General features: G+C 73.9%; 42 protein-coding genes (1 of these 42 running past the window's edge). 25 read left to right on the top strand and 17 right to left on the bottom strand.

The window, feature by feature from the left end; all coding sequences use genetic code 11:
• From pth to NHG27_RS13195, 4 genes are all read left to right on the top strand, one after another.
• On the top strand, positions 1-21 hold the 3' end of the coding sequence (gene pth, locus NHG27_RS13210; protein ID WP_193718986.1) for an aminoacyl-tRNA hydrolase. Its footprint begins 579 nt before the window's first position; 21 of the gene's 600 nt are visible here — the last part of the coding sequence; the start codon falls outside the window, past its left edge; it ends in the stop codon at positions 19-21.
• A 173-nt stretch (positions 22-194) separates the two neighbouring features.
• A complete protein-coding gene (locus tag NHG27_RS13205) occupies positions 195-1,409 on the top strand; it encodes a glycosyltransferase (protein WP_497016593.1) in 1,215 nt (404 codons plus the stop codon).
• Positions 1,406-3,280, top strand: a complete 1,875-nt coding sequence (locus NHG27_RS13200; RefSeq protein ID WP_497016592.1) for a tyrosine-protein kinase family protein — start codon at positions 1,406-1,408, stop codon at positions 3,278-3,280. Before NHG27_RS13205 ends, NHG27_RS13200 begins: the two co-directional genes overlap by 4 nt.
• Positions 3,277-4,542: a glycosyltransferase gene (locus NHG27_RS13195; RefSeq protein ID WP_497016591.1), complete on the top strand. Its 1,266-nt coding sequence runs from the start codon at positions 3,277-3,279 to the stop codon at positions 4,540-4,542. The genes NHG27_RS13200 and NHG27_RS13195 overlap by 4 nt, the downstream gene beginning before the upstream one ends.
• On the opposite strand, the gene NHG27_RS13190 is transcribed toward NHG27_RS13195, so the two are convergent.
• From NHG27_RS13190 to NHG27_RS13180, 3 genes are read right to left on the bottom strand one after another with little or no spacing between them, the layout of a single operon-like run.
• Positions 4,502-5,674, bottom strand: a complete 1,173-nt coding sequence (locus NHG27_RS13190) for a glycosyltransferase (RefSeq protein WP_497016590.1) — start codon at positions 5,672-5,674, stop codon at positions 4,502-4,504. The two genes, NHG27_RS13195 and NHG27_RS13190, sit on opposite strands and share 41 nt — an antisense overlap.
• Positions 5,671-8,175, bottom strand: a complete 2,505-nt coding sequence (locus NHG27_RS13185) for a glycosyltransferase (protein WP_497016589.1) — start codon at positions 8,173-8,175, stop codon at positions 5,671-5,673. Before NHG27_RS13185 ends, NHG27_RS13190 begins: the two co-directional genes overlap by 4 nt.
• Positions 8,172-10,337: a glycosyltransferase gene (locus NHG27_RS13180; RefSeq protein WP_497016588.1), complete on the bottom strand. Its 2,166-nt coding sequence runs from the start codon at positions 10,335-10,337 to the stop codon at positions 8,172-8,174. The genes NHG27_RS13185 and NHG27_RS13180 overlap by 4 nt, the downstream gene beginning before the upstream one ends.
• Positions 10,338-10,417: 80 nt before the next feature.
• On the opposite strand from NHG27_RS13180, the gene NHG27_RS13175 reads away from it, so the two are divergent.
• Complete coding sequence (locus NHG27_RS13175; RefSeq protein ID WP_497016587.1) at positions 10,418-11,422, top strand: glycosyltransferase family 2 protein; 1,005 nt, start codon at positions 10,418-10,420, stop codon at positions 11,420-11,422.
• On the opposite strand, the gene NHG27_RS13170 is transcribed toward NHG27_RS13175, so the two are convergent.
• From NHG27_RS13170 to NHG27_RS13160, 3 genes are all read right to left on the bottom strand, one after another.
• Positions 11,419-12,504: a glycosyltransferase family 2 protein gene (locus NHG27_RS13170; RefSeq protein ID WP_497016586.1), complete on the bottom strand. Its 1,086-nt coding sequence runs from the start codon at positions 12,502-12,504 to the stop codon at positions 11,419-11,421. The two genes, NHG27_RS13175 and NHG27_RS13170, sit on opposite strands and share 4 nt — an antisense overlap.
• A complete protein-coding gene (locus NHG27_RS13165) occupies positions 12,501-13,343 on the bottom strand; it encodes a polysaccharide deacetylase family protein (protein ID WP_193718977.1) in 843 nt (280 codons plus the stop codon). The genes NHG27_RS13170 and NHG27_RS13165 overlap by 4 nt, the downstream gene beginning before the upstream one ends.
• A gap of 107 nt (positions 13,344-13,450) precedes the next feature.
• Complete coding sequence (locus NHG27_RS13160; RefSeq protein WP_497016585.1) at positions 13,451-14,761, bottom strand: hypothetical protein; 1,311 nt, start codon at positions 14,759-14,761, stop codon at positions 13,451-13,453.
• A 207-nt stretch (positions 14,762-14,968) separates the two neighbouring features.
• Between NHG27_RS13160 and NHG27_RS13155 the strand changes: the two genes are divergently transcribed.
• Positions 14,969-18,469, top strand: coding sequence for a LamG-like jellyroll fold domain-containing protein (locus NHG27_RS13155; protein WP_497016584.1), 3,501 nt, complete (start codon positions 14,969-14,971; stop codon positions 18,467-18,469).
• On the opposite strand, the gene NHG27_RS13150 is transcribed toward NHG27_RS13155, so the two are convergent.
• The 7 genes from NHG27_RS13150 to NHG27_RS13120 form a co-directional block, all read right to left on the bottom strand.
• On the bottom strand, positions 18,441-19,685 hold the full coding sequence (locus NHG27_RS13150; RefSeq protein ID WP_497016583.1) for a GNAT family N-acetyltransferase: 1,245 nt from the start codon (positions 19,683-19,685) through the stop codon (positions 18,441-18,443). The genes NHG27_RS13155 and NHG27_RS13150 overlap by 29 nt on opposite strands.
• A gap of 125 nt (positions 19,686-19,810) precedes the next feature.
• The gene (locus NHG27_RS13145) at positions 19,811-19,999 is read right to left on the bottom strand and encodes a hypothetical protein (RefSeq protein ID WP_193718972.1); all 189 of its coding nucleotides are present in this window, start codon (positions 19,997-19,999) and stop codon (positions 19,811-19,813) included.
• A gap of 29 nt (positions 20,000-20,028) precedes the next feature.
• On the bottom strand, positions 20,029-21,225 hold the full coding sequence (locus tag NHG27_RS13140; RefSeq protein WP_193718971.1) for a GNAT family N-acetyltransferase: 1,197 nt from the start codon (positions 21,223-21,225) through the stop codon (positions 20,029-20,031).
• Complete coding sequence (locus NHG27_RS13135; RefSeq protein ID WP_497016582.1) at positions 21,222-22,421, bottom strand: glycosyltransferase family 4 protein; 1,200 nt, start codon at positions 22,419-22,421, stop codon at positions 21,222-21,224. The genes NHG27_RS13140 and NHG27_RS13135 overlap by 4 nt, the downstream gene beginning before the upstream one ends.
• Positions 22,422-22,440: 19 nt before the next feature.
• Entirely contained in the window at positions 22,441-23,259 is an 819-nt protein-coding gene (locus tag NHG27_RS13130) for an ABC transporter permease (RefSeq protein ID WP_193718969.1), read from the bottom strand.
• A gap of 2 nt (positions 23,260-23,261) precedes the next feature.
• Positions 23,262-24,470 (bottom strand): ABC transporter ATP-binding protein, encoded by a 1,209-nt coding sequence (locus NHG27_RS13125; RefSeq protein WP_193718968.1) that lies wholly within the window; start codon positions 24,468-24,470, stop codon positions 23,262-23,264.
• Positions 24,471-24,589: 119 nt separating this feature from the next.
• Positions 24,590-25,714 carry a glycosyltransferase family 4 protein gene (locus NHG27_RS13120; RefSeq protein WP_193718967.1) on the bottom strand — a complete coding sequence of 375 codons (1,125 nt, stop codon included), beginning with the start codon at positions 25,712-25,714 and terminating at the stop codon, positions 24,590-24,592.
• 106 nt (positions 25,715-25,820) lie between these two features.
• Between NHG27_RS13120 and NHG27_RS13115 the strand changes: the two genes are divergently transcribed.
• The gene (locus tag NHG27_RS13115) at positions 25,821-29,204 is read left to right on the top strand and encodes a hypothetical protein (protein WP_497016581.1); all 3,384 of its coding nucleotides are present in this window, start codon (positions 25,821-25,823) and stop codon (positions 29,202-29,204) included.
• Positions 29,205-29,210: 6 nt separating this feature from the next.
• On the opposite strand, the gene NHG27_RS13110 is transcribed toward NHG27_RS13115, so the two are convergent.
• A complete protein-coding gene (locus NHG27_RS13110) occupies positions 29,211-30,338 on the bottom strand; it encodes a glycosyltransferase family 4 protein (RefSeq protein WP_193718965.1) in 1,128 nt (375 codons plus the stop codon).
• 84 nt (positions 30,339-30,422) lie between these two features.
• Between NHG27_RS13110 and NHG27_RS13105 the strand changes: the two genes are divergently transcribed.
• Positions 30,423-31,655 carry a glycosyltransferase family 4 protein gene (locus tag NHG27_RS13105; protein WP_497016580.1) on the top strand — a complete coding sequence of 411 codons (1,233 nt, stop codon included), beginning with the start codon at positions 30,423-30,425 and terminating at the stop codon, positions 31,653-31,655.
• Positions 31,656-31,687: 32 nt separating this feature from the next.
• Here NHG27_RS13105 and NHG27_RS13100 read toward each other — a convergent pair whose 3' ends face one another.
• The gene (locus NHG27_RS13100; RefSeq protein ID WP_193718963.1) at positions 31,688-32,344 is read right to left on the bottom strand and encodes a phosphatase PAP2 family protein; all 657 of its coding nucleotides are present in this window, start codon (positions 32,342-32,344) and stop codon (positions 31,688-31,690) included.
• Positions 32,345-32,579: 235 nt separating this feature from the next.
• Between NHG27_RS13100 and NHG27_RS13095 the strand changes: the two genes are divergently transcribed.
• The 3 genes from NHG27_RS13095 (at position 32,580) to mfd (ending at position 38,835) form a co-directional block, all read left to right on the top strand.
• Positions 32,580-33,704: a GNAT family N-acetyltransferase gene (locus tag NHG27_RS13095; RefSeq protein ID WP_497016579.1), complete on the top strand. Its 1,125-nt coding sequence runs from the start codon at positions 32,580-32,582 to the stop codon at positions 33,702-33,704.
• The gene (locus tag NHG27_RS13090) at positions 33,701-34,900 is read left to right on the top strand and encodes a GNAT family N-acetyltransferase (protein ID WP_497016578.1); all 1,200 of its coding nucleotides are present in this window, start codon (positions 33,701-33,703) and stop codon (positions 34,898-34,900) included. The genes NHG27_RS13095 and NHG27_RS13090 overlap by 4 nt, the downstream gene beginning before the upstream one ends.
• A 224-nt stretch (positions 34,901-35,124) precedes the next feature.
• The gene (mfd, locus tag NHG27_RS13085; protein WP_497016577.1) at positions 35,125-38,835 is read left to right on the top strand and encodes a transcription-repair coupling factor; all 3,711 of its coding nucleotides are present in this window, start codon (positions 35,125-35,127) and stop codon (positions 38,833-38,835) included.
• Here mfd and NHG27_RS13080 read toward each other — a convergent pair.
• Together NHG27_RS13080 and NHG27_RS13075 are read right to left on the bottom strand one after the other, a co-directional pair.
• Complete coding sequence (locus NHG27_RS13080) at positions 38,798-39,964, bottom strand: acyltransferase family protein (protein WP_497016576.1); 1,167 nt, start codon at positions 39,962-39,964, stop codon at positions 38,798-38,800. The genes mfd and NHG27_RS13080 overlap by 38 nt on opposite strands.
• Before the next feature lie 74 nt (positions 39,965-40,038).
• Positions 40,039-40,770: a DUF8692 domain-containing protein gene (locus NHG27_RS13075; RefSeq protein ID WP_193718958.1), complete on the bottom strand. Its 732-nt coding sequence runs from the start codon at positions 40,768-40,770 to the stop codon at positions 40,039-40,041.
• Positions 40,771-41,255: 485 nt separating this feature from the next.
• On the opposite strand from NHG27_RS13075, the gene NHG27_RS13070 reads away from it, so the two are divergent.
• From NHG27_RS13070 to NHG27_RS13005, 14 genes are all read left to right on the top strand, one after another.
• Positions 41,256-42,758 carry an ABC transporter substrate-binding protein gene (locus NHG27_RS13070; protein WP_497016575.1) on the top strand — a complete coding sequence of 501 codons (1,503 nt, stop codon included), beginning with the start codon at positions 41,256-41,258 and terminating at the stop codon, positions 42,756-42,758.
• Positions 42,759-42,768: 10 nt separating this feature from the next.
• On the top strand, positions 42,769-43,737 hold the full coding sequence (locus NHG27_RS13065) for an ABC transporter permease (protein ID WP_497016574.1): 969 nt from the start codon (positions 42,769-42,771) through the stop codon (positions 43,735-43,737).
• Positions 43,734-44,681: an ABC transporter permease gene (locus NHG27_RS13060; RefSeq protein ID WP_497016573.1), complete on the top strand. Its 948-nt coding sequence runs from the start codon at positions 43,734-43,736 to the stop codon at positions 44,679-44,681. Before NHG27_RS13065 ends, NHG27_RS13060 begins: the two co-directional genes overlap by 4 nt.
• Positions 44,678-45,526: an ATP-binding cassette domain-containing protein gene (locus tag NHG27_RS13055; protein WP_497016572.1), complete on the top strand. Its 849-nt coding sequence runs from the start codon at positions 44,678-44,680 to the stop codon at positions 45,524-45,526. Before NHG27_RS13060 ends, NHG27_RS13055 begins: the two co-directional genes overlap by 4 nt.
• Positions 45,523-46,350, top strand: a complete 828-nt coding sequence (locus NHG27_RS13050) for an ABC transporter ATP-binding protein (protein WP_497016571.1) — start codon at positions 45,523-45,525, stop codon at positions 46,348-46,350. The genes NHG27_RS13055 and NHG27_RS13050 overlap by 4 nt, the downstream gene beginning before the upstream one ends.
• 267 nt (positions 46,351-46,617) lie before the next feature.
• The gene (locus NHG27_RS13045; protein ID WP_497016570.1) at positions 46,618-48,726 is read left to right on the top strand and encodes a carbohydrate-binding module family 20 domain-containing protein; all 2,109 of its coding nucleotides are present in this window, start codon (positions 46,618-46,620) and stop codon (positions 48,724-48,726) included.
• Positions 48,727-48,805: 79 nt separating this feature from the next.
• Positions 48,806-49,594: a nucleoside triphosphate pyrophosphohydrolase gene (locus NHG27_RS13040; protein ID WP_497016569.1), complete on the top strand. Its 789-nt coding sequence runs from the start codon at positions 48,806-48,808 to the stop codon at positions 49,592-49,594.
• A gap of 180 nt (positions 49,595-49,774) precedes the next feature.
• Positions 49,775-51,055, top strand: coding sequence for a phosphopyruvate hydratase (gene eno / locus NHG27_RS13035; RefSeq protein ID WP_497016568.1), 1,281 nt, complete (start codon positions 49,775-49,777; stop codon positions 51,053-51,055).
• Between the two features lie 222 nt (positions 51,056-51,277).
• Positions 51,278-52,237, top strand: a complete 960-nt coding sequence (locus NHG27_RS13030; RefSeq protein WP_497016567.1) for a septum formation initiator family protein — start codon at positions 51,278-51,280, stop codon at positions 52,235-52,237.
• A gap of 231 nt (positions 52,238-52,468) precedes the next feature.
• Positions 52,469-52,924: a DUF501 domain-containing protein gene (locus tag NHG27_RS13025; RefSeq protein ID WP_227748220.1), complete on the top strand. Its 456-nt coding sequence runs from the start codon at positions 52,469-52,471 to the stop codon at positions 52,922-52,924.
• Positions 52,925-53,034: 110 nt separating this feature from the next.
• Entirely contained in the window at positions 53,035-53,988 is a 954-nt protein-coding gene (locus NHG27_RS13020; RefSeq protein WP_497016566.1) for a Ppx/GppA phosphatase family protein, read from the top strand.
• 166 nt (positions 53,989-54,154) lie between these two features.
• Positions 54,155-54,484 carry a PadR family transcriptional regulator gene (locus NHG27_RS13015; RefSeq protein ID WP_193718948.1) on the top strand — a complete coding sequence of 110 codons (330 nt, stop codon included), beginning with the start codon at positions 54,155-54,157 and terminating at the stop codon, positions 54,482-54,484.
• Positions 54,484-55,878 (top strand): hypothetical protein, encoded by a 1,395-nt coding sequence (locus tag NHG27_RS13010; protein WP_497016565.1) that lies wholly within the window; start codon positions 54,484-54,486, stop codon positions 55,876-55,878. Before NHG27_RS13015 ends, NHG27_RS13010 begins: the two co-directional genes overlap by 1 nt.
• A gap of 188 nt (positions 55,879-56,066) precedes the next feature.
• Positions 56,067-57,626 (top strand): NAD(P)/FAD-dependent oxidoreductase, encoded by a 1,560-nt coding sequence (locus NHG27_RS13005; RefSeq protein ID WP_497016564.1) that lies wholly within the window; start codon positions 56,067-56,069, stop codon positions 57,624-57,626.
• Positions 57,627-57,671: the final 45 nt, after the last annotated feature.

Here is a 57,671-nt window from a genome sequence, read left to right as displayed (position 1 = left end):
AAGTTCCACACCAAGGCCTGACCTCGGTCTGCGGAACGCCCGGGCGCCGGCCCCGGCCGCGGATCGTCGTCCGCCCCTCGGTTTCACCCGGGCGACTTGTCCGTCTCGCCCGTTTTGGCACATAACAGCGCCCTAGGCTGGATCGATATCCAATCCGGGCGGGTGGCCGCCTCCTGCCCCACGACGGAGGCACGATGACCGAGGGTGTGGCACTCGCGCACGACTACGCGACCCAGCGCGGGGGCGCCGAACGGGTCGCGCTGTGGCTGGCCGAGGCCTTCCCCGGCTCGCCCATGTACACGACGCTCTACGACCACGAGGGCACCTTCCCCGAGTTCTCCCGGCTCGACCTGCGGACCTCGGCGCTCGACCGGGTCGGCGCCCTGCGCCGGCACCACCGCCTAGCCCTGCCCCTGCTCGCCCCCGCGGTCTCGGCCCAGCGCGTCGAGGCAGACGTCCTGCTCGCGAGCTCCACGGGCTGGGCCCACGGGTACAAGGGCGCCGGACGGACCGTCGTCTACTGCCACGCCCCGGCCCGGTGGCTCTACCAGCGCGACCGCTACCTGGGGGGACGCGACGGGCGGGGCGCCGCCGACCGGGTCCGCGGCGGTATCGCCTCGGCCGCCCTGGCCACGTTGTCCCCCGCCCTGCGCGGGTGGGACCGGCGCGCGGCCGAGCGCGCCGACGTCTACCTCGCCAACTCCACCGTCACCCAGCGCGCGATCCGCGAGGCGTACGGGATCGAGGCGGAGATCCTGCCCCCGCCCCCCGCGATGCTGCCCGCCGGTCCCGAGCAGGAGGTCCCCGGGATCGAGCCCGGGTTCCTCCTGTGCGTCGCGCGGCTCCTGCCCTACAAGAACGTCGACGTCCTCGTCGAGGCGGCCCGCCTCGCGGGCCGGCGCCTCGTGATCGTCGGGGACGGCCCGGACCGGGCGCGCCTCGAAGGCCTGGCCGCGACGGGTGCCCCCGTCTCCGGGCGGTGGGGCTCGCCGTCGGGCACGGTGGCGGCGCGTGGCCGCACCACGCTCCTGGGGCGCGTCGACGACCCCGAGCTGCGCTGGCTCTACCGGAACTGCTCGATGCTCGTCGCGGCGTCCTACGAGGACTACGGGCTGTCCCCTCTCGAGGCCGGGGCCTTCGGCCGCCCCTCCGTGGTGCTCCGCGACGGCGGCTACCTCGACACCGTGGTCGACGGCGTGACGGGGACCTTCTTCGACGCCCCCGAGCCGCGGCTCGTCGCGCGGGCAGTCCAGGACGCCTCGGACGTCCCGTGGGAGGATGACGTCCTGACCGCGCACGTCGAGACGTTCGCGATCCCACGCTTCGTCGCGCGGCTCCGTGAGGTCGTCGACGCCCAACGGAGCATCGTGCACGGGGGCACCAGCACCTCAGGGAAGAGGAACCCATGACAGTCCGGGAGTTCGTCCGCACGGTGTGGGACGGCAAGTACTACGTCCTCGCGGCCGTCCTCGTGGTGGTGGTCGGGGCGTTCGTCTACCTCAACCAGCAGGAGACCGTCTACAAGGCGACGGCGACCGTGAGGCTGGTCGGCGTGCAGACGGCGCAGGGTGGTGAGCAGGTCGTCGAGGTCACGGTCGCGACCGACCTCGGGGACATCACGTCGGAGCCCGTGGTGGCCGCCGCAGCGACGACCCTGGGCTACACGGGCGCCCCCGCGGCCCTCGCGGCACAGGTCTCGGCCGAGTACCCCGGCGAGAGCCAGAGCGTCATCGCGATCAGCGCCAAGACCCTCGACCCGCAGGAGTCGCAGGACGTCGCCAACGCGTTCGCCGACGCCTACGTCGCCCAGCTCACGGTCCTCCGCGACGCCCAGGTCGCGGCGCTCGACGCCAGGAGACAGGCCCTCGCCGAGCAGCTCGCCGGGGTCACCGCCCGCCTCTCCGTCAACTCGGACGACCCCCTCGCGCTCGCCGAGAAGGAGACCATCGTCACCGAGTACACGAGCCTGACCGTCCAGACGAACACCCTGCGGGCGATCGGCGTCCCGGGCGAGGTGGAGACCCCGGCCGCAGGGGCCGAGGCGCTCGGCCCGGGCCGGGCCACGGTGCTCGTCCTCGCGGCGTTGGCGGGCCTCGTCGCCGGGATCGGGCTGGCGTTCGCCCGTCGCGGGCTCGACGTGCGCGTGCGGGGCGCCGCCGACGCCGCCCGTCTCGCGCAGACCCCCGTCCTCGCCGAGCTCTACGGCGTCCGGTCCTCCGACCGCGACTACAGCCACACGCACACCCTCCCGGTCTCCCGGAAGGTCGCGACCCCGTTCACGGAGTCGATCCGCGAGCTGAGGACCGCCGTCCAGGTCTCCCTCGCGGAGGCCGACAAGGTCGTCGTCGTCGTGACCGCGGCCGACCCGCACGCGCCCCGTACCTTCATCGCGGCGAACCTCGCCGCGTCGTTCGCGCTGAGCGGTCGGCGCACGATCGCGGTCTCGGGCGACCTTCGTCGCCCCGAGCTCGACCGCGTGCTGCCACCTCCCGAGGGGTGGTCGGGCGACCCGCACACGCTGCGCCCCACCACGATCCCCAACCTGGGCGTCTTCCCCGTCCCGGAGGAGGAGATGGACCCGGCGGACTTCCTCGCGACGACCCGTGCCGGCAACCTGATCGCCGACCTCAGCGACGACGCCGAGGTGCTCGTCATCGACGCACCACCCGTGCTCGCGGCCGCCGACGCCACGATCCTCGGGCGCTACGCGACGGGGGTGGTCCTGATCGCCTCCGCCGGGAAGACCGACCGCGCGGTCCTCGCCGAGGCCTCCGAGCGCCTGCGCATCAACAACGTCCCCCTGGTGGGGATCGCGCTGGCCGGGGTCAAGAGCGACCGGCGGATGCTCTATGCCTCGACCTACGGCGACCCGGACCGCAAGGACGCGGGGCACCCCGACCGCCCGTCCGGAGACACGGAGCCGTCGGCCCCGGCGCTCCCCGCGGAGCGGCCCGACGCCCCGACGCGTGACGACAACGACGAGCACGTGGACGAACCGCGCCGTGCCGCCCGGGAACGGGCCGCGGCCGTGGGCACCGGCGTCCCGGCCGCGACCAGGGCGACGCCCGCGCAGGGAACGGGACCGCAGGCCTCTGGCCCCCGGCCGCAGTCCTCCGGCGGCGGGCGGCAGGGACCGCTGCTGTCCCCCGAGTGGGGCAAGGTCTCGACGTCTCCCGGCACGCCGGGCGAGACGCGTTCCCGCTCGAACCCCGCCCGCAAGGGCGAGGAGCCGGAACCCGGGGAGAGCAGCGCGGGGCGTAGGCTGCCGTTCCGCTGGTGACGGCAGGACGCGCGGTCGGGGTCGGCCCCGACCGACCGGTGCGCGTGCTCGTCCTGGACCACACGGGCCTGCTCGGCGGTGCCGAGCTCGCGCTGGTGCGCCTGCTCGAGGCGCTCGGCCCGGACGTCGACGTGCGGGTGCTGCTGTTCTCGGACGGTCCGCTCGTCCCGCGCCTGCGGGCCGCCGGTGCGGTCGTCGAGGTGCTGCCGCTCGACGCTCGCACCGTCTCGACCTCGCGTGAGGCCGTCGGCCGTGCGGGGGCCGCCCAGCTCGTCTCCCTGCTGCGGCTGGTCCCTTTCACCTGGGCGCTCTCCCGCCGGGTCCGCGCGCTGAGACCCGACGTGGTCCACACGACGTCGCTCAAGGCCGACCTCCTGGGCGTGGTGCCCGCGCGGGTCGCGCGCGCGGCGCTCGTCTGGCACGTCCACGACAGGATCGCGGACGACTACCTCCCGGCGCGGGTCGTCCGTGCCTTCCGCTGGGCCGCGTCGCGCCTGCCCGCCGCGGTGATCGTGAACTCGCGCGCGACGGCCGAGACCCTCCCGGGTCCCTCGACCGTGGCGTACCCGGGGTTCGGCGCGGACCAGGTCCTGGTCGGTGGGCGCGCGACCGGCCACCCGACCGGGCAGGCAGCCGCCCGGCAGGGGGCCGCCGGGCAGGGGGCCGCCGGGCAGGTGGCCCCCGGCCCGGTCGTGGGCATGGTCGGGCGGATCAGCCCGACCAAGGGGCAGCTCGAGCTCGTGCGGGCGGCGTCTCGCGTGCTCGTGGACCACCCGGGGGCCTCGTTCCGGCTCGTCGGTGAACCCAGCTTCGGTGCCGAGGGGTACGCGGACGAGGTCCGTGCGGAGGCCGTCCGGCTCGGCGTCGCGGACCGCGTCGTCTGGGTGGGGTTCGTGGCGGACCCGGCGGCCGAGCTCGACGGGTTCGACGTGTGCGTCCACGCGTCGCCCGTCCCGGAACCGTTCGGCCAGGTCGTGGTCGAGGCGATGATCCGGGAGGTGCCGGTCGTCGCGACCCGGGCGGGGGGAGTCGTCGAGGTCCTCGCCGGCACGCCGGAGGACCCGGCGCCGCTCGGTGAGCTCGTCGAGCCGGGGGACGCGGACTCCTTGGCACGGGGCGTGCTGACGGTGCTGGACCACCCGCAGGACGCGGCGGCGAGGGCCCGCCGCGCCGCCGAGGTCGCGCGCGAGCGCTTCGCCGCGACGCGTACCGCGGAGGTCGTCAGCGGGGTGTGGCGGCGAGCCGCCAGGCTCTCTCGATGACCTCGCGCATCGCGCGGCCCTGGGTGTCCCACGTCGGGATGTCGTCGTCCTGGTGGGTGTCGGTCCGTGCCGGGGCGGTCAGGGCCGCCCGCACGGCCTGCGGGTAGCCCGCCGGGTCGGCGACCGTGACACGCGGGTCGGCCGCGTCGCGGAACCCCGCGACCGGGGTGGCGACGACGGGGCGCCCGACGGCCCGGTACTCGTAGAGCTTGAGCGGGTCGAGGCTGTCGGTGAAGTCGTCGACGAGGTGGGGGACCAGGAGCGCGGTCGCGTGCTGGAGGTAGGCGGGCACGTCGGTCCAGGGACGCGCTCCGAGGAGCCGCACGCCCGCGGCCGCGAGGTCGTCGTACTCCTGGCTCGACAGGTCGAGCACGGGCCCGACGACGACGACCGTCCCTGCCCCGGCCGTCGCGGTCGCGGTCCGGGTGACCAGGTCGAGGTCGAACCGGTCACGGTGGACTGTGCCCAGGTAGAGGGCCACGGGGCCGGGGGGGAGGTCGGCGGGCCGTTCCCGGGGCTGCCGGTAGCGGTCGACGTCGACCCCGTTGGTGATGAGCGTGACGGGCCGGTCCGTGCCCTTGCTCGCGGCGAGGTGGGGCGAGCAGACGGTCACCTCGTCGCACTCCGCCAGCAGGTGCGCCTCGTCCGCGAGGAGCCGACGGCGGATCTCGGGCGGTCGGTCGGCCGCGACCCAGTCGTCGGTCACGTCGTACAGCGACGGCCAGTCGGTGTCCCGGGCGAGGGTCGACGCCGCAGGGTCGTTGACCCACAGCACGGGGCGCGTGAGCCCGACCTTGCGCGCGGCGCGGCGGACGAGGGACGCGAGCCGTGCGTCGACGCGCGGGTCGACGCGGCGCGGCAGGATCTTGGTCGGCTGGTAGAGCCAGAGCTGGTCGGGGCCGACCCCCTCGACGGGGTCGGCCCGGCGCAGGCCGAGGCCGGGACGGGGCCGGAACCCTCGGCGGGCCTCGTGGAGCGGGTCCGCCGCGGGCTCGACGAACAGGACCCGCAGGGACGGGTCCGCGCGCAGGAGCTCGGTCACGAGGTACTGGTTGCGTCGCCACACGATGTCCCACGACTCGAGCGAGACGACCACGAGCTCGTGCACCGTGGGCTGGGGGAGGGCGCTCACGTCGTGGGGCTCCGATGCTGGTCGTCCGGGCGGGCCTGCGGACGACGGACGACGCCGCGGTACACGGCGGCGGTCCCGTCGACCTGGGCGTGGGGCGTGAAGTGCGTGCGCTGGACCGTGCGGGCGGCCTCGCCGTACGCGTCCCGGCGCGACGCGGACGCGGCCAGGGTCGCGAGCTGCTCTCCTGCGCGGGCGACGTCGGTCGACGGGTAGAGGGCCAGGGGATCGAGCCCGGCGAGGGTCTCGAGGTGGCCGCCGGCGGCGGCCGCGACCACGGGCAGCGCGTTGGACATGGCTTCCAGGACGCTGAGGCCCAGGCCCTCGATCGGGCAGGGGGCCAGCAGGACGCCGGCGTGGCGCATGAGGTCGTCCACGTCGGACCGTGCACCGAGGAACCGCACGTGCGCGCCGAGGCCCTCGCGGGCGGCGAGCGTCTCGAGGTGGGCACGCTGGGAGCCGCTTCCCGCGACGAGGAGCTGCCAGCCGTCGTCGTGCAGGCGGGACGCGGCGAACGCGAGGACGCCCAGGTCGGTGCGCTTCTCCGGTTCGAGGCGTTGGACGAGCAGGACGGTGCGGTCGCGGTCGGACGCGGTGGGGGCCGGGGGGCGGTCGTCGATCCCGGGGTGGACGACGACGCTGTCGCCGTCCACGTGGTCCGCGACGTACCGGCTGATGGAGATCTGCGCGCGCACGGGCCGGCGGGCGACCGCTGCCGTCAGGCCGGCTGCCGGGCCGCTGCCGCGGGGGCGCGCGAAGTGGCGCGTGGCGACCACGGGGGGCATGGCCCGGACCGTGGGCGCCGCGAGCGCGGCCGCGACCTCGGCCGACGTCATGTGGGCGTGCAGGACGTCGGCGCCGGGGGCGGTCGTGCGGACCGTCCGCACGACCTGTGCGAGGGACCCGGCGGGCAGTACCCGCACCGACCGGTCGTCGATGGTCTCCCGCATGCGGGGCACGTCCCCGCCGACGACGACGACCTGGCTGCCGTGGGCGGACTGCGCCCGGGCGAGTCGGGCGACGTGCCGCTCGACGCCCGCGAAGGCGTCGGAGTGCACGACGTGGAGCACTCTCACGTGGTCGGGTCCTTCCGGTGGCGGCCCGTGGGCGCGGGGTCGGGCTGGGGCACGGGGATCGAGGCCGGGGTGAGCACGAGGTGCTTCGAGGGGCCCCGGGCGTCGAGCATCTCCTCGACCGACCGGAGGTCGTCGACCGGGAGCCTGTCGCCGGTCTCCTCGCGCGCGGCTCGCCGGGACTCGGCGTAGGCGTCGGCGCCCACGCAGACGCCGACGATGAGGAACGGCACCGACACCTGGACCGACACCCAGAACAGGTCGAACTGCCCCTGGATGAACCGCATGAGGAGGACCGAGAACGCGAGCGTCCCGAACCGGGGGTTGATCCGCCACAGCACGACGAGCGAACCGAAGAACAGGACGATGAACGCGACGAGCCCGACGAGCCCGGCCGACGTGAGCACCTCGAGCTCGGCGTTGGGGGGGCTGGAAGGTGTACTCGGTGCGGTTCGCGACCCACCAGCGCAGCCCGACCCCGACCCACGGGCTGCGCTCCCAGACGTCGATGGCCTGCTCGTACCAGGTCAGCCGCTGGTACGCGGAGTTGAACTGGTCGTTGGTCGCGAGCTGTTCCTGGACGGCGGCCCACACGAAGTACACCGCGGGGATCGCGGCGAGCAGGATGAGCTTGGAGCGCTTGCGGTCGGGGTCGGCGCGCAGCGTGATGAGGACGACCCCGATCGCGAGGCCGATCAGGGCCTGGCGCGACTGCGACGCGAGCACCGCGAGCCCGAACAGCCAGAACGCCGGGTACGTGAACGCCTTGGGCCACCCCACCCACCACGGACGGGCATAGGCGAGCAGCGCCGCGCTCCCCAGAACGCACCCGACGAAGTTCTTGTGCATCGGGAACGGGATCTGGAGGTACACGGGGCCCGTGTTGCCCGCGGCGAGCTGCTGCAGCGCGGTGAAGCACGTGAGGACCGCGATGATCAGGCACGGGATCATGAACAGGGTGAGGCCGAGCCGCGCGCGTCCTGCCCTCCCGACGGCCCAGCCGACCAGGAGCGCCCCGCCCACCGACAGCCACGCGTGGAACCACTCGACGGTGTTCGCGGTGTACGGGTTGGCGATCACGGTGAACAGGGTCGCGACCTGGTAGAGCGCGGAGAGCCACAGCAGCGAGCGCATGGGCCGCGAGAGGGGGCGCTGGGTGAAGAACAGCGCGAACCAGAACGCGCCGAAGAGCGCGAAGTCGCTGAGCGAGAGGTTGACGGCGTCGCCCCCGACCCGTTCGACGATCACCATCGCGGGCATCGCGAGGATCGGCATGGCCGCGGGCTCGTAGACGGTCATCCCGACGACGAGGACGAGGGCGGCCACCCCGACCGAGATCGCGGTGTACTCCGGGACGAGGAAACCGATCCCGACGAGGACCGCGGCGACCGCGGCCGAGCCCACGACCCAGGCGAGCGACCGGCGGATCACGTCGCGGGGTCCGGCGACGCGGGGCCGCGCAGCATCGCGGCCTCTGCCGAGAGGGGGCCGCGCAGGTACAGGCGGACCCGCAGGCGGGCCAGGGTGCGCCCGTCCCCCCGGAGCGCGACGGCGCGCGCGGCCGACCCCGCGAGGACGCCGGCGCGCGCCGCCTGCCAGCCCGCCGTCCCGAAGTGCTTGCGCAGGTACCGCTCCTGGGAGGCGTGGAAGTGCGTCTCGCGGCGGGTGGGGTCGCTGCTCGTGGCACCACCGAGGTGCAGGGCCTCGACCTCGGTGACGGCCAGGTGGCGCTTGCCGAGGAGGGTCGCGCGGTAGGCCCAGTCGGTCTCCTCGGCGTACAGGAAGAAGTTCTCGTCGAACGTCCCGACCTGCTCCAGCGCGTCGGCCCGCAGCATGAGCACGGACCCGATGACGAACGACCTGCCCGGCGGGGTGGGCCTCAGCGCGCCGAGGCCCACGGCCTCGACCCACGTCCCGGCGGGGGACGGGTAGGGCCACACGACGCGGGCCGCGGCGCCCTGCCCGTCGACCTGTGCCGGGCCGACGCTCGCGAGGTCGGGTGCCCCGTGGAGCCGTTCCTGGAGCGTCAGGACGTCCTCCGGGGTCACGACCGCGTCGGGGTTGAGCAGCAGCACGTCCGACCCGGGGGTCTGCCGGTGGCGCAGCGCGTGGTTGACGCCTGCCGCGAACCCGCCGTTGCGGCCGGGGTCGAGGTAGCGGGCCCCGGCGAGCTCGGCGACCTCGCGGACCTCCGGCATCGACGAGTTGTCGACGACGGTGAGGGGCAGCTTCCCGACGAGCGGAGCCAGCGCGTCGCGCACCAGGTCCGGGGACCCGTAGGCGACGAGGACCACCTCGGGCGGCTGCCCGGGCTCGCTGCCCGACGGCGCGGCACCGGTCCCGCGGGCGGGCTCGTCGCCCGGAGGGGGCGACGGCGCGGGGGCGGGGGCTCCGGGCGAGGGGTGCGCCGTCGCGTGCTCGTAGAGGGCCAGGTAGCGGCGGGCGACCTGGGGCCACGAGCACGACGACGCGCGCGCGACCCCCTGGTCGCGGAGCGTCGCGGCGAGGCCCGGCTCGTCGACGACCCGCACGAGCGCCGCCCGCAGGGCCGCAGCGTCACCGGGGGGCACGAGCAGTCCCGCACCGCCCACGACGTCGGGCAGGGCCCCCGAGTCGCTCGCCACCACGGGAGTCCCGCACGCCATGGCCTCGACCGCGACCCGACCGAACTGCTCGACCCAGGCGGAGGTCTCGAGGGACGGCACGGCCAGGACGTCGAGCGAGCGGTAGAACGCGACCAGGTCGTCGCCGGACAGCGGTCCCACGAAGCGGACCCGGTCGCCCAGCGGTCGGGCACGCTCGCGCAGCGCGCGTGCCGAGGGGCCGTCGCCCGCGAGGGTCACGTGGAGGCGCCCGTCCAGCTCGGCCGCGGCGAGCAGGACGTCCACGCCCTTGTGCGGGGCGAGGCGACCCGCGTAGCCGACGTGGACCGCGGTCGCGGTGCCCGTCGTCCCGCCCGTGCTGCGAGGCTCTCCCGCTCCACCCGGGTGCCCCGGCGCCGCGAGCGGGGCGGCGCCGTCGGGCAGGTCGCTCGCCGGGGCGGGGGCGAAGACCGACAGGTCCACGCCCAGCGGGACCACCTCGACCGCGCCGCGCGCGCCCTTGGCACGGACGATGCGCGCCGCGGCCTCGTTGCACACCGACACCGCTGCCGCGCCGCGGAGGGCCGCGGCCTCGAACGCGCGGAAGGGCCACGGGTAGCGCTTGGAGATGTTCTGCGCCGAGTACAGCACGTACGGCGGCGCGGGGCGGCGGGCCCTGCCCGGCACGAGGGCGCGGAGCCCGCGCAGCGCGAGGATCTCGGCCGTGGCCAGGGCGAACGGCTCCTCGTGCAGGTCCAGGACGTCCCACCCCTGGCCCAGCAACCGCCAGAGCGGGCCGGGCGACCAGACGAAGAGCGCAGGGTGCGAGCCGAACGTGCGGACCCCCTCGACCGGTTCGCCCGGCCGGGGACGCAGCGGGACCGTGGTGCCGCCCTCGTCCCAGGCGAGCGCCGACACCAGGTGGACGTCGAGCCCGGCCGTCCGCAGCTCCCGCTCCCGCTCCCGCCATGCGTCGACCACGGCGCTGTGCGAGACGCGGAGGATCCTCATGTGGGAGATTGTCCACCAGCGAGGGGCCCTGGCCCCTGCGATCTCAGCGATTTCACCCCGACCGACAACCGAGGAGCGCCGTGCCCGACCGAGGTCCCGATGCCGCGGCCGCCGCTGTCGCCGAACCGCTCGTGAGCGTGGTCGTCGCGACCAACCGCGGCGGCCCCTTCCTGGCCGAGGCGCTGGCCTCGGTCGCGGCGCAGACGTACCCCCACGTCGAGCTCGTCGTGGTCGACGACGGGTCGCCCGACCCGGCCGTGATCCGCGACCTCGTGGAGCAGGCAGGCGTCGGCACGGTCCTGCGCCTGGACCCGTCGGGCGTGTCCGTCGCCCGCAACACGGGCGTCCGGCACACGCGGGGATCGCTGCTCGCGTTCCTCGACGACGACGACCGGTGGCACCCCGACCGCGTGCGCCTCACGGTCGAGGCCCTGGCGTCACGGCCCGACGCCGTGATCGGCTACTGCGCGATGCGCACGGTCGACGCGGCGGGCGACCAGCTCGTCGCCGCCGACCAGCGTCCGGCCCGCGACGCCCGCGACGTGGTCCGCGGCCGGACGGGCATCATGCTGCCCAACCTCGTGATCCGCCGCAGCGCGTTCGACGCGGTGGGTGGGTTCGACCCCGCCTACCGCCAGGGCGAGGACCTCGACCTGGTCCTCGCGGCCACGACCCTCGGACCGTTCGTCCACGTCGACGACGTCCTGGTCGACTACCGCTACCACCCCGGCAACACCACGCGCGCCTACCGCGACCTCGCTGCCGGGATCCGGGTCATCCTGCGCGAGCGTCGCGCGCAGGCCCGCGCTGCGGACCCCCGGGGCACGGCCGGGCTGGACGCGGCCTACCGCGACCGGCTGCGCGCCAACGACCGCTTCGCCGCGTGGAGCGCCGCACGGGCCGCTCGTGCCGAGCTCGCCGAGCGTCGCGTCGGCGCCGCACTGGGCCACGTGGCGTGGGCCGCGCGGTTCGCGCCGCTCGCCCCCGTCGACTGGGTGCGCGAGCGGGCCCGGCGAGCCCTGGACCGGGGGCAGGACGGGGGCGGCCACCCGGACCGCCTGCCGGACGGCTCGGCCGAGGGCTAGGTCGCGTCGCGCCGCCAGCTCGGCGGCGGGACGATCGGCGGCGCCTCGGGGATGCGCCCGAGCCGCCACCCCGCGTCCCAGCTCAGGCGCCACACCAGGTCCGAGAGGTCCCCCGGGCGGCGGACCGTGGACGCCTTCCGGACGGCCTTGCGGGCGAACGAGGCGCCGCGCACCACGAACGTCCTGCCGCGCCGGGCGAGCGCGGAGACGCGGCTCCCGGTCCCCGTACCCGTCGTCGACCCGGCGCCCGTCGCGGTCGTCCCCGCAGCGCCGCCCGTGACCTCCGCCCCGGCGGCCTCGGAGGAGGGCGCCGCGGTCGCGGGGTCACCGCCGGCGTGCTGCGGCGCCTGCGCGTACAGCAGCGCGTAGCGGCGGCTCAGCCACCGCTCGCCCGCGCCGTACGCGAAGGACTGCCGGGCGATGTTCCGCAGCCCGTCACGGCGCCGGACGTGCAGCACGATGTCGCGGTCGAAGACCAGGTCGTGCCCCGCGAGCTGCACGCGGATGCAGAAGTCGTCGTCCTCGGCGGTCCGGGCCCCCTCGTAGAACCCCCCGACCTCGTCGAAGACCGCCGTGCGCACGCCCATGTTGCCGGAGCCGGCCGTGACGAACTGCTCGAGCCCGGGCTTGACCGTCAGCCGGTCCGTCTGGGCCGTCCACGAGACCGCCGACGTCAGGCCCGCGTTGAGCCGCGCCCCCTCGAACGGGCCCGCGACGAACTCGTGCTCGCTCAGGGCACGGTGCACGGCCTCGACCCAGCCGTCGGCGACCATGTCGTCGGCGTCGCAGAAGGCCAGTGCCTCGGACCTCGCCTGCGCGACCGCGATGTTCCGGGCCGCGCTGGGACCACGACGGGCCGAGGCGTCCACGAGCCGGAGCTCGGGCATGCGCTCGGTCCACTCCGCGACGAGCCGACGCGTCCCGTCGCTCGACCCGTTGTCGCTCACGATCACCTCCCAGGGCCAGGCCGGGCGCTGCGCGAGCAGCGCACCGAGCTGGACCCCGAGGGTCGCCTCGGCGTCGTACGCCGGGATGATCACCGACAGCTCCGGGCGGGCCCCCGCACCGGTGGGTGTGCTCATGCCTGACGCATCCTCTCGCGGGCCATGCTCATGACGGGCTGGTACGACGCCGTCAGGTCGTGGGCGGTCACGGTCCGGTAGCCGTCGGCCGCGAGCCGATCCAGCAGCAGGTCCAGGACCCGTGCCTTGTCGAAGGCCGGCAGCACCTCGTCGGGGGCGAGCGTCTCCGGGTCGCCGCGGTCGTCGTGCAGCAGCAGCATGCTCCCGGGGAAGACGGTCGACAGTGCGCGTTCCGCGATCTGCTCCTCCTCGCCGTCGATCCAGTCGAACGCGTCGCCCGACCAGATGAGCACGTCCATCCCCAGGCCCGCGATGCCGTGGGCCTGCCGGACCGTGTGCGCGCCGTAGGGAGGCCGGAACGAGACGATCGGCGCCGAGACGATCGACTCGACCTCGTCCTTCGCGTCCCGCACGTACCGGACCGCCTCCGCGTCGCCCATCGTCAGCAGCGACCGGTGGTCCTGCCCGTGGAGCGCGAGCTCGTGCCCCTCGGCGAGGATGCGGCGGGCGATCTCCGGGTGGGCCCGCACCTGCCGGGCGAGCGCGAAGAACGTGGCCGTCGCGCCGCGCTCGGCCAGCAGGTCGAGGAGGCGAGGCGTGTGCTCGGGGTGCGGGCCGTCGTCGTACGTGATCGCCACGACCCGGTCCGACGTGTTGACGCAGAACGTTCCCAGCGCGCGCGTCAGCGCCCGGGGGAGCGGCAGCCGGGTGTACGCGACGTCGGAGAAGCGGCCCCCGACGGGCGGCGGCGTGCTCTCGATGTCGCGGCGACGGACCACGATCCCGCGAGGAGGACGGCGGGCGGCCGTGCGGGAGCCGCCGGGCTGGGACTCGGACATCGACTGACCCTCTCTGGTCGTCCGGGACGTGGAGCGCGCCGGACGGGCCGGGCGCGGTGGTGCAGATGCTACGGGGGCCGCGGGACGGGCGCGCGCGCCGTCCCGCCTCAGGTGCGCACCCCGTCGAGCGCCTCGAGCTTCGCGCGGGCCTCGGGCGAGGTGGCGCTCGCGGCGACGAGCCGCGGGCGCAGCGCGTCGACGGCGTCCTGGAGCGTCACACCGAGCATGTGGTGGAACGACCAGTCGTCCTCGGGGTCGAACGCGGGGTCCAGGCTCCGGTCGCGCGGGCGGGGGTCGTTGCCCGTGATGTCGCCCGAGTCGAGGAACGGGATGCCCGCCGTCCGCGGCCCGAACGTCTCGAAGTCGGTCACGACGGGCCGACCGTCGAGCATCCAGATGTTGTGCGGCTGCAGGTCGCCGTGCAGGTGGCCCGTGAGGTAGATCTCGAGCAGGACGTCCAGGGTCCACGCCCCCATGCCGACCCGGTCCTCGCGCGAGAGCTGCTGCCCCGCGACGTCGAGCCGGGACTCGTCCGGCAGGCGCGGGACCGTGAAGCCGCGACGGTGCCAGCGCACCACGGGCATGCGCCACGGCCGGTCGCCGAAGAGGTCGCCCGTGGCCTTCTCCGCGAGGAACGCGTCCTTGCCGACGCGCGTACGGGCGAAGTACTTCGAGACCGTCGGGCGTCCGCGGTGCGTCGTGTAGACGGTCACCGAGCGGTCGGTGGCCTTGACGAACGTCGCGCCCACCGGGCTGCCGAAGATGTAGACCATCCGCGCCCGGTCGACGACCCGGCGGACCAGGGAGCGGGGCGGCCCCTCCGCCTGGACGGCAGGCATGCTCGTCGCGGGCCCGTCCTGCGCGAGGATCTCGCCGAGGCGCTCGGGCCCGAGGATCAGCGTGGCGTCGCGGAAGAACTCGCGAATGTTGTTGCTCGAGTGGATGCGGTACCCGCCGGTGAGCGCACGGGCGGCGGCCTTGACGCGCGCGACGTTGACGTTGGTCAGCTCGACGTAGCCCGTGACGTTCTGGCGGTAGGAGTAGGCCGGGGCGGGGTCCTCGAGCACCAGCAGGAGGAACGGTCCGTCGCCGACCTCCTCGTGCTTGGGCGACGTGCCCCACAGCGTCTGCCCGTAGAGCCGCTCGAAGTCGTTGACCACCTTCTCGGGGCTCCAGCGGACCTCGACCTGCGCGAGGACCGTGAAGTCGGCCGCGACCCGCTCGACGATCTCCGCCTCGTGCTCGCGGCCGCCCGACCACACGACCAGGAGCTGCAGGTCACGGTCGTACTGGTGGGCGAACGCGCCGACCTCGCGGGACCACCGGTAGGTCAGGTGCGCGGGGTCGTACGACGAGACGGGGGTCGGGGCAGGGCGCACGGCCGGCGCAGGGTCGAGGTCGCTGCCGGGACGGTTCATGGCGCGACAGTAACGCACAGGCCGCGCCCGGCGACGGGGTGCGACGCGCTGGGAGCGTGGTCCGCCCGGGTGAACTTCGCCCCTCGCCCTATCGTCGCGTTCCGCGCCGATGGTTCGATGGTGACCTGGTGGCCGCTCCGGGGGTACGTCGCACGCCGTCGCGGTGACGTACGGATCCATCACCAGGGACTCCGGACAGGATCGAACATGACGTCACGCCCCGCCGGGCCCCACCGACGCCCCGGGACCACCGGTACCCGCGTCCGCCGTGCGGTCACGCCGCTGCTGGTCATGGGGCTCGTCCTCGCGACGGCAGGGTCGGTCGTCTCGGGCGACGTGCGGTCCGCGACGGCGTCGGCCCCGGTCCCCGTCCCCGTGACCGCGGTCGAGGGGGACAGGGTCGCGGAGAGCCGACCGATCGGCGGGACGGTCGGGCAGGACGTCGCCCCGAACTTCTCGGCCGACGGCGCGGGCCCCGAGGCGCCGACCACGGTCGCGACGTCCCTCTGGTGGCGGTGGACGGCCCCGACGTCCGGCCCCGTCAGCTTCTCGACGAGCGGCAGCGAGGTCGGCACCACGATCGCCGTGCGGCGGGCGTCGGCCCCGAGGACCGTGGTCGCGAGCAACGACGACGACGGGGACGTCGCGACGTCGCGCGTGACGTTCGACGCCGTCGAGGGCGAGGAGTACCTCGTCGAGGTCGGCACCCAGGACGACGAGCCCGGCCTCGTCACGCTGACCTGGCAGGAGCCCGCCCCGGCGCCCGACGCCCTCCCCACCCCGCAGGCGCTCGCGGCCGAGCAGCCCCTGACCACGACGTCGATCCCGTTGAGCGGCACCACGGGCGAGAAGCCGCAGTCCAAGCTGTGGTTCGCGCGGGGGACCTGGTGGGCTGCGCTCGCCTCGACGAGCACGACCCCCGCGGGGACGTGGGTGTGGCGCCACGACGCGTCGGCGGGCACCTGGACCAACGTCGTACGGATCTCGGACCGGACCGACGTCCGTGCGGACGTCAAGGTCGTCGGAGACGTCGCGCACGTCCTGCTCCACGGCCCGACGACGTCGCTCGTCTCGTTCGAGTACGTCGCCTCCTCGAACTCCTACCAGCCGTGGTCCCAGCGTCCGACGGCGACCGCGGTCTCGCTCCCGGGCAGCGAGACGGGCACGATCGACGTCGACTCGACGGGGCGGCTGTGGCTCGTCTCGGACACCAGCACGAGCATCCAGGCGCGCTACGCCGACTCGCCGTACACGGCCTTCTCGGCCCCGGTCACGGTCGCCTCGGGGGTCCTGGACGACGACATCGGGATGGTCACGGCCCTGCCGGGCGGGCGGATCGGGGTGCTCTGGTCCAACCAGAGCACCGAGCGTTTCGGTTTCCGGACGCACGTCGACGGGGCGGACCCGCAGACGTGGACCGCCGACGAGAAGCCCGCACAGGCCTCGGCCCTGAACCTCGGTGACGGCATGGCCGACGATCACATGAACGTCGCGGTGGCCGCGGACGGGACGCTCTACGCGGCGATCAAGACGTCGTACGACGCGCAGGGTGCGACGGTGATCGGGCTGCTCGTCCGCCGGCCGGACGGCACGTGGGACCCGCTCCACGAGGTCGACCGGCTCGGGACGCGTCCTGTCGTCGAGATCGACGAGGTCACGGGGCTCCTGCGCGTCGTCTACACACGCAGCGAGGTCCTCGACGACATCATCGAGAAGGTCACGCCGCTCGCGTCGATCGGCTTCTCGCAGAGCGCCACGACCGTGCTCGACGGGACGTACAACAACGTCACGGGCGCCAAGCAGAACGTGCCGGGGACGACGCTCGTGATGGCGGCCTCGAGCTCGACCGCCGGCACGGCCCGGCTGGCCTGGGTGGACCCGCGGGGACCGGTCGCGACGGCGGGGCTCACGGCGACGTCGGTCGGTGTCCCCGTGACCGGGACTCTCCAGGGGGCGTCCCCGGTGGGGGGTGCGTTGACGTTCGAGGTGGTCGCGGCTCCGTCGTCGGGCACGGTCGCGGTGACGAACGCGGCCACGGGCGCGTTCACGTACACGCCCGCTGCGGGCTTCGTGGGGGCGACCTCGTTCACGTTCCGGGTCAGGGCGGGGAGCACCTGGTCGAACGTCGCGACGCAGAGCGTGCGGGTCACGGCGGTGGCGGGAGCCCGGGGCACCTGGGAGCTCGACGAGAGCTCGGGCGTGGTCGCGGCGGACTCCTCCGGCTGGGGTTTCCAGGGCACGCTGACCGGGGGCACGAGCTGGGTCACGGGCAAGGTGGGCAGGGCGGTGCGCCTCGACGGTACCGCTGGGAAGGTGTCGGTGCCGGATGCGGACGGGTTGGACGTGTCGTCGGCGTTGACGGTCTCGGCGTGGGTGCGTCCGGAGCGGTCGGCGACGCAGTACGTCGTGAAGAAGGCGGTGTCGGGGTCTGCGGACGGCTACGAGCTGGGGATCTCGAGCGCGGGCAGGCCGTTCCTGCGGGTGAACCAGAAGACCTCGGGTGACACGTTCCGGGTGAACGCGACGTCGGTGCTGCCGACGAACGGGAGCACGTGGGTGCACCTGGCGGGGACCTATGACGGGCAGCGGTTGCGGGTCTACGTGGACGGGGTCGAGCAGGGGAACGTCGCGGGTCCGGCGTCGGTCGGGGTCAACGCGCTCCCGCTGACGATCGGCGCCCAGCCCGACGGTCTGTACCCCTTCCAGGGAGCGGTCGACTCGGTGCGACTCTTCGACCGGGCGCTCACCGCCACCCAGGTCGCCGAGCTCGTCCAGGGCGGCGGCCCCGTGCCCACGACCCCGGTCGCGACCGACGGGGCCTCGACCACCACGACCGGTACCGCGGTCACGGGCAGGCTCGCGGGCAGCTCGCCGAGCGGCGGTGCGCTGACGTTCGAGGTGGTCGCCGCTCCGTCGTCGGGCACGGTCGCGGTGACGAACGCGGCCACGGGCGCGTTCACGTACACGCCCGCCGCGGGCTTCGTCGGGACCACGACCTTCACGTACCGGGTGGGCGCGAACGGGCTCTGGTCGAACGTCGCGACGGCGACCGTCCAGGTCGCCCCCGCGGGAGGGATCCGGGGGGCGTGGGACCTCGACGAGGGCACCGGTCTCGCCGCGGCCGACTCGTCGGGCTGGGGAAACGGCGGCGCGCTCTCGGGCGGGGCCACGTGGGTCACCTCGGGCGGACGGTCCGCCGTGAGGTTCGACGGGGCCACCGGGAAGGTCCAGGTCCCCGACGCGGACGTCCTCGACGTCTCGACCGCGCTGACGGTCGCCGCCTGGGTCCGGCCCGAGCAGGTCGCGACCCAGTACGTCGTCAAGAAGGCCGCGCCGAGCGCGACCGACGGGTTCGAGCTGGGGCTGTCGAGCGCCGGCAAGGCGTTCCTGCGCCTCAACCAGGCGACGTCGGGAGACACCTACCGGGTCAACGCGACGTCGACGTACCCCTCGGACGGCGCCACCTGGGTGCACCTCGTGGGCACCTTCGACGGGCAGCGGATGCGCCTGTACGTCGACGGCGTCGAGCAGGGGAACGTCGCCGGGCCCGCCGCGGTCGGCGTCAACACGCTCCCGCTGATCCTCGGCGGGCAGCCCGGCGGCACGCTCCCGCTCAAGGGGGCCGTCGACGGCGTGCGCCTCTACGACCGGGCGCTCGGCGCGGGCGAGGTCGCGGCCCTCAGGACCCAGACACCGCCCCCTGCCTGACCGCTCTCCCGCCGGGGCGCTCGGCCCGGGCCCGCCGGTCCGCGCGCGCCTCGCGGACACGGCCCGTGAGCGCCCGGCGACCGTGCCCGAGCGCCACGATCTCCCGGAGCAGGAGCTGCCCCGGCCAACGACCCAGCGCCGCGGTGAAGGACACCGTCCGCAGCCGCGACGGGTAGAGCTCGTTCTGGTCGGGGTAGAGGGACGGGTGCATGCAGGAGTCCAGCAGGTCGGCACCGCCCTCGGCCGCGAGCTGCTTGACGGTCAGCAGCCGCCCCAGGACCCCGGGGGCGTGCTGCGCCCACGCCTCGGCGTACTCGTCGTACCAGGCGAAGAGGGTGCGACCGGACCGCAGGAAGGCCGCCATGTAGAGCGTCTCGCCCGCGGGCCGCAGGGCGAGGAGCGTCGCGCGGCCCGCGGCGGCGTGGGCCTGGAAGACGTCCGTGAACCACTCGGGCCCCTCGCGCAGGCGAGAGAAGCCGACCCCGTCGCGGGCGGGGTCGGCCTTCCACGTCTCGAGCTCGAACCGGAGGAACTCCGCCGGGTCGTCGACGACGTCGAGCGTCAGGGAGTCGAGCTCGGCCGGGACGCCGATCGCCTCGGTGAGCCGACGGGCCCTGCGGCGCACGGCCTTGGCGCGGGACCGCGGGAGGTACCCCAAGGCGCCCGGGTCCTCGACCTCGGCGAAGCGGACGGCGGCGCGGGCGTCGCCACCCCAGACGTGGAGAGTCGACCCGTCGTCCGCGAACGCCTGCTGGAGCGCGGCGCCCCCGGGGCCGTCCCCGGAGACGAACGCCATCTCGATGCTGCCGCCGAGCTCGCGCGAGAACCGACGGAACGCCCGCACGAGCCCCCTCGCGGCCCGCCGTGGGTCGTCCTGGCGCAGCAGCGGGACGCCGAGCGAGGTGAACTGGTTGAGGATCGGCCCGTCGTTCGACGCGTGCCGGTGCGGCCAGCGCCGGTTCGCCGCGACGAGCTCGTAGGGCATGAGCGCGAGCCAGGTGCCGTCCGACTCGACGATCACCAGGCGCAGGGTGCGGTCCCGGTCGAAGTGTGCGGCGGTCGGGACCAGGAAGTCCGGGCCGTAGAAGACGTTGGGCTCGGCGGCGTGCTCGGCGAGGTCCCGCCAGCGGGAGACGTCGTCCGGCCCGAGGGTCGAGACCGCGGCGAGACGGACCGACAGGCGAGGGGTGGCGTGCGAGGTGGTGTGCGAGGTCATGGGTTCCCGTTCGGGGGCGGAGCGGCACGACGGTGCCGCACGGCGGAGCGAGCCCTTGCGGGCTGCACGGTGGAGCGGCGGGGCGAGAGGAGGTCCTCGATCGACCCGTCAGGGCAGGGAGGAGGTCAGCGAGCCGTCGGGAGGTTCGACGGCGGACCCTCACCGGGGTGCTCGAGGCCGAGCGCGGGGCCACGGTAGGTCGTGCGCCGGAGGTAGACGGGAGCGGCAGGGGCGGGGTCCGAGGGTGCGTCGGTCCACGACCTGCGCGTGTGACCGAGTGTCGCGGCGAGGATGCCGCGGTCGTTCCAAGCCATCGAGGGCCCTCCGCCGGGTGTCGTCCCGATCATGTCGCGTCCTCGACGATCTCGCGCGGCGTGCGCGCGACGCGGGTGCGCAGGCCCCGCAGGGCCGGCACGGAGCGCAGGAGGAGCCGCGGGAGGACGCCGCGCGTCGCGAGCACGACCCCGACGAGGGGTCGGCGGTCGCGGTAGAGGGCCGTGGGACCGGCGTTCTTGGGGTGCATGCAGGGGTCGAACCGGTCGGCGGTCGTGCGCTCCAGGACGTGCTCCTGCTCCATCACGCGCCCGATCACGCCGGGGCTGAACCTCGCGAACCGTTCGTCGTAGGTGTCCATCAGGGAGAACAGGGATCCTGCGGCGGCGAACTGCAGCGACATGTAGACGACGTCGTCCCCCGCGACGAGCGTGAGCAGGTGGAGGCTCCTGCGGGCGCGCAGTCCGTCGGTCACGTCGGTGAACCACTCGACGGCGCCGGGCGTCACCTGGAGCGCGCCCCCGTCCCGGCCGGCGTCCCCCTTCCAGCCCGCGGCCTCGAGCGCGACGAAGTCCTGGAAGGCCTGCGGGTCCTCGCCCCGGTCCTCCCACCGGAGGGTCGCCCCGGTGGCCTCCTCGAGGCGGCGGGTCAGGCGCTCGACCTGCTTGCGCTTGGAGGGGCTCAGCGCCTCTCTCGGAGGGGGTGCGGCGCTGGACCGGTCGAGCACGGCGCGCTCGAAGCGGGAGCGTTCGAGCAGCGTGACCCGTGCGCGGCGGCAGGCGTCGTGCAGGGCGTCGTGCAGGGGGCCGTCACCGGGCAGCAGCGTGAGCTCGACGAGGGGCGGGAAGCCGTTGCGTCGGTCGGCGAGGAAGCGGAGCAGGTGGTCGAGCGCGGTCGCCGCGTGCTCGGCGTCCACGAGAGGCGCGCACAGTGGTGAGTCGTCCTTGAGGAAGGCGCCCGCGGTCGTCGCGCACCGCAGGGGCGTGCCGTGGAACCGCCCGCCGCGGCTGAGCGGCAGGAGGGCGATCATGCGGTCGTCGCGCTCGACGACGACGAGCACGATCCCGGCGGTGCGGGCGAGCCACCGGGACGCCGTGAGCAGGTACGCGGGGGACAGGAACGGGTTGGGCTCGAGCGCACGGTCCACCAGGTCGGCCCAGCGCTCGGCCTCGGCGTCGGACACGTCGCCCAGCCGCACGGTGCGGGCGCGCACGGCTCCCGTGGGGGCGAGCGGACCCGTCGCCGTCGTGGTGCCCGTGGAGGTCATGGCGTCCCCCGGGGGCTGGGGGCCCGAGCACCGTCGAGGACCCGGTCGAGCCGGGCGCGGGCGTGCGACCAGCTCATCGCTGCGGCGTGCGCCCGACCGGCCTCCTGGGCACGCGCGAGCAGCGACTCGTCGTCGGCGAGCGCGGCCAGCGCGTCCGCGAGGGCCACCACGTCGCCGGGTGGCACCAGGATCCCGGCCGACCCGACGGCCTCCGGGATGCCGCCGACGTCCGAGGCCACGACGGCCGCACCCGCGGACATCCCCTCGAGGGCGGTCAGGGCGAAGGGCTCGGCCCAGCGGGACGGGACCACGACGACGTCGGCCGTTCGCAGGATCTCGCGGACCTCCCCGCGCGGGAGGAATCCGGTGAAGGCCGGGGGGACGGGGGTCCCCGAGGCGCGCTGCCGGAGGGCCTTCTCGTGCGGTGTCAGGGGGGCTGCGGCGTCGAACCCCGCGGAACCCACGACGGTCAGCCGCACGTCCGGCCGGGCCAGGCGGCGGACGGCGTCCACGACGACGTCGGCGCCCTTGTCCGGGATGGTGCGGCCCACGAAGACCACGTGCAGGGTGTCCCCACGGGGTGCGCGTGCGCCGTGCTCGGCAGGGGCGTCGACCCCGTTGTGGACCACGACGACGCGGTCCCGGAGCCCGGGCGGGAGCAGGGTCGCGGTCTCGTCGGCCAGGAACGCGCTCACGCACACGATGCGGTGCACGGGCCCGAGCGTGCGGGCCAGCTCGCGGTGGCCGTACGTGCGCAGGAGCTGGTTGTGCGCGTAGAGGACGGGCACGTGGCGGGCGGCGTCGACGAGCGGGACGAGCTGGGGTGCGTTGTGCGCGAGCACGTACGACGGCGCCCAGCCGCTCTGGTCGCGGACCGTGGCGGCGTACGCGCGGCGCGCGCCGTGGCGGGGCAGCCCGGCGCGCGACGAGGCGGCGTCCAGGTAGCGGTCCCACCGTCGCGCGGAGGCCTGCGGGTACTCGAGGACGCTCACGCCGCCGTAACGGTCCGGGTAGGTGCCGCGGGCCACGACGACCGACGACGGTGCGGACGTCGTCGACGCCCCCCGGACCAGGCCGTCCACGACGGTCGGCACCGCGCTGCCCGTGCGCGGCGAGTAGTGGTCGCCGGGCGTGATGACGTGGACGTGCCCGCGCTCGTGCGCAAGGACGGGCAGCGACTGGTCGGACCGCTTCATCGGGACCCTCCTGACCGGGTCAGATCACGTCGGCGAAGCCACGCTCGAGCTTCTGGAAGATCAGTGCGCCACCCGTGAAGGCGAGCCCCGACACCACGACCAGGGCGACGACCTGCCACGCCTCGGGGGCCGCCTGCCCGAGCAGCGACCAGCGGAAGCCCTCGAGCAGCCACGTGAGCGGGTTGATGTTGAAGATCCACAGCAGGTTCGCGGGGACGGCCTCCAGCGAGTACGCGACGGGGGTCGCGTACATGAGGATCTGGATGACCCAGGGCAGCGCGTACCCGACGTCGCGGTACTTGACCATGACGGCCGAGCTCGCGACGCCAATCGCGGCGCCGAGCAGCACGGCCAGGAGCGTCCAGAACGGCACGAGCAGGATGGGCCAGCCGGGGTTGATCCCGTAGACGAACAGCAGGACCACGAACAGCCCGAACGCGACGGCGTAGTCGACCAGCACCGCGAGGATCGTCGAGAGCGGCACGAGCATGCGCGGGAAGAAGACCTTCGACACGAGCGACTGGTTCGCCACGAGCGAGGACGACGAACGGCTCGCGACGCCGCTGAACACGTTCCACGCGAGCTGGCCTGCGAAGGCGAAGATGAAGTACGGGACGCCGTTGCTCGGCAGGTCCGCGACCTGACCGAACACGATCGCGAAGATCCCGGCCGAGGCGAGCGGCTGCAGGATGACCCAGGCGATGCCGATCACGGTCTGCCGGTAGCGCAGCAGGACGTCACGCCGACCGAAGCTGACGAGGACCTCGCGGGCCTCCCACAGCTCCTTGACCGACGGCAGGTCCCACCGCCCGGGCGGGGTGATCACGGTCTTGCTCATCGTCACCACCTCTCGTACTGGAAGTCCGCCAGCACCATGCCGTGCGTCAGCGCCTCGTCGGACGTGACCTCGGGGTACGGCGGGTTGGGCAGGATCTCGAAGGCCCCCGCGCCCTCCCAGGCGTCGAGGATGCCGGTCTTGCACACGTACAGGTCGTACGTGTACTTGCCGGGCTTGAGCCACAGGTCCTTGATCGTCAGCGCGCCGCGCTGCGGGACGGTCGGGTCGAGCCACAGGCCGACGAGGCGCGAGTCGCACTGGACGACGATGTTGCCGTTCATGTCGTTGATGTGGCACGAGACGAAGTAGCTGCCGACCAGGTCCGGGTTCGCGTTCACGGCGAACTCGATGACCTTGTCCTCGGTGGGCTCCATGGTCTCCTCGGCGATCGCCGCCTCGGTGAAACGGAGCTCGCCGGTGCCGGCACGTCGGGACGCGTCCTGCTGGGCGACGTGGAAGCTCGTGAAGCTGTTGCGGTACTCGGCGAGCGCGTCCTCGACGTTGCCCGCGTAGGTGAGCTTGCCCTGGTCGAGGTAGATCGCGCGGGTGCACAGCGCGGACACGGTCTGCGCCTGGTGGCTCACGTAGAGCACCGTGCGACCGTCGCGTGCGACGTCGCGCATCTTGGCGAGGGACTTGGCCTGGAACTCGGCGTCGCCGACCGCGAGGACCTCGTCGATCGCGAGGATCTCGGTCTCGAGGTGCGCTGCCACCGCGAACGCCAGGCGCACGTACATGCCCGACGAGTAGCGCTTGACCGGGGTCTCGAGGAACTTCTCGACGCCCGAGAAGTCAACGATCTCGTCGAAGCGGCGCTGGATCTCCTTGCGACGCATGCCCAGGAGCGTGCCGTTGAGGTAGACGTTCTCCCGGCCGGTCAGCTCGGGGTGGAACCCCGTGCCGACCTCGAGGAGGCTGCCCACGCGCCCTCCCAGCTCGATCCGGCCCGTCGAGGGGGCCGTGATGCGGGTGAGGAGCTTGAGCAGCGTGCTCTTGCCGGCCCCGTTGCGCCCGATGATGCCCAGCGCCTCGCCCCACGGGACCTCGAAGTCGACGTCCTTGAGCGCCTCGAAGTCCTCGTACTCCGGCTTGTGGAGCGGGTGCTTGACGCGGTTGATCACTGCTTCCGCAGCGGTCGTCGGCCGGAAGCCGCTCTTCGCGATGCGGTAGGACTTGGAGAGGCCCTTCACGGCAACAGCGGGATCCGCCACGGTGTCCCCTTCGGCATGGTGTCCGCGCGCTGCGGATCGTGTGGTGGTCGGAGGAGTCTCGACCGGTGAGAACCGGGCCTTCTACGACACGGGCACACTATCAGCGGGCAGACCCCGGATCAGGGCCGGGAGCGGGTGGAATTCTCCGACAGCCACGAGACGATCGGGGCGGTCGTGCACTCCCACGGGAGCTCGTCCATGGCGTAGCGGTAGGTGCGCCGGCCCTCGTCGTCGGCGGGCGCGGGGTCCGGGCCCAGGCGCTCGACGAGCCACTCGACCCACTCGTCGGTGTCGTCGGTGACCCGGGCCGGGGAACCCGGGTGAGCGCTGGCCCCGTCGGTCGTCGCGATCACGGGACGACCCGTCGCAAGGGCTTCGCCGAACTTCACCGGGGCGCCCACGCCGGCCCGGACGGGCACCGCGACCACCCGGCTGCGCGCCGTGAGGTCGGAGAGCGCCGGGACGCGACCGAGCCCGCGGTAGCCCTCGATCTCGGTGAAGCGGGCGGGGGTGCCGCTCCCCGCGACGTGCCACTCGGCGTCGGGCACGGCCTGCCGCACGCGAGGCCACACGTCCTTGGCGAACCACGCGATCCCTGCCGTGTTCGGGGTCCACGACCAGTTGCCGAACATCCCGACCACGGGCGGGGGAGCGGCCGCCGGTGGCGGGGGCCACTCGTCGGCGTCGATCCCGTGCGGCGCGACGAGCCGGCGCGCGCCGCCCCCCGCGGGCAGACGGTCGAGCTCGGCGGGCGAGCAGACCGACACCGCGGAGGCGTCCCGCAGGACCCGGTCCTCGACCGTGCGGAACGAGCGGGCCTCGCGGGTCCTGCCCAGGCGCGTCAGCCACGGGCTCATGACGTTGTGGACGTCGACCAGCACCGGGGTCCCGAGCCGGCGCCCCGCCCCGCGCAGCAGGGCCCAGGACTCGAGGTGCGCGACGACCACGTGGTCGAACCGGCCCGAGCGCGCCCGGCGGCGCGCGAGGAAGTAGCGCGTCGGGTGGGGCAGGCGCTTGTGGAGGAACGGGGCGAACCGCTCGACGGTCGCGATCTCGCGCAGCGACGTGTCGTCCTGGTCGCCCGCGAGCGTCATGACGTGCACGGCCCAGCCGGCGCGCACGAGCGCGCGGATCTGGAAGTACTGCCTGCGCTGGCCGCCCTGCCCGTCCCGGTCGGGGGTCTCGTTGCTGAGCCACAGGACGGGACGCCGGGCACGGGAGGTGTCGGGCGCGTCCTGGTCCATGCGGTCAGCGTAGGGGATGACCCCCGCTGCGGAAGGTCCCTCGACGAGGGTGAAATCCGCGGTCGGTCGCCCCGCGCGGCGGGGGTCCGCGACGTACGATCGACCCTTGGCCCGCGCCGCCGGGCCCGACGGGAGCACCGACGTGACCGACCCGCCCCAGCAGGACGAGCAGGCCCAGCGCCCCACGGGGTGGTGGCGCCGGCCCTGGGTCGTCGGCGTCGCGGGCGCCGTCGTGGTCGCCACGGGGGCCGTCCTGGTCGTCCGCACGGTCGACGGGGGCGCCGCGGCGGAGCCCGGTCCCGCCATGCCGACCGTCGTGAGCGCGAGCGAGCCGGGGGCCGCGCCGGTGTGCGGGTTCCCGGTGCTCGACAAGGTCACGCACGACGGCGTCGACCCGGCCGACCTCGGCGGGCGCCGCGACGTGGTCGACGAGGTCGCGACCCTGACGGACGGCACCGTGCTCTCGCTGCGGGTCCGCGACGGGCTCGCGTACGTCCTCGAGTGGGACCGGTCGAGCGCCTACCGCGTGACCCGGTACGACGTGGCGACGGGGGACGTCGAGGGGACCACGGACTTCGAGCTGCAGCTCGACGAGGGCAGCGAGGCGTTCAGCCCCGAGCAGTTCGAGGTCGACGCCGAGGGCGGCGTCTACTTCCTCGACACGCTCATGCAGCGCCGCGACCTGGTCCGGTTCGAGCCCGACGGCACACGGTCCTGGACGACGCACCTGCCCGAGGGGGACCAGACCGAGGGCGGGGTCCTCGACCTGTTCGGCATGGCCCTGTGGGACGACCTCGACGGTCGGCCCGTGGTCGGCGTGCACGAGACCGAGCGCACCATGCACCTCGTGGGGACCGACGGGAAGATCGTCGGTACGCGTGACGACTTCCCCGGCCAGGTCCTGGGCCAGCTGCCCGACGGCGGGCTCGTGCTCGAGTCCTCGGGCTCCTCGGACGCAGGGTCCACCGACGACCTGACGGTCCTCGACCAGGACGGCGGCGAGGAGCTGCACCTGGGGGCGACGGCCAACGGCCGGTGGGCGTTCGGCAAGCCGTCCCAGTACTGGTTCGACTCCGTGGTCGGCGTCGCCCCGGCGCCCGACGGCGACGGGCTCGTGGTGATCGAGGACGGCCTCGGGTTCGAGCACGTGGGCGCGGACGGCGTGCGGCGCGGCGTGTGGCCCGACGCGCGCGCCGACCTGGATGCGGACTTCACGCTCCTCGACGGCTCGCCCCTCGTGCTGGACGACGGCACGTACTACACGCTGACGACGAGCGAGGGGGCCGTCGCCCTCACGGCGATCACGCAGGACCGCATGGCCTACCAGCTCGGCGCGCCCGTGAAGTACAACGCGGTCAACGACGGCTTCCTCGCGGTGCTGGGCGCCGGCGCGGGCCTCGTGACGGACGAGGTCTACAACTACTTCCCGCCGGGCGAGGAGCCCGCCGTGCGCCTGAGCCTCGACGACTCGTGGGGCCGCTGGGCCGACCGCTACGAGCTGCGCCTCCAGGTGCGCGGCGACCCCCGCGTCCCGGACCCCGTCGTGGGCGACGAGCAGGTCGCCGAGATCCCGGCGGACGGCGGGGACGTGCCCGTGACGCTGCCCGCGACGAGGCCCGGGGTCTACGAGGTCGACGCCGCCCTGGTCGAGCGCGCGTCGGGCGACCCCGTCTCGGGGACGTGCCTGCGGTACACGGTCGGCGCGCCCGGCGCCCCGCTCGACCTCGCCGGGCTGGCCGACGGCGCCGACTGGGGAGGGGCCTCGGTCCTGCGGGGGGTGCAGCTCGCCGACCAGCTCGGCGTCGACAGCTACCGCTGGCAGCTCGACTTCGGGGCGATCGTCCCCGACCCGACCGGCACCCCGGCCGCCGACGGGCTGGTCTGGGACTCGCTCCCGAGCGCGGGCGTGCCCGAGCCCGAGGAGGGGGCCGAGACCGACCCCGAGCCCTTCGCCGAGCTCGCGGCCGCCGCGGCGCTCGCGGGGAGCAGCGGGGTCACGCTGACCCTCCAGCTCGGGTCGGGCGGCGAGGCCGAGCGGGCCGCGGTCGACGCGGGCACGTGGGAGGGGTGGTCGCGCGAGATCGTCGCGGCCGTCGCGGAGCGGGCGCCGGGGATCGTGGCCTGGCAGCCCTGGAACGAGCCCAACAACACGGGCTTCGGCGACGGTGCGCAGTACGAGGAGCAGGTCGGTGCGCCGTTCGCGGCGGGCGCGCGCGCAGCGCTGCCGGGCGTCGTGGTCGTCGGGGGGAACACGCTCGGGATCGTGCCCGACTGGTGGGCCGCGCTCGTCGACGCGGGCGGGTGCGCGTCGATGGACGTCGTCGGGATCCATCCCTACACGGGGCTCAACCGGTCCTGGGAGGAGGAGGGCTTCTCGGTGGCGGACGCCGAGCTCGACCAGCTCCGGGACGCGCTCGCGCCGTGCGGCGACGTCCCGCTGTGGGACACCGAGTCCGGCTGGTGGTCCGACGGCGTCGCGAACTTCTGGGCCGGCGGCTCCGACGTCGCGCGCAAGCTCCTGTGGTACGGGTCCGAGGGGATCGACGAGTGGACCTACTTCTTCTCCGAGGGCGGGTTCGGGGAGTCCGGCAACTCGTGGTCCCTCGTGCAGTACGGCAGCTACGTCAAGCCCGCCGGGGCGGCCTTCGCCGCGACCTCGGCCCTGCTCGACCCCTACGGGACGCCGACGTTCGTCGAGACGGGCGTGCCGGGCACGTTCGCGGCCACGGCCCAGGGGCCCGGTGGCGAGCCGCTGCTCGCGGTCTGGGGCGACGACCTGTCGACCACCGTGCGCCTGACGGTTGCGGGCGGCGACGGCGACGACGGCACGGTGCGAAGGATCGACCAGTACGGGGCCGGGGCGTCCCTCGACGTCGGAGGGGACGGGGTCGACCTCCCGGTCACGGGCGCGCCCGTCTTCCTCGTCGGGGAGCCGGGCCAGACCCTGGGCGTCCAGGCCGTCGAGCCGTTCGGTCCCGACCTCCTGGCGGGGCGTCCCGTCACGGCCACCTCGACCCACGAGGAGGCCGACGCCCAGGTCGTGACGTCCGGGACGTTCGACGTGCGCGACCCGTGGCGGTCCGGTCGCCTCGCGGACGACGTCGTCGACGAGAACCCCTCGGTGACCGTGGCGACCGACGGGCCGCAGACCGTCGACCGGATCGCCGTCGCGACGGCGGGGATCCGCTGCTGCAGCATGGGTCTGCGCGACTACACGGTCTCGGTCCAGCTCCCCGACGGCACCTGGCAGGACGTCGCCCGGCAGGAGGACCAGTTCTCGGACCGGGTCGCGGTGTTCGAGATCGAGCCGGTCGAGGTCACCGCGGTGCGCGTCTCGGTGCCCATGACGACCGAGCGGGGCGTGCCCGTGCTCGCGGCGAACTACTCGGGCGTCGTGGGTGGGCTGCACCCGTCGTTCCTGCCGCTCGCGACCGAGAGCGCGTACGTCGCGACCGTGAGCGCGCTCCAGGCCTGGGGGCCCGGGGCCTGACCAGCGTCAGCGCGCGGCCACGCTCCGCCACACGGCCGCGTGCTGCGCCGCGCTGCGCTCCCAGGTGAAGTCCGCCGAGCGGGCCCGGCCGCGCTCGACCATGGCCGCGACCTCCGCGTCGTCCGAGAGCGCGAACAGGGTCGCCTGGGCGATCTCGTCGGGCGTCGGGTCGACGAGTAGCCCGCCGTCGCCCACGACCTCGGGCAACGAGCTCGTGCGGGCCGCGACCACGGGAACTCCCGCGGCCATGCCCTCGAGCGCGGGCAGGCCGAACCCCTCGTAGTGCGACGGGACCACGACGACGGCCGCGCCGGCGACCAGGCCGGGCATGACGTCGTCGGGCAGGCGACCGACGAGGCGCGTGCCCGCGAGCGCGCCGAACAGCTTGTCGCGCCGCCAGTTCTGCGGGCCGCTCATGACGAGCGTGAGGTCCGGCCGCGCGCTGTGGATCAGGGGCCACGCCGCGGCGAGGCTCTCCAGGTTCTTGCGCTGCGAGGCGCCGCCCGCGTGCAGGACGTACGGCCCCGTGACGCCCAGGGCCTCGAGCGCCGCGGCGTCGAGCGGCGGGGTGCGGAAGTAGCGCTCGTCGACCCCGTTGTAGGCGACGTGCGGGCGCTCGACGCCGAGCAGCTCGGCGATCTCGTCGGCGCTGAACTCGGAGACCGTGACGACGGCCGCCGCCCGGCGGGCCTCCTCGGCGGCGGCGCGGACCGGGCGGGACTCGTCCTCGAACCGCCACGAGACCACGTCCTGGATGGTCACGACGTCGCGCGTCGGGTGCGGAGGGAGCTCGAGGCCGACGCGGTGCACGACGGCGCCGCGCGGGTACACGAGCCGGCCTGCGGCCCGGCGCAGCGCGGGCGAGGCCGTGCCGAGCCGGGACAGCGGGAGGCGGAGCGTGCCGGGCAGCGGCGAGCGCAGGGACCGCGCGACGGCACGCGTCACGGTCCAGTCCCCGGGCGCGTTCGCCGAGCCCGCCCCGGGCGACGTGGGGGCACCGGCCCGAGCGGGTGAAACCGCTGGTCCGGCCGGTGCGGACAGGGCTCCGGCCGCCCTCGTGGCGACCTCCTCCTGGTAAACTTGCGCGCCCATGGGCACCTCTACCGCGACGGTCGCGATCACCAGCTGCGGCATGCGGGGAGTCCGTTCTCTCGCGGTCCGGGAAGTGCCTCACTCTAGCGGCGCGCAGCGCCTGGACCACGGTCCTGAGAGGGCGAAATGAGTCCCCGGACCGCGCTCGTCACCAGCTCCTACGCGCCCCGCACGGGTGGCGTCGAGACCCACGTCCAGCACGTCGCGCGCGTGCTCGCCGCCCGCGGGGAGACGGTCGAGGTGTGGGCGGTCGACCAGGGCGAGCACCTCGGGACCCGCGTGCTCGACGGCGTCACGGTCCGCTACCTGCCGACCCCCCAGCCCTCGCGCGGTGCGCGCGGCGTCCTCGCCTTCGCGGTCCGCTGGCCCGCGGCCGCCTGGCGGTGGTTCGGTGCCTACCGCTCGCTGCGCCCCGACGTCCTGCACGTGCAGTGCTTCGGCCCCAACGGTGTCTACGCCACGGCCCTGGGGTGGGTCACGCGCACCCCGCTCGTGGTCAGCTCGCACGGCGAGACGTTCGCCGACGACCACGACGCGCTCGGCACGTCGTGGTGGATGCGCACCTGGTTCGGCGCGTCGCTCGCCCGCGCCGACGCCGTGACCGGCTGCTCGACGATCGTCACCGAGGACCTGGCCGAGCGGTTCGGGTACGCGGGGGCCGTGGTCGTGCCGAACGGCGTGGACCTCACGGTGCCCACCCCGGTACCCGTGGCCCCCGCGGTCGCTGCCCCCGCCCCGGCCCCGCGCGGGCCCCGGGCCCGCCCCGTCGAGCCGAGCGACGCCGTCGGGCCTCCCGTGCTGCTCGCGGTCGGCCGGGTCGAGCACGTCAAGGGCTTCGACCTGCTGCTCGAGGCGTTCGCGGCGTCGGGTCTCGCGGACCGGGCGCGGCTCGTGGTCGTGGGCGACGGGTCGGAGCTCGCGACGCTGCGCCGTCGCGCCGAGGTGCTCGGGGTCGCGGACCGCGTGTCCTTCCCGGGCATGCTCGGGCCCGACGCGGTCGCCGCGGCGCTCGCGGACGCCGCCGTCGTGGTGGTCCCGAGCCGCAAGGAGGCCGCGTCGATCGTGGTCCTCGAGGCCTGGCGGGCGGGGCGCCCGGTCGTGGGCACCGTGCTCGGTGGCCCGCGCACTCTCGTCACCGACGGTGTCGACGGCCTCCTGGTCGACCCGCGCGACCCGGTGCTGCTCGCGGACGCGATCGGGGCGCTGCTGGACGCGCCTAAGGTCGCGGCCGCGATGGGGGCCGCGGGGCGCCGCACGGTCGAGGACTACACGTGGGAGGCCGTCGCGGACCGGTACGACGAGGTCTACGAGCGCGTCCTGGCGGCACGTCCCGCCCAGCGAGGCCGTCCGCGGAGGTAGCGCCCTGCCTGCCGGGCCCCGCGCACGACGGCCTACCCCGCGAGGGGCCCGGAGCGCGCCGTGGGGCGCTGCGTGCACGCGAGCACCAGGCACGTGACCGCGCCCACGAGCAGCAGGGACGCGACGACGTCGCTCGGGCGGTGCGCGTGCTCCAGCAACGAGGCGACGCACGCGGCGAGGCTCACGACGACGGCCCACGCGACGAGCGCCCCCGACCGCCGCGGCCAGAGGAACAGGACCGCGACGCACAGCGCGGCGGTCACGGCCACGTGCCCTGAGGGCAGGGTGTTCTGCGGGTAGGCCAGGTCCGCGAGGTCGGGCCGGTCGAGCGCCCCGTCGCGGAGCCAGCGGGCGAGCGGGACCGTGACGGCCACGACCCCGACCGCGCGCAGCACCGCGCGGCGTCGGCCGGCCCGCAGCGCGAGCACGCCGAGCACGGCGCACACGGCCCCGAGCGCGACGGGCAGGGCCGGGCGCAGGACCTGCGCGAACGAGCCGAGGAACGGGTTGAGCTGCTGCCACGAGACGAACGCGCCGTTGTCGAGCTGCTGCCCCGCGAGGGTGCGGACGGTCACGACGTACGTCGCGGCGAACACTGCTCCGAGCACCAGGGCTGCGGCGAGCAGGAGCGGGACGCGGGCCGAGCGCCCGCGGCGGGTGCCGACGTCGTGCAGCTCGTCCGTGGTCACGGGCAGGCCTTCCTCGAGCGGGGACGTGCGGCGGGCGGCGCCCGGGAGCGTCCACGGGTGGCTGTGAGCACTGTCGGACGACGACGGCTCGTCGTGCGCGAGCCGGTCGGGTGAAAACGGTGCTCCCACTGTGGCCCCGGTGGCGTTCGGTGTCTACCGTCGTACTGCACAGATGCCCCGGGCACCGGTCTCGCGAGGTCCGGGGCGCCGCTCGTCCGACGACAGAAGGTCCTTCATGGCACGGAGCCGGGTGCTGAGCATCGTCGACCTGACGGATCAGGACATCGAGGCGTGGCGGGCGCTCGCAACCCGCGCCGCCGAGCCCAACCCCTACTTCGAGCCCGAGATGCTGGTGCCCGCCGTGCGCGAGCTCTCCGGCGGGGCCGGGCTGCGGCTCCTGGTCGTCGACGCGGGCCCGGACGAGGACCCCGGCTGGTGGGCCGCGCTCCCGTTCGAGATGGTCCCGGGCGACAAGCACTGGCCGTTGCGGCACGCCTCGACCGGGTCGGACTTCCTCGCGCTGTACTGCCCGCTGGGCACGCCGCTCGTCGACGGCGCGCGCGTCGACGAGGCGGTCGACGCGCTGGTCGACGCGTTCCACGAGCGGCGGCGCGAGCTCGGGCAGGCGGTCGACCTGCACCTGCTGGCCCGCGGCGGTCGGGTCGACCAGCGGCTCGAGGAGGTGTGCCGGGAGCGGGGGATCCCGGTGCACACCTGGGGCGGCGACCCCCGGGGCGCGGTCCGGTTCGACGAGGGGGCGCCCGGGAGCTGGGCCGAGCGCATGCCTCGTGGCAGGTCGCTCGCGCGCGGTCGCCGGCGTCTCGAGCGCGCGGTCGGGGAGACCCTGGTCCTGGAGGACCGGGTCGACGACCCGGAGATCGCGAAGGCGTTCCTCGACTTCGAGCAGCAGGGGTGGAAGGGCGACGCGTCGCGCGGCGGCATGGGCTTCCGGAGCAGGCGCGGCGGGCAGGAGTGGTTCACGCAGATGCTCGCGGGGTTCGCCGGGACGGGCCGCGCCCACGTGTTCGCGCTCGTGGCCGGCGGGGTCCTGCTGCACATGGCGGTGATCGTCTGCACGGGGTCCACGGCGTTCGGCTACTTCGACGTCTACAGCGAGGAGTGGGCCCGGTACGGGCCGGGCGCGATCGGTCGCATGATGGCGTTGTCGTGGCTCGACGAGAACTCCGAGGTCGACGTGTTCGACAGCTCGATGAACCCCTCGCTCTACCCCGACGCGACCGCGTTGTTCCCCGACCGGTTGACGATGGTCTCGTCGACCGTCGTCACGGGGGGTCTCCTCGCGCGCCTGGCCATGCGGGTCATGCGCGCCGCCGCACGCGTGGTGCGGCGCTTCCGGTGAGGGCGCGGCCGACGACGCTCGTCGGAGCGGTCGAGACGGCGGGCACGGGGGTCACGAGCAGGGTCGTCCGGGTCGCCGACCTGGCGGGCGAGGACCTCGCGGCCTGGCAGCGCCTCGCGGACTCCTCGCTCGAGCCCAACCTCTACTTCGAGCCCGCGGTCCTGGGGGCGGCGACCCGCGGGATGGGTGGCGGGCGCGCGGTCATGGCCCTCGTCGTGGCCGACGGGTCGGGCTGGCTCGCGTTCCTCCCGTTCGAGTCGGTGGGCCGCAACCGGCTGTGGCCCGCGCGTCACGCGAGCCTCGACGGGCCGTTCGTCGAGCGGTTCGCGGCGCTGCGCGCGCCGCTCCTGGACGCGGCCCGCCCGCGGCTCGCGGTCGAGTCGCTGGTCGCGGCCCTCCGTGCCCGACGGCGGGCGCTCGGCCAGGCGGTCGACCTCCCGCTGCTGAGAGCGTCGGGGGAGACCACGACGCTGCTGCTGGAGGCCTTCGCCCGTGCGGGCATGCCCGTGCGCGAGTGGGACCGCATCTCGCGCGGTGCGTTCGTCCCGGGTCGGGGCGTGCGTGCGGAGCTCGGTCCGGAGATGTCGGCGTCGCGGCGCAAGAACCTCCGGCGCCGACGTCGCCACCTCGCCGAGGCGCTGGGGGAGGAGCTGCGGATCGTCGACGCCACGTCGGAGCCGGGCGTCGTCGAGCAGTTCCTCGACCTCGAGGCCGCGGGGTGGAAGGGGGACCGGGACAGGGGCGGTCAGGCCCGCCGCGTGGTGCCCGGGGCCGCGACGTGGTTCGCCGGGCTGGTCGAGGCCTATCGCGAGCGTGGCGAGGCGCACGTGCTGCGCGTCGGCCCGGCGGCGGAGCCGGTGTACCTCGCGGTGCGCGTCCGGCGCGACGGCGTGGTCTTCTCGATCTCCGACGCCTATGCACCGGCCTGGTCGGCGCACTCACCGGGGGCATGGGGGCGGCTGCTCGGGATGCGCCTGCTCGCCGAGGCGCCGGGGACGGTGCTGGTCGACAGCTGCGTCGACCCGCGCCGCTACCCCGACGAGACGCTCCTCTACCCGGACCGCGTGGACCTGGTCTCGGTCACGTGCGCCGTGGGGAGCTGGCCGTCGCGGGTGCTGCTGTCGGCGATCGTGGCGGCGGGGCGGGCCCGGCGGAGCCTGCGCGCCGGCCGGATCCTGCGCGCCCGGCGCGGCTGACGACGCGTCCTGCCGTGGGCGAACCGCCGTGCCTCGTGTCGGCCCTGCGGCGTAACCTGGTGCTCGCACCCTCAGCCCGGACCGTCCTCACCTCGGTCCGGGCCGCTCGTGCTGTTCCGGCGCGCCCGCGCCTTGCTGCGGGGTCGCGTCGAACGACGTCCACACCTGCCCGGGCCTGCGCCCGTGGACGCCCACGCCGTCGGTGACCCTGCTCGAAGGAACCCATGAACCTCACCGGAATCCTGCCCGCCCTCCTGGCCGACCCGACCGCGCGCGCGGTCGTCGAGCACGTGCGCCTGCGTGGCGCCGTCGACGTCGTCGGACCGGTGGGCGTGCGCCCGCCGTTGCTCGCCGCGATGGCGGGGGCGACCGCGACCGGGGACACCACCGGGACGGAGAAGGGCGCCCCCGCGCAGGGCTCCCGCCCGCTCGTCGTGGTGACCGCGACGGGGCGCGAGGCCGACGAGCTCGCCGCGAGCGTGCGGGCGTACCTGCCCGACGAGCTGGGCGACCTGGTCGCGGTCCTGCCCGCGTGGGAGACGCTGCCGCACGAGCGCCTGTCTCCGCGCAGCGACACGGTCGCGCGGCGGCTCGCGGTGTTCCGGCGTCTCGCGCACCCCAGCAGCGAGATCGGTCAGTCGGGTCCGGTGCGCGTCCTGGTCATGCCGGTCCGCGCGCTGCTCCAGCCGGTCGTCGAGGGCCTGGGCGACCTGGAGCCGGTCGAGCTGAGCACGGGCGAGACGGCCGACCTCACAGACGTTGCCGAGCGCCTGAGCGCGGCCGCGTACCAGCGCGTCGACATGGTCGAGCGGCGCGGCGAGTTCGCGGTGCGCGGCGGCATCCTCGACGTGTTCCCGCCGACCGAGGACCACCCGCTGCGCGTCGAGTTCTGGGGCGACGAGGTCAGCGAGATCCGCTGGTTCGCGGTCGCGGACCAGCGCAGCCTCGAGATCGCGGACCATGGCGTGTGGGCGCCGCCGTGCCGCGAGATCCTGCTGACGGACGCGGTGCGCGCCCGGGCCGCCGAGCTGATCGAGACGCTGCCCGGCGCGACCGACATGCTCGACAAGCTCGCGGCCGGCATCGCCGTGGAGGGCATGGAGTCCCTCGCGCCGGTCCTCGTGGACCGCATGCTGCCCGTCCTGGAGCTCGTCCCCGACGACGCCCTGCTGATCATCAACGACCCCGAGCGCGTGCGCCGCCGCGCGCACGACCTCGTCGCGACGACCGAGGAGTTCCTCGCCGCCGCCTGGACCGGCGCGGCCGCGGGCGGCTCGACCCCGATCAACCTGTCGGCCGCGTCGTTCGAGACGTTCGCCGACGTCCACGACGTCGCCGAGCGTCGCGGCCTCGGATGGTGGACGCTCAGCCCGTTCGGCCTCGACGAGGGCGCGACCTCCGACGGCGAGTCGCACCCGGGTGACGAGCTCCCCGGAGACGCTGCGGCCGTCGGGCAGGGGGCGGACCGAGGCGGCGTGACCACCTTCACCGTGCCCGCGCGCAACGTCGAGTCCTACCGCGGGGACGTCGAGCGCGCGCTCGACGACCAGCGCGCGCTCCAGCACGCCGGCTGGCGCCTGGTCCTGACGACCGAGGGCCACGGCCCCGCTCGCCGCATGACCGAGCAGCTCTCCGCGGTCGACACCGCGGCGCGGCTCGTCGCGTCGATCGACACCGAGCCAGAAGGCGGCGTCGTGCTCGTGACGCCCGCGCCCGTGGGGCCGGGCTTCGTCGCGCCTGACTTGAAGCTCGCGGTGTTCAGCGAGTCGGACCTCACGGGACGTCAGGGGTCGAGCACGCGCGACATGCGCAAGATGCCCTCGCGGCGACGCAACGTCGTCGACCCGCTCGCGCTGCGCGCGGGCGACTACGTGGTGCACGAGCAGCACGGCGTGGGGAAGTTCGTCGAGCTCGTGCAGCGCACGCTCGGCACGGGCGGCAACGCTGCGACGCGCGAGTACCTCGTGATCGAGTACGCGAGCAGCAAGCGCGGCCAGCCGGGCGACCGTCTCTTCGTGCCCTCCGACCAGCTCGACCAGGTCACCAAGTACACGGGCGGCGAGTCGCCGAGCCTCAACAAGATGGGCGGCTCGGACTGGGCCAAGACCAAGAGCCAGGCGCGCAAGCACGTCAAGGAGATCGCGAGCGAGCTCATCCGCCTCTACAGCGCGCGCATGGCCACGCAGGGGCACGCGTTCGGCCCCGACACCCCGTGGCAGCGTGAGCTCGAGGACGCGTTCGCGTACGTCGAGACGCCCGACCAGCTCGTCACGATCGACGAGGTCAAGGCCGACATGGAGAAGCCCGTCCCCATGGACCGTCTGGTGTGCGGCGACGTCGGGTACGGCAAGACCGAGATCGCGGTCCGCGCGGCGTTCAAGGCCGTGCAGGACGGCAAGCAGGTCGCGGTCCTGGTCCCCACGACGCTCCTGGTCCAGCAGCACTTCCAGACGTTCGCGGACCGCTACTCGGCGTTCCCCGTGACGGTCAAGGCGCTCTCGCGCTTCCAGACCGAGGCCGAGTCCAAGGAGACGATCGAGGGGCTCAAGGACGGGTCGGTCGACGTCGTGATCGGCACGCACCGCATCATCTCCGGGTCCATCAAGTTCAAGGACCTGGGCCTGGTCATCATCGACGAGGAGCAGCGGTTCGGCGTCGAGCACAAGGAGACGCTCAAGCAGCTCCGGACCAACGTCGACGTGCTCGCGATGAGCGCGACCCCCATCCCGCGCACGCTCGAGATGGCCGTCACGGGCATCCGCGAGATGTCGACGCTCGCGACCCCGCCCGAGGAGCGCCACCCCGTGCTCACGTACGTGGGCGCGTACGAGGAGAAGCAGATCTCGGCGTCGATCCGCCGCGAGCTGCTCCGCGAGGGCCAGGTGTTCTACGTGCACAACAAGGTCGAGACGATCGACCGCACGGCCCAGCGCCTGCGCGAGCTCGTCCCCGAGGCCCGCATCGGCGTCGCTCACGGCAAGATGAGCGAGGCCCAGCTCGACCAGACGATCACGGCGTTCTGGGAGAAGGAGCTCGACGTCCTGGTCTGCACCACGATCATCGAGACCGGCCTCGACATCTCCAACGCCAACACGCTCATCCTGGAGCGCGCCGACATGCTCGGCCTGTCCCAGCTCCACCAGCTTCGCGGCCGCGTGGGCCGTGGGCGCGAGCGTGCGTACGCGTACTTCCTGTACCCGCCCGAGCGCCCGCTGACGGACACCGCGCACGACCGCCTGGCGACCATGGCCGCCAACACGGACCTCGGTGCGGGCATGCAGATCGCCATGAAGGACCTCGAGATCCGCGGTGCGGGCAACCTGCTGGGCGGCGAGCAGTCGGGGCACATCGCGGGCGTCGGGTTCGACCTGTACGTGCGCATGGTCGGGGAGGCCGTGGCGTCGTTCAAGGGCGAGGACAAGAACGCAGCGGAAGAGGTCGCTGACGTCTCTATCGAGCTCCCGGTCGACGCGCACATCCCGCACGACTACATCGCGCACGAGCGACTGCGCCTCGAGGCGTACCGCAAGATCGCGGCGGCCCAGGACGAGCCCGCGCTCGCCGAGGTGCGGGCCGAGCTCGTCGACCGCTACGGCGCGCTGCCGGAGGTCGTCGAGGCCCTGTTCGCCGTCGCGGACTTCCGCAACCACGCGCGCCGCGCGGGGCTCGCGGACGTCACGGCGCAGGGCAAGTTCGTGCGCTTCGCGCCCGTCGACCTCCCGGAGTCTGCGGAGCTGCGCCTCAAGCGCCTCTACCCGGGCACCATGCTCAAGCCCGCGATCCGCGCGTTCCTCGTGCCCTTCCCGACGACGGCGCGCATCGGGGGCCGTCCGCTGCGGGGCATGGAGGTGCTCGCCTGGGCGCGTCAGCTCATCGACGCGGTCATCACGGGCGACGTCAGTGCGGCGGCGACGGTGGGGACGGCGAAGCGGTAGCGGTCTGCGTCGCGGCGGCAGGGGCGCCGGCGGGTGACGTGCCCGCCTCGGCGCGCGACGTCGTCGGGCCGGGGGAGGACGGCGCCGTGCCCCTGGACGTCCGCGCCGCCGCGCGCCGCCGCCAGCGGTTCACGATCACGTGGCGTGCGGGCTCCTCGACGAACCGGTACAGGGCGTAGGCGAGGGCCCCGGAGGCGACCGTGATCACGGCCGCGGCGAGCGCGCCCGTCAAGGGGGTGTCGAGCACGCGACGGATCACGAGCTCGTGCACCAGGTAGAACGCGTACGAGGCGGAGCCGGCGACGAGCACCGCGCGGTGCGTCAGGAGCGACCTCCTGCCGCGCAGGTCGCGCTCGGCGCAGACCATGAGGAAGAGCGCGAACGGAACGACGAGCGCGACCCGTGCCACGGCCTCCGTCGCGTGCGTGAGCTGGGCGGTGACGAGCACGGCCGCGAAGATGCCGAGCAGGGCCGCCCACGGGACCCGTGACCTGCGGCCCTCGACGAACGCGAGCCCCGCGACGACGCCCAGGACGAACTCCGGGAACCGTGCGAGGGGGAAGTGGTAGAGCACCTGGTAGGTCGCCGGAGCCACGATCGTCGCGACGAGCGGGACGGCGAGCGCCACGAGGGCGACCACGAGCCGCGTCCGCGGGGACCACCGTCGCAGCAGCGGCAGGAGGAACGGGAAGGCGAGGTAGAACGCGAGCTCGCACGACAGCGACCACGCGACGCCGTTGAGGCCGTACGCGACCGTCGGGTCGAACGACCACGCCTGGACCAGCAGGACGTTCGCGCCGACGACGCGCCCCGTGACGGCAGGGCTCCCGACGACCAGCGCCACGACCAGGGCGACGACGAGCGTCACGAGGTGGTCGGGGTAGATCCGGGCGACCCGGCGCACGTAGAACCCGGCCCGGGAACGTGCCGGGTCGGCCGTCCACGTCAGGATGAACCCCGACAGGACGAAGAACAGCGCGACGCCCGTGCTGCCGTAGAAGGCCCCCGGGATGTCGAGGACCTGCCAGTAGTCGAGGTGGAAGACCAGGACCGCTGCGGCGGCGACCGCGCGGATCGCGGTGAGCGAGGGGAGGGTGCGTCGAGCGGTGCTCGAGCCCGTCGTCGTCATCGAGGTCCCCTGCCGCCGGTGCGCGGCCCGTCGCGGACCTGCTCTTGCATCGTCGGCGCGCCGGGGCGCGAGGGTCAAGGATGAAGTGTCGTCCTGGCGTCGGCCGCGCCTGACCCGACGGGGGCGCTCTCCCCGTCGAGGAAGTCCCGGTAGCGCACCACGGCCACGAGGAACACCACGACCGAGACCATCTCGAGGCCCTCCTCGCCGAGCACCGCGAGCTGCCCGACGAACGTCGCGCGGTCGAAGCCCTGGTCCTCGAGCAGCCCGGCGACGGCCTCGAACCCCACGGCCCCGATCACGTACAGGACCCCGGCGAGAGCCATGGGACGCAGGAACTGCCGGGGGAGCCGCCACAGGAGCGGCACGACGATCGCTGCCACCACGAGCGCGAGCGGACCGTAGAAGGCGATCCACCCGTTGAAGGGAAGGTCGGCGATGCTGCGGAAGTGCTCCTCGAGCGACGTCCCCAGGTGCTCGTGGAAGCTCGTCATCTCGTCGATCGACAGGTACAGGAGCACGAACGCGACGAGCCCCCAGGCCCAGCGGCGGCCGCGGTCCGGCTCGCCGTGCAGCAGGTCGCCCGTCACGAGCCCGGTGCAGGCGAGCAGGATCACCGTGAACCAGGTGGGGACGTTGACCTCCTCGTCCATGCTGAAGTAGTGGACGAGCGGCTCGATCGCGCCGCCGTGGAGGTCGGCGGCCTTCTCGAGGAAGTTGGCGAGGAGGTGCAGGAGGGCCAGGACGGCGATCGCGAGCGCGAGGCTGCGGACGAGAGCTCTGACCGGCACGGTGACACGCAGCATGGGTGCTCCATCGACGACACAGCCGAGCTCAGGCTCGGCTCGGCGACACTAGCAGCGTCGCGACGTGACCACCACCACACCCCGGGCGTGTATCCATACCGCCTGGTCGGTGAGATAGTTGTCGCATCATGTTTCTCGACCTGAATGCGCCCACGCGCGCCCACAGCACCGGACGGCACGGCTCGACGAGCTCCGCCCGCTGTTGTCGCTGTCTCTGAGCAGCCGCTGACAGGCGGCGTCCGTCGCGGATGATCCCCGACACGCCCCCTCTCGAACAGGTCTGACCTTCCCGCTGGCCCCTGCCGGTCCCGCCGTCGTGCTCTCGCGCGGCCGCCGCGCCGCCGCCGGCCCCTCGGCACCCCTCCCGTGGCCCCCCACGCGGTCGGCCGCCGACGCTCCACGAACCCCTCCACCACCGGGCGGCCACCACCGTCGCGGTGGTCCCCGTGCAGTCCCGCTGCACCTTCTGGAACGGAAGAACCCCCATGAGAACCCTCAAGGCAGCCGCCGCGGTCCTGGCGACGACCCTCCTGCTCGCCGCGTGCGGCTCGGGCGGGTCCGGCGACGCGGGCAGCAGCGCCGCGTCGGGCGCCGACGCCGAGATCGTCATCGGCTCGACCAACGAGCCCACGGGCCTGGTCCGCAACGTCGGCGGCAGCTCGGGCGTCTCGCAGACCATGACCCGCAACGTCTTCGAGGGCCTGACCTCGGTCGACGTCGACGGCGAGGTCGTCCCGACGCTCGCGAAGGACTGGGACGTGTCCGAGGACGGCCTCGTCTACACGTTCCACCTGCAGCCGGGCGTGCAGTTCCACGACGGGTCCCCGCTGAGCGCGCAGGACGTCGTCTGGAGCATCTCGCAGACCATCGCGCCCGAGTCCAAGAGCGCGCGCAAGAACGACCTGTCGGTCATCTCCGCGATCACGGCCCCCGACGACGCCACGGTCCAGCTCGACCTGTCGCGCCGCAGCCAGTCGCTGCCGTTCTACCTCGCGTCCGTGACGATCGTGCAGGACGGCGACACCGAGCTGTCGAGCGAGAACGGCACGGGCCCGTACCGGTTCGTCGAGTGGACGCAGGGCGACCACCTCACGATCGAGCGCAACGACGACTACTGGGGCACCCCCGCGAAGAACTCGGGCGTCACGTTCCGCTTCTTCCAGGACACGACCGCGCTCAACAACGCGCTCCTGACCGGGGACCTCGACCTGGTCATCGCCGAGGACTCCCCGGACCAGCTCGTGCAGTTCGAGGGGAACGACGCGTTCACCATCACCGAGGGCACGTCGACGACCAAGCAGATCTGGGCCTTCAACGACCGCGTCGCCCCGTTCGACGACGTCCGCGTCCGCCAGGCGCTGTACAAGGCGGTCGACCGTGAGAAGGTGCTCGACGCCGTGTGGGACGGCCGTGGCCAGGTCATCGGCTCGATGGTCCCCCCGACCGACCCCTGGTTCGTCGACCAGGCCGACGTGCACGCGTACGACCCCCAGGCCGCCAAGGACCTGCTCGCGCAGGCCGGCGTGAGCGGCCTGAGCATCGCGGTCGACTACGTCGCGGGCGACCCGTCCGAGACCATCGCCCAGCTCCTCCAGGCCGACCTCCAGGCCGTGGGCGTCACGCTCACGCTCAACCCGGTCGACGACGCGACGTGGTACCAGAAGATCTACACGGACCACGACTTCCAGACCACGCTCATGGGGCACGTGAACCCGCGCGACGTCGTCTGGTACGCGAACCCGGACTTCTACTGGGGCTACGACAACGCCCAGGTCCAGCAGTGGGTCGCGGACGCCGACCAGGCGGCCACGGCCGACGAGCAGACGGCCCTGCTGACCCAGGTCAACGAGACCATCGGGCAGGAGGCGGCGAGCGCCTGGCTGTACCTCGACCCGCAGATCCGGGTCGCGCGCGCCGAGATCACGGGCTTCCCGGTGAACCAGGTGACGGAGAGCTTCTACGTCGCCGACATCGTGCGGGAAGGCTGACCGAGCACCCATGTCCCGCTACCTCCTGACGCGCGTCGGCACGCTGCTGCTGTCGCTGCTCCTTGCGAGCGTCGTGGTCTTCGCCGTCCTCCGGTTCCTGCCGGGCGCCAGCGCGGGCACGTCGCTCGGCGTGGGCACGACGAGCGAGCAGCTCGAGCAGCTGCGTGCCGACCTCGGCACCGACCAGCCCCTGTGGACGCAGTACGGGCAGTGGGTCGCGGGGCTGTTCTCGGGGAGCGCGGGGACGTCGTTCGTCTCGCGCCTCCCGGTGGGCGAGCTGATCGCGAGCAAGCTGCCGATCACGCTGCCCCTGAGCCTCGCGGCCTTCGTGGTCTCGGTGCTCGTGTCGGTGCCCCTCGGGGTGGTCGCGGCGGTCAGGCGTCGTGGCGTCGTGGGGGTCGCGGTCTCGGCCGTCTCCCAGCTGGGTGTCGCGGTCCCGGTCTTCTGGGTCGGCGTGATCCTGGTGTGGGTCTTCGCGCTCGAGGCGGGGGTCCTGCCGGCGGGCGGGTTCCCCCGCCAGGGCTGGGAGGACCCCGCAGCGGCCGTGCGGTCGCTCGTGCTGCCCGTGGCGACCGTGGCGATCGCGATGTCGTCGGTCATGGTGCGCTACGTGCGGTCGGCGACGCTCGACGTCCTGGACCAGGACTACGTGCGTACCGCGCGTTCGCTCGGCTACGGCCGCTGGCACGCGCTCGCGCGGCACGGGCTGCGCAACGGCGCGGTCCCGGTCGTCGCGATCCTCGGCATCGAGCTCGCGACCTCGCTCCTGGGGGCGGTGGTCGTGGAGAACGTCTTCGCGCTGCCGGGCCTGGGCACGCTCCTGGTGTCGTCGGTCGCGGGACGTGACCTGCCGGTCGTGCAGGCCCTCGTCCTGGGGCTGACGGCCCTGGTCCTCGTCACGAACTTCCTGGTCGACCTCGCCCAGCGCGGGATCGACCCCCGGCTGCGTGCCGGCTCGGCCCTCGGAGGCGCACGATGAGCATCGACCTGGGCGGGGAGATCCCCGCCGTCGAGGGTTCCGGGCGGGTCGTCCCGGCCCGCGAGGAGGGCGCGCTCGCGCCGTCGCCCGCGGGGAGGGCGGGGGAGACCCCGCGTTCCCGACGGCGGAGCGTCAGCCCGTCGTACGTCGCCGGCCTGGTCATGGTCGGGCTGGTCGCGCTCGTCGGGGTCGTCGCGATCTTCTGGACGCCCTACGACGTGGGTGCCGGCGCGGCCGGCACGGGCGGACGGCTCGAGGGGCCCAGCGCGCAGTTCTGGGCCGGCACCGACCGGCTGGGACGCGACCTGCTGAGCCAGCTCATGGGAGGTGCGACGGTCGCGATGACCGTGGCGCTCGCCTCGGTCGTCATCGCGGGCGTCCTGGGCATCACGATCGGTGTGGTCGCCGCGGCGACCACGCGGTGGGCCGACGTCGCGCTGCTCAACGTGATCGACCTGATGATCGCGTTCCCCACGCTGCTGCTGGCCATGCTGATCGTGACGGTCCGCGGGGCCTCGCTGACCTCGGCGATCGTCGCGATCGGCATCTCGGGGGCGGCGGTGATCGCGCGCGTCACGCGGGTCAACGCCGCGCGCGTGCTGCGCGAGGACTACGTGACGGCCGCGACGGCGTCGGGCACGAGATGGTGGGGGACGATCCTGCGCCACGTCCTGCCCAACGTCGCCCCCACCCTGCTCGTCCAGCTCATGCTGCTCGCGGGCGGGGCCATCCTCGCCGAGGCGTCGCTGTCCTACCTGGGCCTCGGCTCGCCGACCGCGCTGTCCTGGGGGCGGCTGCTCAGCGCCGCCCAGAAGTCCGTCGCGGTCCAGCCGCTCGGGGCGATCCTGCCCGGGCTGCTCATCGCGTGGACGGTGCTCGGCCTGAACCTCCTGGGCGACGGCATCCGTGAACGGACCGACCCGAGCCTGCGAGGCGACCGATGACCCCCTCCACCTCACCCACGCCGAGCACCGCGGTTCCCACGACGAGCACCGCCGGGCTCGAGGTGCGCGACCTGACGGTGGCGACGTCGTCGGGCCGGGTGCTGCTCGACCGCGTGAGCTGGCACGTCGCACCCGGCGAGCGCCTGGGCGTGATCGGCGAGTCCGGCTCGGGCAAGTCCCTCACCGCGGCCGCGATCCTCGGGCTCCTGCCCGACGGCATGACCGCGACCGGGCAGGTCCTGCTCGACGGGACCGACCTGCTGCCCCTGGGCGAGAAGGCCCTGCGCAGGGTCCGCGGCGCCCGCGTCGCGATGGTGTTCCAGGAGCCCCTCACGGCTCTCGACCCGCTCATGACCGTCGGCCGGCAGATCGCCGGGCCCCTGCGCCTGCACCGCAAGGTCTCGCGTGCGCGGGCCGCCGAGATCGCGGCGGACCTGTGCCGTCTGGTGCGCCTCGACGACACCGAGCGCATCCTCGGGTCCTACCCGTGGCAGCTCTCCGGCGGGCAGCGCCAGCGTGCGTGCCTCGCCATGGCCCTCGCGTGCGAGCCCGACGTGCTGATCGCCGACGAGCCCACCACGGCGCTCGACGTGACCGTCCAGGCCGAGATCCTCGACCTGCTCGACGACCTGATCGAGCGCACCGGGACGGCCCTGGTGTTCGTGTCGCACGACCTGCCCGTGGTCGCCCGGGTCACGCGCGACCTCGTCGTGATGCGGCACGGGAAGGTCGTCGAGACCACGACCGTGGCCCGCGCCCTCGACGCGCCCGAGGACCCCTACACGCGCTCGCTGCTCGCCGCCGCGCGGGCCGTGACCCACCTGCCCACCCTGGAGGACCGATGAGCGACCAGCACGTGAGCGGCGACCGGCCCGTCCCCGGTGACGGGCCCGCAGGCGACGCCGTGCCTCTCGTCGCGCTCGACGGCGTGTGGCGACAGTTCGGCGGTTCACGCCGCACGCCCCCGACGACGGCGCTCGCGGGCGTCGACCTCGCGGTGCGGTCCGGGCGCGGCGTGGGGATCGTGGGCGAGTCGGGGGCCGGCAAGTCGACCCTCCTGCGGCTGCTGCTGGGTCTCGACACCCCCACGCGCGGCACGGTCTCCTACCGTGGCGCGCCCCTCGACCGACGCGACCGGGCCCTCATGCGGCGCTACCGTCGCGAGGTGCAGGTGGTCCTGCAGGACCCGCGCACGTCGCTCGACCCGCGCATGACCGTCGCGCGGATCGTTGCCGAGCCGCTGCGCTCGCTCAAGGTCGGGGGCGACGTGTCGGCGCGCGTCGACGAGGTGCTGGGCTGGGTGGGGCTCGACCCCGACGTCCGGACCAAGTACCCGGCGCAGTTCTCGGGCGGCCAGCGCCAGCGCATCGCGATCGCGCGGGCCCTCGCGCCCTCGCCGTCGGTCCTGGTGGGCGACGAACCCGTGAGCGCGCTCGACGTGTCCGTCCGCGAGCAGGTCATGGACCTGCTGCGCGGGCTCCAGCGCGACCTGGGCCTCACGCTCGTGCTGGTCAGCCACGACATGGCGATCGTGGGGCAGCTGTGCGAGGAGACCGTGGTGCTGCGCGGGGGAGAGGTCGTCGAGGCGGGCCCCACGCGGGACGTGCTGACGCGGCCGTCGGCCGCCTACACGCGCGAGCTGCTCGCGGCGGTGCCGACGCTGCCCTGAGGTGTGTTCCGGCGCCGAGGGCACCGAGTCGCCCGCTCCGACGACCCGCAACCTTCTTGCGTGTCCGCACGGGCTGACACGCCGCATCGCCCTGTGTAATCTTTCAGCAAGAACCGGCAAATGTCTGCAAGGTGGCAGAGCGCGGGTTCTCCGGTCGTTCGGACCGGACCAGGGGAAGCGGTAGACGCGCCGGCGCCGACGCCGGTGCGAGGACGGGCAGCCACGCACCGACGCGGGGCTGTGCGCAGCACCGAGACGGAGACAGCAATGATGCTCAGCCGAACGACCAGACCCGCCCGCACGAAGCAGCGGCACCGACTCCTCGCCGGGCTCACGGCGCTCGCCGTGGTCACGTCGGGCCTCGTCGCCGGCGCGGTGCCCGCCTCGGCCAAGGCACCGACCCCCTCACCCGTGGTCACGTCCGACAACGGCCGCGGGAACGTCGTCCTCACCATGTTCCAGTGGACCTGGGACGCGGTCGCGGCCGAGTGCACCAGCACGATCGGGCCCGCCGGGTTCGGTTACGTCCAGGTCTCCCCGCCCCAGGAGCACATCCAGGGCACCGCGTGGTGGACCTCCTACCAGCCCGTGAGCTACAAGATCGAGTCCAAGCTCGGCAACCGTGCCGAGTTCCAGAACATGGTCAGCACCTGCCGGACGGCAGGGGTGGGCATCGTGGTCGACGCGGTCGTCAACCACATGGCAGGAGCCGACACCGGGTCCGGCACGGGCACGGGCGGTACGAGCTACTCGGTCGACTCCTTCCCCGGCGCGCCCTACGGGTACGACGACTTCAACGACTGCCGCGCCAACATCACCAACTACGGCGACCGGTACGACGTCCAGAACTGTCGCCTCGTCTCGCTCCAGGACCTGCGCACGAGCTCCGACCACGTGCGCGGCAAGATCGCGGGCTACATGAACGACCTGATCGGCCTGGGCGTCGCGGGCTTCCGCATCGACGCGGCCAAGCACATCCCGGCCGCGGACCTCGCGGCCATCAAGGCCCGGCTCACCAACCCGGACGTCTACTGGGTCCACGAGGTCATCGGGGCCGCGGGCGAGCCCATCCAGCCCTCCGAGTACCTGGGCAGCGGGGACTCGCACGAGTTCAACTACGCGCGCACGCTCAAGAGCCGCTTCGACGGCAGCATCGCGAGCCTCGACGAGATCGGCAACGGGCTGCTCACCTCGGACCGTGCCGGAGTCTTCGTGGACAACCACGACACCGAGCGCAACGGCGAGACCATGAACTACAAGTGGGGAGCGAAGTACAAGCTCGCCAACGCCTTCATGCTCTCCTGGCCCTACGGCTCGCCCTCGGTCTACACGGGCTACACGTGGGACAACAAGGACGCGGGAGCTCCCGGCGCCACCAGCACGTCCGTCCCCGACGCGAGCTGCTCCGACAGCGCCTGGACCTGCACGCAGCGCTGGACGGAGATCGCCGGCATGGTCGGCTTCCACAACACGGTCGAGGGCACGTCCGTCACGAACTGGTGGGACGACGGCAACAACAACATCGCCTACGGTCGCGGGGCCAAGGGCTACGTCGCGATCAACAACACGTCCTCCGCCGTGACGCGCACCTACCAGACCTCGCTGCCCGCGGGCACGTACTGCGACGTCGTGGCCGCCAAGGACTGCTCCGTCACGCGGACCGTGAGCGCCTCGGGGACCTTCACCGCAACCGTCCCGGCGTACGGCGCGCTCGCGCTGCACGTCGGCAGGACCGGAGGCACGCCGTGCACGGTCGACTGCCCGACCACGTCTGCCACCACGGTCTACTACTCGACCTCGAAGGGCTGGAACGCGTACAAGGTCCACTACAAGGTCGGTACGGGCGCATGGACCACGGCCCCCGGCGTCGACATGACCGCGGCCTGCACGGGCTGGGTCTCGCGCGAGATCCCCGCGAACGGCGCGACGGTCACGGCCGCGTTCACCAACGGCTCGGGCACCTGGGACAACAACGGCGGCAAGGACTTCGTCCTCACGGGACAGCACGCCCAGGTCTCCGGTGGCGTCGTCACCTCGGGCAACCCGTGCGCGGGGAGCGGCGGGGGTGACGGCGGCGGCACCACGCAGGGCGACGCCGTCTTCGCCGTGAACGCCACCACGGTCCTGGGGCAGAACGTGTTCGTCGTGGGCAGCATCCCCGCCCTCGGCGCGTGGGCACCTGCCTCGGCCAAGCAGCTCTCCGCCGCGACCTACCCCGTGTGGAGGCTCACGCTCGACCTGCCGGCCGGCACGACGTTCGAGTACAAGTACGTCAAGAAGGACGGCGCGGGCAACGTGGTCTGGGAGAGCGGTGCGAACCGCACCGCGACCGTGGGGGCCGACGGTGCCGTGACGCTGAACGACACCTGGAAATAGCCGCCCCCGCCCTCACCGGGCAGCGCACCGGAGGGCTCCTTCCCGGGGTCCTCCGGTCCGCGCTCCCTACGATGGGCGCATGAGCACCACCGAGCCGTCCCTGCCCGTCACGGCCGCCGCGGCCGACCCCCTGCGCGAGGCCGTCGCCGTGATGGACCGTCTCTACTCGCCCGGCGGGTGCCCGTGGGACCGCGAGCAGACGCACGAGTCGCTCGTGCGCTACCTCCTCGAGGAGGCGCACGAGCTCGCCGAGGCCATCGAGACCGGCGACCGCGCGGGCACGCGCGAGGAGCTGGGCGACCTGCTGCTGCAGGTCCTGTTCCACGCCCGCATCGCGAGCGAGGACGCGGTCGACCCGTTCACGGTGGACGACGTCGCGGCCGACCTCGTCGCCAAGCTCGTCCGCCGCCACCCGCACGTGTTCGCGGACACCGCGGTCGCCGCGGGCGACGGGCACGCCGCGCTGCACGCGCAGTGGGACCGGATCAAGCAGCAGGAGAAGCAGCGCGAGTCGGTCCTCGAGGGGATCCCCCTCGCGCAGGGCGCGCTGGCCCGCGCGCAGAAGGTCGTGTCCCGTGCGCAGCGTGCGGGGCTGGGCGGCGTCGTCGCGGGTCCCGGCCCGACGGCGGAGGTCGCGCCGGTCCCGGCCCTCGCCCCGGGCGGGGCGACGCACGGGAGGGGCGCGACGTCGTCGGGCGCGCAGGACGGTGCCGCGGCCGAGGGGGCGTACGGGCGCGAGCTGCTCGACGTCGTGCGGCGCGCGCAGGCCGACGGCGTGGACGCCGAGTCCGCGCTGCGGGGCGCGCTGCGCGAGGTCGAGCGGGCGATCGTGGCCGCCGAGACCGCCGGTCCGACACGCCCGGAGTGATCCCTGCGGGCGCCGTCCGGGGGGTGAGGGCCGACATGCGGGCGTTCGTGTCCACGGGCCGACGACCCCAGCGACATGTGTTCCCGACCACTAGGCTGGGATGCGACAACCCCGGATGCGCCCGACCGCCATCGTCGCCTGCCCTGCGCTCCGGACCTGGAAGCAGCTGAAGGAGCAACCGTGGCAAGCATCGAAGCCGTTGGAGCACGCGAGATTCTCGACTCGCGCGGAAACCCCACCGTCGAGGTCGAGGTCGTGCTCGACGACGGTACCTTTGCCCGCGCAGGCGTCCCCTCGGGCGCCTCGACCGGCGCTTTCGAGGCCGTCGAGCGTCGTGACGGCGACAAGTCCCGCTACCTGGGCAAGGGTGTCGAGGACGCCGTCAACGCGGTCATCGACGAGATCGCCCCCGAGCTGCTCGGCTTCGAGGCCGAGGACCAGCGCCTGATCGACCAGGCCCTGATCGAGCTCGACAGCACGCCCAACAAGGGCAAGCTCGGCGCGAACGCCATCCTCGGCGTGTCGCTCGCGGTCGCGAAGGCCGCCGCCAAGAGCTCGGGCCTGGACCTCTACCGCTACGTCGGTGGCCCCAACGCCCACGTCCTGCCCGTCCCCATGATGAACATCCTCAACGGTGGGTCGCACGCGGACTCCAACGTCGACATCCAGGAGTTCATGGTCGCCCCGATCGGCGCCACGTCCTTCCGTGAGGCGCTGCGCACGGGCGCAGAGGTCTACCACTCCCTGAAGTCCGTGCTCAAGAGCAAGGGCCTCGCGACGGGCCTCGGCGACGAGGGCGGCTTCGCCCCCAACCTGCCGAGCAACCGCGACGCGCTGGACCTGATCCTCGTCGCGATCGAGCAGGCCGGCTTCAAGCCGGGCGTCGACGTGGGCCTCGCGCTCGACGTCGCCGCGACCGAGTTCTTCAAGGACGGCGCGTACCAGTTCGAGGGCAAGGCGACGAGCTCGGACGAGATCATCGCCTACTACAAGCAGCTCGTGGCGGACTACCCGCTGGTCTCGATCGAGGACCCGCTGTCGGAGGACGAGTGGAGCGCCTGGTCGCAGCTCGTGGCCGAGGTCGGCGACAAGGTCCAGATCGTGGGCGACGACCTGTTCGTCACCAACCCCGAGCGCCTGGCCAAGGGCATCGAGCTCAAGGCTGCGAACTCGCTCCTCGTGAAGCTCAACCAGATCGGCACGCTGTCGGAGACCCTCGACGCCGTCGAGATGGCGCAGCGCAACGGCTTCACCGCGATGGTCTCGCACCGTTCCGGCGAGACCGAGGACACGACGATCGCCGACCTGTCGGTCGCGACGAACGCCGGCCAGATCAAGACCGGTGCCCCCGCCCGTGGCGAGCGCATCAACAAGTACAACCAGCTCCTGCGCATCGAGGAGGCCCTGGACGACGCGGCACGCTACGCCGGCGCCTCGGCGTTCCCGCGCTGGAAGGCGTGAGCTGACGCATCCCCGCTGAGCACGGCCCGACCCCCGGTCGGCGTCGCGCGCAGCACCCGGACGCCCGGTGGTTCCTCGGAACCACCGGGCGTCCGTGCGTCCGTGCCTCGCCCGGCACGGGCTCCCGTGGTTGTGAACGCTTGGTGTGGATCCGGCCACGGAGCCCCGGCACGCCGTGGACCCTGCGACCGGGAGAGGGCGCGGGGCGGCACAATCGGCACCATGCCCTCGAACCGCCGCCCGTCCACGCCCGGCGCCTCGCCGCGCCCGGGGGGCAGTCGCAGCGGGTCGGCACGCTCGGCCGGTCGGGCCCGCGGCTCCTCCGGCCCGACGACGTCACGCACCGACGCGGGGACCTCCGGACGGTCCGGGGCCGGGACGGCCGGCACGGGCTCGACCAAGGACCCTGCGGCCGCCAAGGGCTCGGCGGCCGCGCAGGGCCCGGGCGCCGCGCAGGGCCCGGGCGCCGCGCAGGGCCCGGGCGCCGCGCAGGGCCCGGGCGCCGCGAAGGGCGCGGGCAAGAGACCGACCGCGCCGCGCAAGCCGTCCTCCACCTCGACCCCCGCCGGGGGGCCGGGCGCGTCGGCCGGCTCGTCGGCCGGGCGGACCCCGCGCGCCCCGCGGTCCGCGCGGCCCACCGCGTCGCGGGCGCCGGCGCTCGCCGACCGTCGCCGCAGCCGGTACGGGCTGCTGCTCCCCGAGGTGGTGACGGTCCGCTCGTTGGTGATCGCCGTCGTCGTGCTCCTCGCGGTCGTCCTGCTCCTGCCCACGGTGCGTGCCTACGTCAACCAGACGGGCGAACTCCGCGCGCTTCGCGCCGAGGTGGCGGCGGCCGAGGCCGAGCGCGACGCCCTCGAGGTCGAGCTCGGCCGCTGGGACGACGAGGCCTACGTCGTCGCGCAGGCCCGTGACCGCCTGAGCTTCGTGATGCCGGGCGAGCGCGCGTGGCGGGTCATCGACCCGGACACGGTCGTCGACGTGGTCGACCCCGAGACGGGACGTCGCCTCACCGACGGACCGGTCGGTGTCGACCCCGAGGACGGTGCACCCTGGTACGTCTCGGTGTGGCGGTCGGTCCAGCTGGCCGGCGAGCAGCCCGCACCGGGAGGCGGCGACGGCGACGTGGGGACCGAGCCGGGCGACGGCCCCGAGGCGCCGCCGACCGACGGCGGGACGCCCTAGGCGGGCCGATTGCCGTTCCGGCCGCACGACCGGGGACAATGGGGAGTGCGCCGTCCCCCGGCGCGCCCCAGCACCGCACGCCGCAGAACGGAACTCCTCGTGAACGACTCGACCCCCACCGCCCCGGACGCCGCGGACCTCGGTGGTCCCGCCGCACCCGCAGGCGCCGCGCAGGCCGTCCCCGAGGCCGACCGCTCGCGCCCCGAGGTCACGCCCGAGGACCTCGAGGTCCTGCACGAGCAGCTCGGACGCCCGGCGCGCGGCGTCGTCGGGATCGCGGCCCGTTGCGTGTGCGGTCGCCCGCTCGTGGTGCACACCGCCCCGCGCCTGCCCGACGGCACCCCGTTCCCCACGACGTACTACCTGACGAGCCCGGGCGCCGTCGCGGGGGCCTCGAGCCTCGAGGCGAACGGTGTCATGAAGGAGATGTCGGAGCGCCTGACGCACGACGAGGAGCTCGCCGCGGCCTACGCCCGCGCGCACGAGCACTACCTCGCGGCGCGCGAGGCGCTCGGGCACGTCGAGGAGATCGCGGGCATCTCCGCGGGCGGGATGCCCGTGCGCGTCAAGTGCCTGCACGTGCTCGTGGGTCACGCCCTCGCGGCCGGCCCCGGGGTGAACCCGTTGGGCGACGAGGCTCTCGTCATGATCTCGGGCGCGTGGCGCGCGGACCGCTGCACGTGCTGAGCCGCTGACCCGCGACCGGTCGCGACGTCGGCTGTGACGCTCGCGACGGTCGCCGTCCGCGGGCCGGTTCGCGCCCTCCCGGGGCGGCGACGGGTGGCACCCTTGATGTCATGACTTCTTCTCGCGTCGCCGCGATCGACTGCGGCACCAACTCGATCCGACTCCTCGTCGCCGACGTCGACCCCACGACGGGCGTCCTCACCGAGCTCGACCGCCGCATGGAGGTCGTGCGCCTCGGCCAGGGGGTCGACCGGACGGGGCGCCTGGCGCCGGAGGCGTTGGCCCGCACGCTCGACCAGGCGGCCGAGTACGCCCGGGTGATCGAGGACCTGGGGGCGACGCGCACCCGCTTCGTGGCGACGTCGGCCACGCGGGACGCGGAGAACCGGGCCGAGTTCGTCGACGGCGTGCTCGCGCGCCTGGGCGTCGCGCCCGAGGTCGTGTCGGGGAACGAGGAGGCCGAGCTGTCGTTCCGCGGCGCGACGGGCGTGGTCGCGGCGAACCATCCGGGTCCGTTCGTGGTCGTCGACCTCGGGGGAGGGTCGACCGAGCTCGTGCTGGGCACCGACGCCCCGGAGGCGGCGTGGTCCATGGACGTGGGGTGCGTGCGCTTGACCGAGCGTCACCTGCGCTCGGACCCGCCGACGGCCGAGGAGGTCGCGGCGGCCCGTGCGGACGTGCGGGCGGCGCTCGACACCGCGTCGCTGACCGTCCCGCTGGGCAAGGCCGCGACGCTCGTGGGGCTCGCGGGGTCGGTCACGACCGTGACCGCCCACGCGCTGGGCCTCGAGCGCTACGACCGCGACCGGATCGACGGCGCGGTGCTGACGGTCGAGGAGACGCTGGCGGCGTGCGAGGACCTGCTGGCGCGCACGCGCGAGGAGCGGGCGGCGCTGGGCTTCATGCACCCGGGGCGGGTCGACGTGATCGGGGCGGGGGCGCTCGTGTGGGCCGAGGTCGTGCGCCGCGTGCGTGACGACGTCGCGGCCGCGGGCGGCGAGCTCACGTCGGTCGTGACGAGCGAGCACGACATCCTGGACGGGATCGCGCTGTCGATCGCGTGACCCGTCGGTGCCGAACCCGAGGTTGGTCAGCCGATTGAGGCGCTGTGCCTGACCAACCTCGGGTTCGGCACCTTCTCTGCACGACACGCGGTAGTTCACTCTGGCCGGTAGTGCGGGTTGCGTAGTAGTGTCTGCCGCACAGGAGCCGGTCGAGCAGGGAGTCAGGGTGGACACCACACAGCTGTTGAAGGGCGTCCTCGACGCGGCGGTCCTCGCCGTGGTCGCGGACGAGGACGGGTACGGGTACGACGTCGTGCGACGCCTGCGAGCGGCGGGGCTCGTCGAGGTGGGGGACGCCTCGGTCTACGGCACGCTGCGCCGCCTGTACTCGGGCGGGATGCTCACGAGCTACGTCGTCCCCTCGGACGAGGGTCCGCACCGCAAGTACTACGGGATCAACGCGCAGGGGCGGGCCATGCTCGACACCCAGCGCAAGGAGTGGCAGGAGTTCTCCGGCACGCTGACCGGGCTCCTCACGACTGAAGGAGCCGCGTGATGTCCACGACCCTGACACCCGAGACCGTGGTCCTCGACCAGGTCCGCCGCTACGCCGCGGACGTCCGCGCGCACCTCGCCGACCTGTCGCCCGAGCAGGTCGACGACCTCACCGACGGCCTCGAGGCGGATCTCGCGGAGGCGCTCGCGGACATGCCGGGCTCGCTGCGGCCCGTCGCCGCGGGCGGCCAGGTGCCCGACGGCGGAGCGACGGCGCTGCTCGACGTCGCCGCACGTTTCGGTCCGGCCGCCGTGTACGCGGCCGAGCTCCGGTCGGCCGCGGGCCTGGACCCCGCCGCGCCGGGGCCGCGTCCGCGGATCGGGCTGCGCGGCCGGCTGTTCGTGCTCGGCGGGATCTTCGGGTCGGGGTGGAAGTCCCTGTGGGCCCCCGTGACGTCGACGCCGCAGTGGGCCGCGTTCCTCGAGTTCGCCGCGGTGCTGCGACCCGCGTGGTGGGTGCTGCGGGCGTGGGTCGTGGTGGTCGTGGCGTACGGCTGGTTCCACCGGCCGCAGAACTTCGAGCTCGTGCCGCAGGCCACGTACTGGCGGCTCCTGCTGGTGGTCGCGGTCGTCGTGAGCGTGCAGTGGGGGCGCGAGCGGTGGCTGCGCTGGCGCGGGCTGCACCTCCTGCGCAAGGCCGTCGACGTCGTCGCGGTCCTCGTGGCCGTGCCGCTCTTCGTGAGCGCCGCGTTCGGGGCGAACGCCGAGCTCAACGGGCTGAGGACGTCCTCCGGCGGCTCGTACCAGCAGGGTTACGACGACGGTGTCCGTGACGCCCGGTCCGGCATCTTCGGTGCGAGCGGCGTCAGCGCCGACGGGACCGGCAGCGGTGTGTACGTCGACGGTTCGCAGGTCAGCAACCTGTTCGTGTACGACGCGAGCGGCCGCGCCCTGCAGGACGTGCAGATCTTCGACGACCAGGGCCGTCCCGTGCGGACCCTCACGGGCGAAGGGGTTGCGCAGGCCTGGAGCCTCCCGGACTTCGAGCAGGGGTGGTACTTCCAGCCGTCGTTGTCGACCGACGGCCGGGACCGCTGGAACGTCTACCCGCTGCGTGGGCTGCCCGACGACGCGGTCGAGTGGGACGGTTCCGACCGACCTGTCCCGCTCGAGGGCGAGCAGCCGCGGTCCATGCCGGCCCCGTTCCTCCAGGCGCAGTCGCTCCTGGTGCCCTCGACGGGCGGCACGGCACCGGCTCCCGACCAGCCGGGGGGTGCGGCGACCACCCCGGTGACCCCTGAGGCTCCGCAGGTCCCCGCCGACGGCGAGGACCCGGCCGGTCCGCCGGCGGAGGGGACCACAGCGCCCTCGGCCGGGGTGCCCGGGACGCCGTCTCCGGCCGCTGCGAGCCCCGTGGTCGAGGTCTCGACGGGGGCTGCGCCGTCGGGCGGCTGACCTCCCGTGCTGACGCCGGGGTCGGTCGGACGACGGGGAGACCGGCCGACCGACCCCGGTGCAGCGCCTGCCGAAACTGGCACCAACGCGCCATATTCGGGCGGCCCCGCAGCGCTTGTGAAGGTTGTCACGCTCACGGATCGGACAGAAGTTCACCAAGAAGTAGAAGACAGTAATACTCTGGTTTCATGCCTCAGAATGACCTGACCTCGGTCACCCCTGCCCAGAACGCGGACGTCGCTGCCTCGCCGCGTCCCCGCAAGGTTCCCCGCATCATCGTCCTGGGTGGCGGCTCTGTCGGTCTCTACTCGGCGCGCCGCCTCCGCAAGAAGCTCGGCAAGCGCGAAGCGGCCATCGTGGTCGTCGACCCGCGCCCGTACATGACCTATGCGCCCTTCCTGCCGGAGGCCGCCGCGGGCTCGATCGACGCACGCGACGTCGTCGCCCCCCACCGCCGCGCCCTCAAGGGCGTCGACGTGCTGCAGGGCAAGGTCGTGGAGATCAACCACGCCGGCCGCAGCATCACGATCCACCCGGAGGAGGGCGACGACTACTCGGTCACCTACGACCACCTGATCGTCGGCCTCGGCTCCGTCTCGCGCACGCTGCCCATCCCGGGCCTCGCGGAGAACGCGATCGGCTTCAAGAACGTCGAAGAGGCCATCGCGGTCCGCAACCACGTCATCAACCGGCTGGACGTCGCGTCGTCCACCTGGGACCAGGACCTGCGCAAGCGCATGCTCACGTTCGCGTTCATCGGCGGCGGCTTCGCCGGCATGGAGGCGATCGGCGAGATCGAGGACATGGCGCGCTACGCGACCCGCAACTACCCGACGATCGCGCCCGAGGACCTGCGCTTCGTGATGATCGAGGGCTCGGGCCGCATCCTCCCCGAGGTCTCCGAGCCCATGGGCCAGTACGCGCTCGAGGAGCTCAAGAAGCGCGGCATCGAGTTCCACCTCAACACGTTCCTGTCCTCGTGCGTCGACGGCCACGTCGTCACCTCGACGGGCGTCGAGTTCGACACCGACACCATCGTGTGGACCGCGGGCGTCAAGGCGAACCCGGTCATCAAGGAGAACTCGGACCTGCCGGTCGACAAGCTCGGCCGCGTGACCGTGCTCCCGACCCTCCAGGTCGCGGACGCGGACGGCAACGTCATCCCCGACGCGTGGGCCGCAGGCGACTGCGCCGCCGTCCCCGACGTGCTCAACCCGGGCAAGTTCTGCCCGCCGAACGCCCAGCACGCGATCCGTGAGGCCACGCGCCTCGCCGACAACCTGGTCGCCGTGCTGCGCAGTGACGCGCCCGTCGAGTACAGCCACAAGAGCGTCGGCACGGTCGCGTCGCTCGGCCTGTACAAGGGTGTCGCGGAGCTGTTCGGCATCTTCAAGCTCAAGGGCTTCCTCGCCTGGGCCATGCACCGCAGCTACCACGTGATGGCGATGCCCACGGGCAACCGCAAGATCCGCATCGCGATCGGGTGGATGGGCCAGTTCCTCATGGGCCGCGAGCTCGTCTCGCTCGGCTCGCTGCACGACCCGCGTGCGGAGTTCCGCCAGGCGTCCGTGCCGCCCAAGGCCGCGGGCGACGCCGTCAAGCAGGAGGCCGTGTCGTCGGCCGCCGAGGCCGAGGGCGGCGGTGTCGCGGCCGAGCCCTCCAAGGCAGCGCCCGCCGAGGCCACCGCTACCGACGCCGGCCACGGCCCGGCCAAGAAGGCGACCAAGAAGGCTGCGACCCAGGCCTGAGCCTGACGAGCACCACGCACGCCGCGAGGGCGGTCCCGGAGACGG

Source organism: Oerskovia sp. 140933, assembly GCF_059651515.1.
The sequence above is the reverse complement of the archived record's forward strand: the minus strand, read 5'-3'. Positions and strand labels throughout refer to the sequence as shown.

Bases quoted from the DNA above. Each gene is read 5' to 3' on its own strand.
- NHG27_RS13205 (WP_497016593.1), top strand. From the start codon at position 195: ATGACCGAGGGTGTGGCACTCGCGCACGACTACGCGACCCAGCGCGGG.
- NHG27_RS13200 (WP_497016592.1), top strand. From the start codon at position 1,406: ATGACAGTCCGGGAGTTCGTCCGCACGGTGTGGGACGGCAAGTACTAC.
- NHG27_RS13180 (WP_497016588.1), bottom strand. From the start codon at position 10,337: ATGAGGATCCTCCGCGTCTCGCACAGCGCCGTGGTCGACGCATGGCGG.
- NHG27_RS13170 (WP_497016586.1), bottom strand. From the start codon at position 12,504: ATGAGCACACCCACCGGTGCGGGGGCCCGCCCGGAGCTGTCGGTGATC.
- NHG27_RS13165 (WP_193718977.1), bottom strand. From the start codon at position 13,343: ATGTCCGAGTCCCAGCCCGGCGGCTCCCGCACGGCCGCCCGCCGTCCT.
- NHG27_RS13160 (WP_497016585.1), bottom strand. From the start codon at position 14,761: ATGAACCGTCCCGGCAGCGACCTCGACCCTGCGCCGGCCGTGCGCCCT.
- NHG27_RS13155 (WP_497016584.1), top strand. From the start codon at position 14,969: ATGACGTCACGCCCCGCCGGGCCCCACCGACGCCCCGGGACCACCGGT.
- NHG27_RS13150 (WP_497016583.1), bottom strand. From the start codon at position 19,685: ATGACCTCGCACACCACCTCGCACGCCACCCCTCGCCTGTCGGTCCGT.
- NHG27_RS13145 (WP_193718972.1), bottom strand. From the start codon at position 19,999: ATGGCTTGGAACGACCGCGGCATCCTCGCCGCGACACTCGGTCACACG.
- NHG27_RS13140 (WP_193718971.1), bottom strand. From the start codon at position 21,225: ATGACCTCCACGGGCACCACGACGGCGACGGGTCCGCTCGCCCCCACG.
- NHG27_RS13135 (WP_497016582.1), bottom strand. From the start codon at position 22,421: ATGAAGCGGTCCGACCAGTCGCTGCCCGTCCTTGCGCACGAGCGCGGG.
- NHG27_RS13130 (WP_193718969.1), bottom strand. From the start codon at position 23,259: ATGAGCAAGACCGTGATCACCCCGCCCGGGCGGTGGGACCTGCCGTCG.
- NHG27_RS13120 (WP_193718967.1), bottom strand. From the start codon at position 25,714: ATGGACCAGGACGCGCCCGACACCTCCCGTGCCCGGCGTCCCGTCCTG.
- NHG27_RS13110 (WP_193718965.1), bottom strand. From the start codon at position 30,338: ATGCCGCAGCTGGTGATCGCGACCGTCGCGGTAGAGGTGCCCATGGGC.
- NHG27_RS13105 (WP_497016580.1), top strand. From the start codon at position 30,423: ATGAGTCCCCGGACCGCGCTCGTCACCAGCTCCTACGCGCCCCGCACG.
- NHG27_RS13095 (WP_497016579.1), top strand. From the start codon at position 32,580: ATGGCACGGAGCCGGGTGCTGAGCATCGTCGACCTGACGGATCAGGAC.
- mfd (WP_497016577.1), top strand. From the start codon at position 35,125: ATGAACCTCACCGGAATCCTGCCCGCCCTCCTGGCCGACCCGACCGCG.
- NHG27_RS13080 (WP_497016576.1), bottom strand. From the start codon at position 39,964: ATGACGACGACGGGCTCGAGCACCGCTCGACGCACCCTCCCCTCGCTC.
- NHG27_RS13075 (WP_193718958.1), bottom strand. From the start codon at position 40,770: ATGCTGCGTGTCACCGTGCCGGTCAGAGCTCTCGTCCGCAGCCTCGCG.
- NHG27_RS13070 (WP_497016575.1), top strand. From the start codon at position 41,256: ATGAGAACCCTCAAGGCAGCCGCCGCGGTCCTGGCGACGACCCTCCTG.
- NHG27_RS13065 (WP_497016574.1), top strand. From the start codon at position 42,769: ATGTCCCGCTACCTCCTGACGCGCGTCGGCACGCTGCTGCTGTCGCTG.
- NHG27_RS13060 (WP_497016573.1), top strand. From the start codon at position 43,734: ATGAGCATCGACCTGGGCGGGGAGATCCCCGCCGTCGAGGGTTCCGGG.
- NHG27_RS13055 (WP_497016572.1), top strand. From the start codon at position 44,678: ATGACCCCCTCCACCTCACCCACGCCGAGCACCGCGGTTCCCACGACG.
- NHG27_RS13050 (WP_497016571.1), top strand. From the start codon at position 45,523: ATGAGCGACCAGCACGTGAGCGGCGACCGGCCCGTCCCCGGTGACGGG.
- NHG27_RS13045 (WP_497016570.1), top strand. From the start codon at position 46,618: ATGATGCTCAGCCGAACGACCAGACCCGCCCGCACGAAGCAGCGGCAC.
- NHG27_RS13040 (WP_497016569.1), top strand. From the start codon at position 48,806: ATGAGCACCACCGAGCCGTCCCTGCCCGTCACGGCCGCCGCGGCCGAC.
- NHG27_RS13030 (WP_497016567.1), top strand. From the start codon at position 51,278: ATGCCCTCGAACCGCCGCCCGTCCACGCCCGGCGCCTCGCCGCGCCCG.
- NHG27_RS13020 (WP_497016566.1), top strand. From the start codon at position 53,035: ATGACTTCTTCTCGCGTCGCCGCGATCGACTGCGGCACCAACTCGATC.
- NHG27_RS13010 (WP_497016565.1), top strand. From the start codon at position 54,484: ATGTCCACGACCCTGACACCCGAGACCGTGGTCCTCGACCAGGTCCGC.
- NHG27_RS13005 (WP_497016564.1), top strand. From the start codon at position 56,067: ATGCCTCAGAATGACCTGACCTCGGTCACCCCTGCCCAGAACGCGGAC.